The organism is bacterium (assembly GCA_035505375.1).
Taxonomy (GTDB): domain Bacteria; phylum Hydrothermota; class Tepidihabitantia; order Tepidihabitantales; family Tepidihabitantaceae; genus UBA2258.
On sequence record DATJQV010000014.1, the window covers coordinates 1 to 57,671 of the forward strand.

Here is a 57,671-nt window from a genome sequence, read left to right on the forward strand (position 1 = left end):
AACTGCTCAGTACCCGTCAAACTGGGAGCTATCGCAGGCCCGGGCCGATGCAGTGAGGCAGTACCTGATTACGAAGTGGGGCATTGCGCCGGAACGGCTCACCGCCCACGGCTACGGCGACACCCAGCCCATTGCCCCGAACACTACTGAAGAGGGCATGGCCAAGAACCGGCGCACCGAGTTCCGTATCACCGGGCAGCAGTAACCCCTGCTTCTTACGGTACGCCCGCCCGTGAGTACCAAGATGTCCGCGGTGAGGACGCGCCTCCCGGTCATGGGTTGCGTTCTGCTGTCCGCTATCTTCCTTGCTTCCATTGCCGTTGCTCAAGTGAGTTGGCGGAGAGACTATGGTGGGACAAACCACGATGAGGGACGTTCGGTCCAGCAGACTGCTGACGGTGGTTACGTCATCGTAGGCTACACCACTTCCTTCGGTGCAGGCGGTGCTGATGTCTACCTCATCAAGACCGATGCTGAAGGCGATACGCTCTGGACCAGAACCTATGGGGGGACAAGAGACGACTGGGGTAACTGCGTGCAGCAAACGTCGGATGGCGGCTACATCGTCGCGGGCTGGACCGCGTCGTTTGGCGCAGGCAACAGAGATGTCTATCTTGTCAAGACCAACGCATCTGGCGACACGCTATGGACCAGAACCTATGGGGGGGTAAACGAGGACGAGGGCAACTCCGTACGACAGACTGCAGATGGAGGGTATGTCGTCGCAGGCCATACCTATTCCTTCGGCGCGGAACACGGTGATGTTTACATCATCAAGACCGATGCTCAAGGCGACACACTCTGGAGCAGGATATATGGAGGATCCAGCTACGATGAGGGCAACTCAGTCCAACAGACTACCGATGGCGGTTACATCGCCGCGGGCTATACATATTCCTTTGGCGGCGGGACGCCGACCACCTGCAACGTCTACCTTGTCAGGACCAATGCCTCGGGCGACACGCTCTGGACCAACACCTATGGAGACTCGCTTGACGATCGCGGCAGCTCAGTCCAGCAGACTGCCGACAGCGGTTACATCATCACAGGCTTTACGTGCTCCTTCGGGGCAGGCGGTGGCGATGTCTATCTCATCAAGACCAACGCTCAAGGCGACACGCTCTGGACCAGAACCTATGGCGGGAGAAACGAAGATGAGGGCTACTCGGTGCGACAGACTGCCGATAGCGGCTACATCATTACGGGCTTTACGAGCTCCTTCGGGGCAGGCAGCGGCGACGTCTATCTCATCAAGACCAACGCTCAAGGCGACACGCTCTGGACCAGAACCTATGGCGGGGCAAATGACGACGAAGGCTACTCGGTCCAACAGACTGCCGACAGCGGCTACATCATCACGGGCTGTACCTATTCCTTCGGTGCAGGAGGCGGTGACGTCTATCTCATCAAGACCGACGCCAATGGCAACGTTGGTATTGAAGAACCCTCGACTCCGCGTCCTGCAGGGCCGACTCGCTTCCTGGTTCAGCCCAATCCCTTCTCGTCGTTTGCCCGCGTACCCGGACATGAAACCGAACTCTTTGCTCTTTCGGATGTCGCCGGCCGGCAAGTCGCTGTCTGCAAGGGCGACAGAGTCGGCGAAGGACTTCGGCCTGGAGTTTACTTCTTGTCGCCGGTCGGCTCCAGGACCGGTAGAGCCTTCGTTCAGACTATCATCAAAGCAGCTTTCTGAACGATGGTCTGCCGGAACCAAGGCGCAGACATCAAGTCGCGAAATGTGACCCGGAAAGTCCACGCTCACGGCTTGGTCATTCTGCTGTCAGCTATCTGTCTTGCCTCAGGTGCCGACAAGGGTGTTTCCGTCCGACAGGCCCAGCACGGCAGCGAGTCGGGATGGTCCGCCAAGGCGTCGGGCACGCCCTCTCCAGAATACCCGGACACGATCGTCGCGACGATACCATGCGGTGGAGTACCCGAGAATGCAAGAGCGACCCTCGACGGCAAGCTCGTGTACATCCTAGACGGCACGTCCGACTCGGTAACCGTGGTGAGGACATGGGACAACTCAATTGCGGCGACGTTCCATCTTGCCGGTCGTCCGAGCTTTGCGATTCCATCCCCGGACGGGCAGTACATGTTCATCAGCAGCTCTCAAAGCCGCCATACGGTCTCCAAGGTCCGCATTTCGGACGACACGATCGTGGGTCAGATAAGACTGCTTCCTGACCCACACGACATGACGTTCGTCCAGAACGGTGAGTACTTATACGTGAGCATCTTCCGGTCGCATCATAACCAAGTTGCCGTGTTGCGGACATCCGACTGCTCTCTGGTCGGCTATATTACTGTGGGCGCTGACCCATCGGGGATTGTCGCGACTGCTGACGGGCAACACTGTTACGTGGCATGCGCGTTCTCGGACTCCGTATACGTCCTGCGGACCTCCGACAACACGATTGAGGCGATGATCCCTACGCACGACCGGCCGGTCGACGTCGCCTTGTCCCCGGCCGGAGATCTGCTGTACGTCGCTTGTGAGGTCGGCGATTGCGTGGACGTCATTCGCACTTCAGACAGGCAGATGGTGACCTCGATCCCGGTTTCGAGCGGTCCAGACGGACTGGCGCTTTCCCCGAATGGCGAGTACCTGTACGCATCGGCATTCTGGATGAATTGCCTGTCCATAATCAAAACTTCGGACTACAGCATTGTGAAGGAACTGTGGGACTGGAATGGCCCCAGGCGCGGGGCCTTCCTGCCTGACGGGTCGATGCTGTACGTCCCTACTGCGAACGAAGGCTGCGTCAAGGTCGTCGGCAACAGCGACGTCGGCCCGACAGCGATTCTGTCGCCTGCCGGGACTCGTGAATCCGCCAGCGTGTGCGTGCCGCGTGCGGTCGTTCGTGGCTTGGGTCTGACCTCTACGGTCTTCCCGGTGACGATGAACATCGGTTCGGACTATTCGCAGACAATACAGGAGACATTGGCGGCGCGTGAGGACACGGTCGTTTTCCCTCCTTGGACTGCCAGACTAACTGGAACGCTCCCGGTCATGTGCTTCACGTCGCTTGGCGGGGACGAGAACACGACCAATGATACCATCGGTGGCTTGGTTCAAGTGGTCCCCCCGCCGAGGCACGATGTCGGTGCTGTTGCGATTCTCGCGCCGCCTGGCTTGTTGCGCGCCGGGGACACCGTGATGCCGAAGGTAAGAATCAAGAACTTCGGAAACACTGCGGAGCGACTCTTCGGCGTCCAGTTCCGCATCAGTACCGGCTACAACCAGACGGTGACTGTAACGCAGGCACTATCACCTGACTCCACCATGGACCTGACATACTCAGAATGGATAGCGCCGCCGGGCCAATGGGCGGTAAGTTGCTCGACGATGCTTGGGAATGACATGAATCGTGCCAACGACAAGGTCAGTTCCTCGGTACAGACGTACGCACAGTCGTTACAGATTGGGCCGGACCAGTCGGACCAGCTCCAGGCGGGCCAAGACAAGACCTATCGATTCTATGCTCTGGTTCAGGGAGACACTGGCGGGGTCGTAGAACTGAAAATGGGGACAGTCCCACTGAGCGCGGGGACGCGCGGTACAGTCCCCATTTTCACGTCTGAGCCGCCGGGCTGGAGCCTCAGGCTCTGCAACGCGACCGGCGCGAAGGACCTGACGGATACGGATGGTGACGGAATACCCGACCTTGGTTACGTAGCGCCGGGCGAGACAAGCTGGTTCTCGCTCGACGTCACGGCGTCTGCTGGTTTGATTGGCGATACGGCGTCGCTTGCTCAACGGACGTTCCTGATAGCCGGGCACTTGGGCAATGACACGCTGGTAGCTGACACTGCCGTCTTGAACCTGACCCTCATGCCGGGCTTCTCCATCCACAACTTCCCGAACCCATTCAGCACGAGCACCTCATTTGTCATCGGCCTGCCCGAGGCCGGCAAAGTAAGCCTCACCATCTACACCCGTGCCGGGGAAAGAGTGCGTAGAATGGTGACCAGTGACCAATCACCAATGACCGCCGGAGTCCACATCTTGCCTTGGGATGGAACCAATGACAATGGCCGACGTGCCGCGCCGGGCACCTACGAGTACGTGCTCGACTACGTGCACGGTGACAAAACCGACCGTATCCACAAGAGACTGGTGGTGTCAGGACAATGAACGGACGTGAGACTAACCGCAGATTACGCAGATTTCGCAGATGTTCTCGAAATCGGAACCGAATCTGCGGGAATCTGTGGAATCTGTGGATGTCCGCTCCGACTCCATGTTGACAAATCCCGGGACAGTTCTATCATTGATCAAGGAGGCGCGATGAAGAGAATCGCACTGTTAGTCTTCGTCGTAGCGGTTACATCCATTTGCTCCGGCCAATGGCTGGAGCGCCAGGTAGTGATTGGCGACACCTTCGGCGGCATCAGTCTTGTCGACGGGGGTGGGGTCGTCGTGAATCCCATCTCCGGCAGCGTCTACATCGAATCGAACCCCGTACAGATCTTCAACCCTGTCACCATGCAGAAGCTGCGCAATCCCGGCACGTCGGGAAGGGTCATCTTCTGTCCGCCAGGCGGCAAGGGATACGTGGTCAGCGATTCGCTCGTCATCCTCGGCGCTGTAAAAGACGAAGTCATCGGCACGGCCCTGCTGCCGTTCGCGCCGGACCTATACGTCTACAGCCGGACATCGAATCGGCTCTATTTCGGGTCCTATGGCGACCCGGACCTGGTCGTGTTTGACCCGGACGGTGACTCCATACAAACGACGGTTACCGTCGGGTTCGATTGTCAGGCGCTGCTCTGGGACACGACCCGGAACCGTGTGTACATCGGTGGCTCCACCGACACGACCGCGGAACTGGGAATCCTGGACTGCTCCGGCGACACGATGCTGCCGGGCATCGAGACCGGCCTGATGGAAGTCAAGCCTCTCGCCCTCAGCACCGTCTCACACAAAATCTACTGCTGGGGAGTCGACAGCAATGACGTAAGCCGGTACTTCGTTGTCAGCACGGATTCGCTGAAGGTTGTCGACACCCTGCCCGCGTTGTCGGGCACAGACGTCATCGCCTACAGCCCGACAACCGACCGGCTCTACGCGGCCAACTACGGCGATACGGAAATCTGCATAGTTGACTGCCGCAGCGATGCGATACTGGCGACACGCGACGTCGGCATGAGGGTGTCCGTCATGACTGCGAGCAGCCTCACCGGAAAGCTGTACGTTGCGAGCTATGATTCATCACTGATTCTGGTGATGGACACGACCGACGCGGTCATCGGCTCCGTACTGCCCCCATCGGCGCGCACCGACGCCGTCACCGCCCTTACGTTCCGGCCCGACCGGAACCGGCTCTACGGCGTGACCGGAGGCAGCGTTGTTTTCACCATCGATGCCGGAGCCGACACTGTCCTGGATTCTACAAACTACGCGACCGTCACGGCCACCAAGATGATTCACAACCCCGCCGGCAACAAGCTCTACGCGTTCTGTCCCGGCATCGCCGACGTTCTGGTTTTCGACACCACGTTCGGGACGCCGAAGCACATTCGCGGCGGAGTCACCAGCAGCAATGCATTGCCGGTGCTGAACCCGGCACTGAACCGCATCTACGTTGCCGACGCCAACTACCTGCGGGTCATAGACTGCAACTCCGATAGCCTGCTCGGGAGCAAACCCACGCACGGAATCAGCCACCCGCTGCCGGTCATGGTTCCGTACCTCAACAAACTCTACGTCTTCCCGGGTACGAGCAGCAGCCTCGACCCAGTGTTCGCTTATGATGTTCTCAAGGACACGGTTACCTCTGTCTTCGCCTTGTCGAATGATGTGCCATGCGCGGTTTACGACCAGCGCTCCAACCGTATCTTCCTGGCATGCCAGGCTGCGCCGACCATCCGTGTGTTAGACCCGGCAACCGACTCGGTGGTCAAGACACTCGACCTCGGCGGCGGCTCCAATCACGGGAGGATGGCGCTCAACCCCGACCTCGGCCGTCTCTATTACACCGACCAGGGGTTGGACCGCGTGTACACGATTGACGTGCTGGGCGACTCGGTCATCGCTTCCCAGGGCCTCCCATGGAACATCGATACCATGTTCCTTGACCGGCGGCTCGGCAAGCTGTTCCTGTGCAGCAGAACCTCGGGCTCGGTGCTCGTCTTCGACTGCGGACAGGGCGCGATAGTCGACACTCTTGCCGCCGCATTCCGATACGCCGGACTGATGAACGACCGGAACGACAAACTCTACCTGAGATACGGCGCGGTCGTGGACTGCCGCTACGACTCGGTCGTCACCCTGCTCCCGCCCGGATCGCAGACCCCTCGCAGCATGGCCTGGGACGCGATTGACAACCGCGTATTCCAGGCGCCCATCAGCCGTATATACGTATACCGGGACAATCTGAACGGAATTGAAGATGCCAAACCTGCGAGCCTCAGGCCGGCGCTTGCCGTGCTCGGCAACCCGGTCCGGAACGCGGTCGGATTGAGACTTCAGATTCCACGCGGTCAGACCGGCAGCCTGACGCTTTGCGACGTCGCGGGCAGGCTGGTCCGTTCGTTCTCTGTTGCTCGCACCGGGATGCTGAACCTGGACTTGCGCTCAATGTCGGCCGGCGTCTACTTCGTCCGACTGGAGATGGGTGCTTCCGAGACCACCACCAAGATCATAGTCCAGCACTAGCAGCAAGGAAGCACGCCTCCACAGCGATGCGAGGAACGCACAGCACCTGTTGCTGTCATAACGGCTGCTCTGCCATGAGAGTCGGGCTGTTCTCCTAGCCGACACCACTGACGTAGCGTGACCAGCGCAGTCGTTAGACAATCACGGCCGGGAAACCAGACAACGGGGCTTCGCCGCAGCCTGAAGGGCGAGCAGGGGATAGACCACGAGGTTGAGGTCGCACAGACGTAGACGTTAACGACCTCCTGGATCTTAGTCTCTGTTGCGTAGACCTGACCGATGGCTGCCTCTTGCAGTGTGAGCGTGTCGTCACGCTGACCCGTTGGCGTCGCTTGCAGGCGCTTGAGATTGTGTCTTCCTATCCAGCGTTGGGTTCTCATCCTTGGTGGCAGTGATGTTCCTCCCACATCAACTCCGGTGGATCTGCTACCATAGTGTGCCATGGCGGAAGTTAGTTACTACTGGCTGAGAAGAAGCGGTATAAGTCACTAGAGTTTAAGCTATTATAAGGTCCTTGCCACAGCCAGCCAGGGCACTGGGGGAGTCACTCCCCCAGTGACTCCCCGAGTTACTCGCCGAGTGACTTACCCAGTCACTTACCGAGTGAGTCACCCGGTGACATACCGAGTGACTTGCCGAGTGAGTCTCTAGGTTACTCGGCGAGTGACTTGCGGGGTGAGTCGGTGAGTGACATGCCCAGTCACTTGCCGAATGAGTTGCCGAGTGACTGGGTGAGTGATTCGGCCACTGACTTACCGACTGATTCTCTGAGTGACTGGGCAGGTGACTCTCCGAGTGAATTACCGAGTTACTTGCCGAGTGCTTCTATGATGGACAATCAGTCTGCCGGCAAAAGAAGCGTTCGGGGCAGCATCGGTCATCTCAAGGTAGGATATTCGCGACGAGGCGCTGACTTCGGCGATGCGAGAAGCGCGGTGACGGGCTTTCGCTTGGGCCATCAGAGGAGCGGCACTGTCGCCGCATTCCTAGCCTCGCGGGGCGTGTACAGAGTCGAATGTGATGGCTGCTGGTTTAGGTCGAGACTAGTCAGCTGCGCGGGGTGGTTCGGGGGACGCGGCCGTCCTTCGTTTGAACAGAACGTAGTCGCAGCGATGTGTGGCTGGGTAGTAGAACGCGGCTATGGGATGGTAGAGGTCCGGGAACCTTGAGTCGTACGCCAAGCCATGATAGTGGAATGAGTACCCCAAGTCGTACGGGTCCCCGCTTTCGGTGTGATACAGCACGTAGTCAGCGCGAACACTGTCTATGACAAGATCGCGCACATGCTTGTCGATTTCCTGAACCCTCTCCTCTGGTAGTTTGTCGATGAGGTAGTCGCTGTAGTTCATCTTGTAGAAGTAGTGAGCCAGAGGGCCGTTCACGAGCCCAATGATGTCGAATGTCTTGAGTCCCGAGTAAAATGGTATTGCGCCCACATCCTGCATGACAACCACACTCCCCGGATCACAGTTCTCTTTGAGATAGCGGGCAATTTCCGGGTAGATGCTTATCGACCCGGAGAGGGGAAAGAGGGAAAGATACCTGTACGGCCTCGATTCCGGTGTTGCGTTCATCGACCTCCACACCACCAGCGAATGGCGCAGTTGCAGCACGACGCATGCCAGTGACAATACCAGGCCGCATATGCGTCCGAACCCGAGGGCGCGACCGGGTTTTGCCTTCTTGTCGCGCGGCAGCAGCGGGAAGAGAGCTGCAATTGCCATGATCGGCAACACGTGGAGAAGGAAACGGAAGTGGGGGAAATTGACGTCGCCGCCGATGTAGAGGACGTATACCAGATAGACATAGGGAACGAATACCATGAAGCGGGCGAACTTGCTCAGTCTACGCCACGCGGCGAGGCCCGCCAGTGGCAGCAACAGGTAGAACCAGTTTGGTGCGACTCGGAACATGTCGCGGAAGTAGCGGATGCCCCACAGCGAAACACGGGTCTTGATCGTGCCGGCGGATTTCACGTAGAACGTATTTGGCACCGGGTATCCGAAGTAAACCAGGCGGAACGCAGTAAGCCCTGCTGCCATTGCCAGGAAGACTGAAGTCCATATCAAGAAGCTTCGGTCCTTTCGCCCGAACAGCAACCTGGCAAGCCATGTTATTGCAAAGAACATGAAGCCGTCCGGACGCGTGTAGAAGAGCAACCCGAAGAAGATCGCGGACAGCCAGCCTCCGCCGTCGAATTCGCGTGCCGCCATGTACAACGCAAGCAGCACTAGAAAGCAGAAGAGCTGAGTTTCTATCCCGTTGACAGCGTAGAGCGTGAACGAAGTGTGCAGCGCGAGCACGCCAGGAGGAACGAGGGATATCCACCATGGTGCGTTTGGGGCCACACGACGGAAGAGTCGCACCATCAAGAACAAGTTCGCGGCGGAGAGAATCATGAGCGTGACCTTGGAGAACCACAGGACACTGATTCCCAAGAACGATGGAATCGCGCAGTACAGCATCCAGAGGAAGTTTGTGAAGCCTTCAACGTGTTCACCTGGGTTGAAGGCAAGCCCCAGCCCATCGACCAGGTTGTGGGAGTAACGGAATGTTATGAATGCGTCGTCAACGGTGTAGTTTAGGAAGAACGTCTGGACAGCCAACGACGCAATGGCTATCAGAGCGAGTAGTAGCCAGTCACGTTGAGTAAGGTCCCACCAGTCCCTTTGCGCGGCGGAACGGGCAGATGCCTTGCCGCCGGCCGGAAGGGCGCCAACCCGCTTGCTGGCCTTCACTTAGTCCACCGGGACAACTCGTCGCGTGCCCGACTCAGAGTCTGTTCTTGTTCGTGCAGCGTCTTCTCAAAGAATTCGCGGCGGCGCAGCAGTTCCTGCTGGGCGCGCACGCGGGTGGTGACGTCGAAGGCGACGTCGAGGATACCAATCACCGTTCCGCCCGGACCCAGCCATGGCTGTTTGCTGATGTGGTACCAGGCAGCGTTGGGGCCGGCACCGTCGGGCAGGGCAATCTCCAGCTCCGCCGATTGCGCGCGTTCAAGCACCTGTCGGTCTTGCGAGACGATGAGGGACGAGACCTTGGAGCTGTAGATCTCGAGGTCGGTCTTGCCTATTACCGAGTCGCCTGCGTTGGCCCCCATCATTTTCATCGCGCCGGGACTGGCCATCGTGTAGCGGAGGTTGTGGTCTTTGAGCGTGACAATGAGGTCGGGCACTGCCATCATGGCGTTGAGTTTCGCCTCCGCGTCGCGCCAGGCCAGCTCCGCTCGTTTCCGCTGCGAGACATTGCGTATCATCGCCAGGACGCCGGCTCCGTAGGGATAGACCGATACCGCAAACCAGCCCGCGTACTTCTCGCGGCCATCCTGGTAGAAGCCTTCGTGGTGTTCAGACACATGCTCAAGCAGCACTTTCCGGAAGATCGGGCCGAAGCCGCTTTTCTCAATGTCCGGATAGACTTCCCAGAGCCGCTTGCCGATTGCTTCACTGGTGGCGATGCGGGTTTCTTTCTCCGCGCCCGGGCTCCAGTCGCGGACAATCCACTCGTTGTCCATCGTGAAGACGCCGTCGCTGTAGCTGGTCACGATGGCGGAGATGTTCCGTTCTCGCTCGCGCAGCGTGTCTTCGACCCGGCGCGATTCGGTGATGTCGATGAGCAGTTCGTCGAAGACTCGCTTGCCGGCGTACGTGCTCACCGAGCCGCGGACCGCGAGCCAGTATACCGCGCCGGTGGTCATGTGGACGACCCGGAACTTGTAGTCATCCGGATACGCGCCCGTCTTGCGGGCCGACGCCTCAGTCGATTTGACCTGCTCGATGTCATCCGGGTGGATGCGGCTGAAGAAGGCGGGATTGTCGACGAAAATCGTGTCGCGCTTGATGCCCCAGAAGTTCTCCACCGCCGGGCTGATGGCCAGTATCCGCCCTTCCTCGGCGAAACGCACGACGACATAGCCGTGTGCCGACTCGACGAGCGACCGGTAGCGTTCTTCGCTTTCGCGCAGGGCCGTCTCCAGCTTGCGGCGCTGGAATTCGATGTCGCGGGCATCCGCGCCCGGCGGCGGCGCCGCTTCGTACGCGGCGGGCGCGGCCGCGAGTCGCATCCCGTTCTCTTTGACTTCCTGTTCGAGCTTCTTCAATTCGGTCAGTTCTTCGTACATCACGGCAATACGGGTGACCTGTCCTTCGCTGTCGAGCATCGGGAAGACGGTGGCGCGGAAGCAGATCTTGCGGCCCGGAATGCCCGGTAAGCCGATCTCGGTCGGGTCGTACCAGGTGGGCGGAGTCTCGACCCGGGCGCCGGCCAGGACGCGCCGCAGTTGCGGTTCCAGCAGCCCCGCGCGCTTCAGTCCGCGCTCGTCGAAGAGCGCGATGCCGGGTGGCGGGACCTTGCCGAGCAGCCGCTCGGCTGCCTTGTTGCTGCGGAGCGGCTTGCCCGCGGGCGAGAAGAGCTCGATGCCCACCGGGCTGGAATCGACGAAGCCGTCGAAGGCCGCGCCGGCGCGCAGTTCGGCCCGGGAACGCTCGGCGTCCTCGAATGCCGCCTGTTCTTCGGCTTCGCGTCGCGGGTCACGGCTGCGGGGGGGCATTGCCTCAGACCTCAGTCGGCCGCCGGCTCTCGGCCGCAGGCAGGTGCAGAGATAGTCATGTTTGAGACCGCGTCAGGATATTGGATAACCGACAGGAGTCAATGTCGGTTTCCCCATGGGCGGAAAACGCAGAGATCAGAAATCAGAAACCAGAATGCAGAGTGGCCGATGTCCGTGCTTCTGGTAGCTGCTATCTGAATTCTGAATTCCGATTTGTCAGGTTCCTCGTTGGAAAGAGCCGGCGGTCAGAATCGAACTGACGACCTGCGGTTTACGAAACCGCTGCTCTACCGACTGAGCCACGCCGGCGCCGTGCGATTGTAGCCGGCACGTGGCAAGAGTCAAGCGAAGTGTGGTTCCACGGAACCGATATCGAAGCCACGAAGGACACGAAATGAACGAGGAGACCAGCCGCAGATTACTCAGAGGTTCCGGAATCCGGACCTGAATCTGCGGAATCTGTGAAATCTGTGGATGTCTGCCTCGGCTTCGTTTCGCTGCGTTCTTGCGGCCATCTATTCGTACTCAGGGCGGTTGGTGGCTGCGGCCCGGGGAATGCATCCGGCTTGCACGCCGTCGTCTTGTCGCTAGAATGCACTAGTGCAGTACGTCGACCGACGGCAGGTTTGCGGTTCCGCTTCCTTGGTTGTGAATTCCGGTGAGGAGGTAGTCTTGAGGCACACAATTCCGGCATTGGTCGCAGGCATCCTGTTCCTGGCCACACTCTGCATGGGCTACGGTGGGTTTGAGGTAACCAGCACGTTCAACAGCATGGGAGGCCTGAACGACAGGCTTGATTCGCTCAATCGGCAACAGTTGGGGACCGGTCATTTCACCTACGGGGCTCCTTTGTGGTGGTACGGCGGGCATGGCGGCGGTCAGGTCGGTCCGGTGACGCTGGGTGGTTCCGGGGCGCTGACGTGGCGAGCCAACCAGGCGGATTCCGTGAAAGGCCAGCTGATCGCCGTCCGGGCGAATCTCGAGGTCGGGTTTCCCTACGTTCCCAACCAGTGGCTCTTGTTCAGGCCTTGCGTTGAGCTTGGCGGCGCCGGCACGCTGGTCTACGCACAGACCTTCAGCGCGAGTTCCAAGTGGTGGTTCGCTTCCTGGACCATCGGCGCCACGCCCGGTGTCGAGGCGATGGGCATGCTGCCGACGTCATCGGAGTCCTTCATCGGGCTATTTCTGAAGGCCGGCTACTTCATTCCATTCTCGGGGCCGACATGGTTCGGAGACAAGAATCCTCCGGCATTGAGTTTGCGCGGTTTCTCACTTCAGTTGGGGGTTCGCTTCGGAAAGAACTACACTCCAACAGAAGAGGCGTTGCCCGGCGACTGACGCCTCCGGGTGCCACGCGGCCCATTAGCGTAAGCCTCGTCCTGCAGCAGTGTTAAGACAGTTGTTCGAGTCTGCTGTCGTCGGCGTACGATGCTGAATCCGGACGAAAACAGAGGCAACCCAGATACCGGCCGCTCGTCTAAACAAGATAACAACGTGAATGATACTCTGGAAGTGACCGAGATAAAGCCTCAGACCGGCGAACCACTTGCCTTCGAGCGCCTCTACGAGTTGTACCGAGGTCGGGTCTTCAATACCGCCTACCGCATGCTTTCCAACCGTGCCGACGCTGAGGACGTCACGCAGGACGTCTTCGTGAAGGTCTTCAAGAAACTGAGTTCGTTCCGTGGCGAGTCCGCGGTCTCGACGTGGATATATCGAATAGCGGTTAACGCGTGTCTCGACTTCAGGCGGCGGCGACGGCTGCGTCAGACCGTGTCCATCGACGATGGCATGGAGGTCGGCTCCACGCCGCTGAGTGTTGGCCGGTTGATAGAGAGCGCCCTGCCCAAGATGGCTGAGGGTTACCGGCAGGTTTTCGTGCTGCACGACATCCAGGGATTGAAGCATGAGGAGATCGGCAAGATTCTGGGCATAACCGACGGCGCGAGTAAGTCGCAGCTTCACCGCGCGCGCGCCTTCCTGCGGCGCGAGCTGGCCCCGTATCTTGAGGATCGTCACTGGATGAAGGGAGAGTAGGTTGCCAGGGCCGAAGTCAGAAGTCAGAATGCAGAAGTCAGTTGGCAAAGTGGAAACGGGAAATGGCAAAGTCCGGACTTGGGATTTTCCACTTTCCCCCTTCTCTTTCCCCAGCGACACAAATAGAAAGGCACGCTTTGGAGCAACACTGTTCTGAAGAGATTCTGAGCGCGTACCTTGACGGCGACCTTGACGGTGAGGCGGCGGGCAGGGCGGCGGAACACATTGCCGAATGCACGGTTTGCCGCCGTTCGCTGGCGCAGGTCCGGGCCATCCGCGACGCCGCCCCGGAAATGGAACAATTTGTGCCTTCGGGCCGGACATGGTCGGGAGTCCAGGAGCGGATCCGTGGTTCGAAGGCCCACAGCCGCCGTCTGACCAGGTTGTTCTGGGTCGGGTTACCGGCGCTGGCCGTCGTACTGCTGGTTGTGTTCCTGGCCGGCGTGATCAGGACTCCGTCCCAGCCGACCGTCAGCCGTTGGCTGTCGTCCGTCGGCCGGAAGCCGTCCGTTTCCGAACTGAGCAGGGACAAGGCGGCACAGGAAGCCGCACAAGAATACGGCGAGTACGTGCAAGGCATCGAGCAGGCGATTCAGGAGTGCCGTACTGCCATGGACCAGAACCCCGGCAACGCGCGCGTCCGCGCCGCCTACGTCGGGGCCACGGGTGACCGCCAGCGAGCGATGGACAGGTTCGTGTCCGGCGGGTACTGAGGAGCCAGGCATGAAGAGTGAAGAGAGAAGAGAGATGTTCGGGTTCAGGCCCTTCACCTTTCTGACTTCGCTGTTCTCGCTTGGCGTCGGCGTCGTTCTGGCCGGGCCGGTGGTGGTGACTCGCAGGATTGAGAAGCAGTTCCCGCTTGCTCGGCTCAAACGGACGGTCGTCGTTCATCGGTACGGTAACGTCACAATCACGGGAACTAACGGTGAACGCGCGCTGGTCGACGCGCTGGTCCGCGTCAGCGCCGGAGACCGGAAGCTGGCCGAGGACTTCGCGCGGAATACCGACATTCAGGCGGCCGGACAAGGCGACTCTTTCGTGATTACCACGGCGTATCCTCCATCTGCTGCCGGCGATTCGCAACTGGGGTACGAAGTGGACGTGAGTATCATGTTACCCTCCGCTGAGTCCGCGCTGGTGCGCAACTCGTTCGGTGACGTGAGAATCGCCGGAATGGACGGCAACTGCGGCGTGTCGAACCGGTTCGGCGACGTCGAGGTGGACCAGTGCGACCGCTGCGAGGTCGAGAACTCCCACGGCAGGATCCGTCTGGCCGGTACGCGGGGCCTGGCCGTGGTGAGGAGTTCATACGGCGACGTGGACTTGCGGCTTGCCGCCGGACCGGTACAGGTGACGAACCGCTATGGGACGGTTTACACGCAGCAGTCCGACGGTGATGTGACAATCGACAACCAGTTCGGGAACGTCTTCGCTCGTCCGGACCGCGGCGCCCTGTCTATCACCAACCGCTACGGCGATGTCAATGCGTGGGTGAGCGACGCCGAACTCGGGGCCCTGCGCATCATGTCGCGGCTCGGGCGGGTCGACCTGAGCCTCGGTGACCAGGTGCCGTTCCACATCGACGCGACCGCCCGTCAGGGGCGGATTACGTCCGGCCTGCCGTTCGAAGTCCGTGGGGTCGGCACGGGTCAGGAAGTGACAGCACAACAGGGAACGGGAGGGCCGCAAATCGACCTGCAAGGTGAGTGGAGCGACTTCGTCATCCACGATGTGTCCGAGACCATTCCGAACTCGCCGGTAAGAGAAAGGTAGGTGTGTTCATGAAGAGTCTGCGTTTGTTCCTGCTGCTGGCGCCGGTGCTGGCGTTGGCTTCAGCGGTCCCTGCCGGACAGAGCACGACCGGCGACTCGTCCGCGGTCAAGCGAGGATGGCTTGGCGTCTACACCGACGAACTGAGCAAGCCTATGCTGGCGGCCCTGGACGTCGACCACGGCGTGCTCGTCACGGAGGTCGCCGATGGGTCTCCGGCGGCAAAGGCCGGGGTCGAGGTCGGCGACGTCATAACTTCGCTCGACGGAGCGGCCGCCAGTGATGGTTCAGCGCTGCGCTGGGCAGTGCGCGACCGGCCGGGACAGCGGGTCACGCTCAAGGTGCGACGCCGCGGCAGGGAGAAGGCCCTCGATGTCACGCTCGCGACCCGGGAGGAAGCCGTGGGGACATTCGACTTCGAGTGGCCGGCGCTGCCCGGCGAAGCGTTGCGGGAGGTCGGACGGGCACTGCAGGAAGCCGGGCCGACGCTGAAACGTGAGCTGGACGGCGGCGAGGCCATACCCGGACTGAGGCGCGAACTTGAGCAGTCCGGTCTGACCGTCGATTCTCTGCGCGGGCAGATGCAGGAGTTGAGGAACGAGCTGAACGAGCTGCGGGACAGGCTGGGCCAGAAGCAGAAGAGTCAATAAGCGTTCGCCTCCTTGTGTCAAGAGCGGGGCCTCGTGGCCCCGCTCGTTTCATCCCGTACCGGCCCAAATCAGCCGTCACCCGCCAGCACCCCCCACAGGCATTCATGAATCGGAACCGGCCGGCCCGCCTTTGACGAGACATGAGCATTCTGCTTGACTCCAGAAAACGGGAGGCTAATATTCGGCCAACAAGGGTGTCGAGAGCGGCGAAAGGGGCTTCGTCGCATCGGTCTTCTCGACACCAGGTTGTGCTGGACCGGACGACCGAAACCACAAAGGAGGAGAAGATGATGGGTCGTTCTCGTCTGCTGCATAGCGGCAGTACGCAAGGCGCTGCCGGAATCGTCGTGTCGCTGGCCCTGCTAGCTGCGGCCAGCGTGGGCGGAGCGTCCGTTTTCACCAAATCATATTCGTGCGTGTCCGGCCCGAGCGGGAGAGACTCGAGTTAGCAGGTGAGGAGAATCGTGTCTGGAAGAAACTCGTCGCTCTCGCAGGCGCTCGTGTGGAGTAGAATGGGTGACGCAGGTAATCGGGTCACCGCAAGCATCTACGTGGTGGTGGAACCCTCCAGTTCAAAGAGAATGACTCGGGTCGTGAAACTCGGATGATTCGCTGGAAGGAGGATTGAACGTGTCGCTTGCCTGTCTGAAGCTGTTCCAGATTGAGGAAGAGCCTGGCGACGATGGGGGTGTGCAGAGCTTTGGTTCTGGCCACACGTATGTCACCCGTCTCCGCGACTGCTCGCCGAATCCGTTCGCCAGAGGGACTTCGGTTAACTATGAGCTCGCACAATACGGGCCAGTTGAGATCACGGTGCATGACGTATTGGGTCGGCTCGTGCGGCGGCTGGAGAGCGGCCCTCGTCAGAGAGGCATTCATGTCGCGCGGTGGGACGGCACCGACAACCGTGGCCGCGTCGTGCCTGCTGGTGTGTACTTCGTGCGCCTGTCTGCCGGCGGCAAAGCCTCGACTGGACGTATGACGCTAGTCAGGTAGTATCTAACAGGCGGGGAGGTGGAATCCGCCTCCCCGCCGCATACTATCACGCGTTACTTACTTTTGCTGTTAGCAGGATGCGCCACGATGCTCACTGGCATGAGCATGAGGCGAATCGCCCGAATCCCGGCTGGGCCATATGGTGTGGCGGATGGCCGCGTCTTGTGCGGCGACTTCAACCACGATTCCCTTCCTGACATGTACTTCTTCTATACACCCAGCGCATGCCACGAGACTTGGGAGTTTCAAGGCTGGAACCGATTCAAGCTCGTTTTCGAGGATACGAATGCGACCCGGCCTCACGGCGTAAACATGCGGTGCGCCATTCCCTTCGCGGCCGGCGACATTGACGGGGACGGACTTACAGATGTGGTGTGCATTACCGTCGAATATGACTCCTCTAACCCTAACATAGAGTACGATGACGTCATAACCGTCGAGAGCCCTGACAGCGTAAGCTATCCGAGCCGGCTTTCCTGGTACTACCGGTGCGGGAACAACTTCGCGATTCCATTTCTCACTGACTACCTCCCGGACATGGATGGAGATGGGCATAAGGGGATTTTCAGCGCCACGCCCGGTATTGGGACATGCATTTGGGAGAACACAGGCAACGATCAGAATCAACTCGTGTGGCGCGACACCACGCATGCATTCAGTTGCATGACCGTCGGCGACTTCGACATGGACGGCAAGATGAAGTTCGCCTCTGCCTCGGCTGCTAGCAACGGAGTCGTGTCTGTCCGGGAATGCACGCCCGATGACCAGTATCAGGTTGTGTATCAGGACACCGTTGGACAGCCGAATGGGGACGATGCGTTCATGACCAAAGACATTGATGGCGACGGCCTGCCCGAGTTCTACATTGCGTTCGAGAACGTCCCGCGCGGCAAGATATACCTCTGCATGTGGCAGGCAAATCAGGTTGGCAGCGACGTGTATCACCGCACGCTGGTGGATTCACTGTATTTCGGAGGGACCGACTGGGGCAGAATCAGCGAGTGCGGCGACATCGACGGCGACGGGATAGACGAGTGCATCTGGACCACGCCCGCCCAAATCAACGTGTACAAAGCCGTCTACGGCAACAAACGAGGGCGACCAGTGCAGCCGTTGCAGGAAGTTTGGCACTGGAACAGCGACCACGGTTCCATGCAATCGCTGGTGAGCACAGTGTATGACGTGAACAACGACGGCTACAAGGAGTTGATTACCGCGGGCAACGGGAAGATATCCATATTCGAGGTCGATGCGGTTGACCTCAAGTCGCCAACCCACGGCTCGTACAAAGTCGGCGACACGGTCCCAATCCGCTGGACCACCCATTCGCCGCCGCGCTGCGACTCGCTGTCGCTGTTCCTGAGGCGCGGTATTACACCCTCACCCCTCCCTCCCCCTCAAGGGGGAGGGAATAGAAGGGAGGGGGAGTTGGGCGATTCGGTGTGGCTTCTCGACACGATAGCAACTGGTTTACCTGGGACCGACACTCTGTATCGCTGGGTCGTGCCTTCGGGCGTACCTGACTCCGGCCGTATCGTCGTGATGGCCTATGGTCCGGGCCATCAGTGGGACATGTCGGACAGCGTCATTACCTTCATCGGCGGCGGCGTGGCGGAAGGAAGCCAGAAAGTGCCGCTCCGCTGGTCGCTCTCCGTCAGCCCGAACCCGGCTCGCGGCGCATTCTCTGTGCGCTACGAAGTACCTTCGTCCCTCACCCTCGCCCTCTCCCAGAGGGAGAGGGAAGGGGTGAGGGTCATGTCCCTCGGTATCTACGATGTTGACGGCAGACTCGTCCGTTCCCTGTCCGACGGACAAGCCTCGCCAGGTAGGCACGAGGTCCGCATCCCCTCGAACGTCCTTCCTGCCGGGGTCTACTTCTGCACAATGACCGTTGAGAACAAGCGCTTCAGCAAGAAGGTTGTTCTGACCGAATAGGTTTGCTCCAAGCCCGCCGAGAGAACGCTGCTCGCGGAAACGCGGGCAGCCTTTCTTGATTCTCTATCGGGTGGGACAAAAGCCAGGTGGGGGCTTGCGTCAGCGGAACTTGGATCTTGGCAAAGGTAGTCCCAGAGGCCGGGCCAAAGGCATCTCCAGAGTCATTACCAGAGGCCCTGTCAGAGACATTGGCAAAGGCATTGCCAGAGGCCCTGCGAAAGCCATTGGGAGAGGCTTCGCCAAGGGCTCTGCCAAAGGCATTACCAGAGGTAATACCAGAGACCGTGGGAAAGCCATTGCCAGAGACATTGCCAAAGCCATTGGGGGAGGCTTGACCAAGGACTCGACCAGAGGCAATACCAGAGGCCGTGCCAAAGGCATTGCCCAAGACTTTGCCAAAGGCCTTGGGAAAGGCACTGGTAGAGACTCTACCAAAGGCCGTACCAAAGGCTCTGCCAGAGCCTTCGGGGAAGCATCTACCCAGGGACCCCCTCCATGGTCACCACCACCATATGTAGTGGGCGCCGGGCCTGCGACCACAATTCTGCCGGGGAGTGGTCGGCCCAGGGACCGTTCCCCCGGCTGGGTCCGGCGACACAGCGCGAGATACGACGAAACCTACAATTGGTCGTACTTCAAGCCGAACAACTTGCCGAACGACAACGCGAATAACTTGCGGAACAACTGCTGGAACGACTTGAGGAACATGAAAAGGTTCAGGTTGAGGTCGAGGTCGAGATTGAGGTCGAGATACAGGTTGAGACACAGCGCGGGATTCAGCCGAAGGTACAGGTCACGACGCGGCTGAGGACACTTCGGCCCGTACTTCCTGACGTACTTCGGCGGGTACTTCGCGCGACCCAACTGCGGTCGGGACTAAGGCTTCAGGGTTGAGGGCAGGCGATTAGGGATTCGGGAATCAGATTCCTGATATTGGAGGGGGTGCTGGCGGGCGAGATTGGGGACTGGGGAAAGAGAGCCAGATATCGGGGATTGGGGAGTCAGGTCAAGGGGCGGTAGTGTGCCGCCCGTCCGTCATTGTCTGACAAGATGAGCCGGGCCTCCGGGCCCCGCTCGCTTGCCGTGGTAGCTTCGGTTTGACTCTGTCGCAACCGGGCGTAGGATTGGGGGATGCCAAGCACCGCGCCACTCAGGGTTTGCATTGTCACCGACGCGTACCTGCCCTCCGTCGGTGGAATCGAGAACCATGTGTTGCATCTCTCGTCCGAGTTGAAGCGGCTGGGGCATGACGTGGTGGTGGTCACGCACCAACTGCCGCCGGCCTCGTGTCACGTTGAGAGTCAGGTTGAATCGCCCGTGCCGGTTCACCGGCTGGCCGGCGGGCTCATCGTTTTCCACCAGCACGACATCGCGATCGATCCGCGCACGATCGCCTCATTCAAGGCTCTGCTTGACCATGACCATTTTGACATCGTGCACGGCCAGAGCGAGGGTTCGTACCTTGTCTACGAGGCCCTGGCCGCGGCACGACGGCGGAGCGTGCCGACGGTACTGACCAGACATTCGGTGCTTCGTACCAAGCCGGTGGTGCTCAGTTCGCTGCTCGTCGCCGTGACGAAGCTGCTGGTCAGGCGGGCGGACGGTCTGATCGCCGTCAGCCACGCCTGCGCTGAAGAGTCAGTCGGATTCCCGGGGTCGATCCGCGTCATTCCCAATGGCGTGGACACCGATGAGTTCAAGCCGCTGCCGGCTGAGCGCACACGTCTGCGCGCGGAGCTGGGCTTTACCGATGATGATATCGTGCTCGGCTACGTCGGCAGGCTGCATCCGGCAAAGGGCATAAGTTTCCTTCTCGACGCGTTTGCGAGGCTGCATGAAGCGAGGCCGGCACTGAAGCTGCTGATTGCCGGGCCCGGCCCCTTGCGCGGCGCCGTCGAGGAGCGAGCGCGGGTTTCGTCCGGCGCAATACGGCTGCTCGACCCTCAGCCATACGACAAAGTAGCTTCGTGGCTGAATACGCTCGACGCCTTCGCGCTTCCGTCCCGGGGTGAGGCGTTCGGCATATCGCTGCTCGAAGCAATGGCCTGCGGGCTACCGTCGGTCGCATTCGGGCGTTGGGGCGTCAGGGACTTCGTCATTGACGGCGCGACCGGGCTACTGGCCGACTCGCCGGCTGACTTCAGTGAGAAACTGGCGCGGCTGGTGTCGGACCAGGGTTTCCGAGAACGGCTGGGTCGGGCGGCGCGCAGGAGCGTGGAGGAGAGGTTCTCGTGGCCGCGTGTCGCGGCCGAGACGGCTGAGTTCTATCGCGAGCTGATTGCCGGCTAGGGTATTCCCTGGCGGACCACCGAACCTACCGCAGTATGGTTGACCAGCTTCCCTTTCCAGCGGACAGCGGCCGCGAAGAACACCATGTCATCTGAATCGAACCACGTTGCCGGCAGATAGACGGTCCAGGTTCCGCCCGCGCGCGTGCAGATCGGATTGGCAATGAGCGGTGCGGAGTCCGTACGCGCCGGTTCGGCCAGGGCCTGCGCCTCATTCGATGAGTCTTTCCTGATATCGATGGTCCGCGCCACCTGCTCCGGCCCACGCGACCATACATACAGTCGGTAGTTGAATCCCGGCACGGGCGCGCGCGCCAGATAGAGCCTGAACACCTTGGGTTGGCCGCGAGGCAGGGACGCGGTGAGGCTGTCAATCCGCGGCACGGGCATGAACCCCAACGCCGGCGCATCGCCCTTTGCGGTGCCACTGTCGTTCTCGACCCGTTCAAACAGCTCGTTCCGTGCGACGTAGCCGCTGAGGTCGGCCAGGCCGAATTCGGTGAACTGGCTCCAGTGACTGTTGAGTGCAGCCCGCTTTCTGATGATTTCCTGCGTGCTAATCGGCAGCGTGTACCAGACTTGTCCGGGTCCGCGGAGCCCCTCGGGAGGGTTGAGTTCGTCCTGCTGGTTGAGGCTCGGAGAGTGCGGACGGTGGACGATATAGTAGTATGCTGCGGGGAATTTCCCGGTTTCGCGCAGATGCCATAGCCCGATGATGGGCGCGAGGGTCGCACCCGCTGCCCAGTGGTCGGGGTGGACGTCCAGAGGATGGGGAAAGATCACGAGGTCGGCACGGTGCCCGGCGATCAGGTCATACAGGTCTTCCGTCACGGCTTCTCCCACGTAGTCGTGCCCGGCGCAACCATACGGGTTGTGAGTCACCCTGGTGTGCGGAGACGTCACCGGCACTTTGTCGTAGTAATGTTCGAAGATAAGCTGGTCCATAGCGCCATCAGGATAGCCGAGGAAGACAAGCTGTGTGGTGTCGAGACCGAGCAGGCAAGCGTCGGCTCTGGCTTCCTTGATGCGGGTGCGGCCGAGTTCTAGGTAGTCCTTCGGGCCCGGGGACATGTTACCGGTGACGCGCCAGGCCGATGTCCAGGAACCATCACCGGCTGTTACGTAGACAACCCAGACCGAGTCGCCGAGCGCGAGCGCCTGCTGTATCAGTCCGCCGCAGGCCAGCACCTCGTCATCGGGGTGCGGCGCTACAATGAGGATGCGTTCATTGGGCTGGAGGTGAAGTGTGTCGAGGCCAACGGCAAGCCCCTGGCCGGCAAAGAGAGAAGTAAGAAGAGAGAAGAGTGAAACCCGGATCAGGTATTCACACTTCGCCATTCTCTCTTCACTATTTGTTCTAACGGCTGAGGCGGGGTGACCAGGCCGGGGAATAGGCGCCCCCGACGTTTGTGACCTGGCGCTGGTTGGCGCCGGTCCAGTCCATCGTGTAGATTTCGAACGGCCCGGTGCGGTTTGACGCGAAGGCGATGTGGAGGCCGTCAGGCGACCAGCAGGGGTCCTCGTTGTTCATGCCCGAAGTCAGGCGCATGTACGTGTCGCCGTTGATGTCGGTGACGCAGATCTGGTTGGTGCCGCCGGGCTGGCGCTGGACAAAGGCTATGAGGTCGCCGCGCGGTGACCAGGCCGGCGAAGTGTTGTAGCTTCCCTCGAAGGTCAGCCGTCTGACGTCTGTTCCGTCGGCGTTCATTACGTAGACCTGGGGTGAGCCGGTTCGGTCCGACACGAATGCGATCTGGCGGCCGTTCGGCGACCAGCTCGGAGATATGTTGATGGCTTTGTCGTTGGTGAGTCGGGTAATGTCCTTGCCGCCCGGGCTCGTCGTGTAGATTTCCTGGTTGCCCTCGAAGCCGAGCGAGACGGCGATGGTGCGGCCGTCCGGTGAGAAGGCGGGTGTGGTATTAAGCCCGGCTCGGGCGCTGACAAGCGTCGACTTGCCCGTTTCCATGGCATAGGTGTATATATTCAGCGTGCTCGCACCGTAGGTACAGTAGGCAAGGGTCGAACCGGATGGAGCCCAGGCGGGAAACAGCTTGAGCCCGCCCGAGTTGGTGAGTCGGTTCGTTCCCGCGCCGTCGTAGTCGACCGCGCAGAGTTCCTTGGTGTCACGGTCGATGGCGCGAGAGAAGGCGATTCGCGTGCGGCTGACACCATCGTCCGGTGTCAGGAGCTTGATGACCTCGTCCGCCATCTGGTGCGCCAGCCAACGCCACTGCTCTACCATGGGATAGGACTTCGTGGCAATCAGTCGGCTTACGTCGAGGTCGTACAGACGGAGCTGCACCTGCTGGCCTGACCGTCTGGTGACCAGGTCGCCACATATCAGAATCTGCGCGCCGGTCGTGCCCCAGCCCTTCAGGTCGATCTTCTTTTCGTCAGTGGCAAAGGCATACGCGCGCCCGGATTCGGGTTCCTCGAAGGAAAAGTGGAGGGAGAATTTCAGGTCCGCCACAAGAACCGAGCGGATGTCGTGCAACCGGGAGAAGGCGGCTGGCCCGGCGCCGGGCTCTGCCTGGAAGTCGGCGATGACCATGTCCATCCTCTTCCTGCCGCCGCTCGAGGTCAGCTTGAGCCACAGCTCTTCAGCCGGCACCTCGACCGTCGGCGCCGGGGTAAGCGGAGGCTGCTGCTGAGCGATGGCGGGGAGCGCAAGCGCAAGCACAAGAACAAGCTTCGGCCACAGCCCCGATTTCCGGGCTTGAGCTGGGGCTTCCTTGCTTGGGCTTCGCTGCACTTAGCGGATAATCGGCAGCCAGTCGTGGAACAGGAAGTAGAACCGGCCGATCAAGAGCGAGATACGGGACATCACGGTGTAACCGAAGGACGCACCGAATCCGACCATGATGAAGATGATGCCGATACGCGAAACCCCGCCCAGGGCGCCCTTGTGTTCTTTCGAGAAGTAGAAGTAGAAGAGCGTGGCAAAACAGCCGACAAAGACGACGATGTTATTGACGTTGACGAGGGGACGGAGCGTGTCGGAAATCTGGGGCAACAGGAATCCCTGGATCGACGCGGCTATCCCCAGGCCGGAGCCGATGCCGACCGTGAACGCGATGGGCCAGCGTGATATCCACTCGATACGCGGATTCACCAAGGTGGGGATGAACATGGCGATGCACATCACCGCGAGAACTATGAGAATCACACTGAATTGGCGGAAAATGAGCATCAGCAGGCTGAGCGCGGCGAGGGCGGGCAGGGTCAGGTTGGAGCGGGAGAGCAGCATGACTCCAAGCGCCGCGGGGACGAGCAGAATCCACGCCTCGACATGATTGTGGGCGGCGACGTTGCTGTTGAACTTCTCTACGAGCATGGGGTAGACGTCGAATGCCCACGAGTAGATGATGGCAAACCCGGCCGACGTGCCGACGTACAGGTGCTCGGCCGCCTTGTACAGCGGATTATCCTTGTAAAGAAACGAGAGGATGCCAATGGTCAGCGTCGCCGCGACCCAGGTGCCGATGATGTTCATTATCATCTATTTCCTCGGTTTCCGGCGTGAGACGATGTAGCCGAGGTTGCCGATGACCAGCAGCAGGATGATGAGGCCGTGGGCCGCGGACTGGGCCGGCATGCCGAGTGTCGCTGACCCGGGCTTCTCGACGAGAGCCTCATATTCGGATGCGCCCTGCAGGCCGCCGATGATGCCCCTTATCTGGTGGGCACGCAGATACACGTACATGCCCGGCGCGTTGACGCCGGTACAACCGATGATGATTGGTACGTTGTACCGGCCGCCGGCGAACTGGACCCAGGCGTCGGCGGTCGCGCCGTGGGCGAGCACGACCAGAAGTCCGATGTCGCGGTAGGTGTGAACCGAACGCATGAACTCGAACGAGTCGATGGGCACGCCCTTGTAGTCGGTGTTGAAGTAGTCCCGGATTTCCTTGCCGATGCCGACCATCAGCGCCGTGTAGCCGGGTCGATACCCGAGGTTCACGTAGTCCTTGCCGTAGACCTTGCCGTGTTGGGGCGCGACCTGGGTGAGGGCGATTCCGGCGAGGGGCAGGCCCAGTGGGAGCTGGCCGCAGACGACTACCTTCACGTTGTTGCGGAACGCGTGGTGGAGCAGGCCGATGAGCATCGGCTGGACCTCGGGCGCGGACGATGGGTCATAGTCGATGGTAATCATCATCACCGAGCCGGCCGGCAGCTTGTCCACGGTCTCATAGGCCTGGCGCACCGGCTCCGAGACTCGCACCTTGGTCTTGGGCTTGAGTATGAGCGGCAAGGCCACCGACAGCGAGAGGAGCAGGTACAGGATACGACGGTCGACCGAGCCGAGGCGTTCCCAGAACTTCATGGGGTCGGATTCTTACCACCAAGACACAAAGGCACAAAGGTCCGAATCCGGATTCCGGACCCTATCCTCTTGGTGTTCTTGGTGTCTTTGTGGTTAATCTTCCTCTCCTCAGGACATGTATGTTCGTTCGATGCCGAGGATGATGCGCAGCGACATGGCGATGGAGCCGAGCGCAAGGCCGATGTTGATACCGCGCGAGGCCGCCGCCTGCGGGATCGACATAAGCCAGTCCTTGATGGATGCGAAGCCCTCAAGCTTGGTGAACTTCGCGACGTCCACGCCCGGGATGATGGCGTGGATGATACTTCCAATGCCGTGCCAGAAAGAGCTGCCCAGCGGCACGTTGCCGATCATCACCAGACAGGCCGCGATCAAGAGCAGGGTCGCGGCGAAGTTGCGGATGCGGAACGCACGGTAGGCGGCGGAGAATATGAAGAACGCGAGGCTCGCGAACATCGTCGACTGCAGCGGAATAATCATGAAGGTGTAGAGCCACATGAACGGCGCGCGCAAGTCGAACGGGCTCCGGTACTTGAACCAGGAATAGAGACCGAGTGTGACGGTAACGGCAAGCGACAGCACCAGCATCAGGCTGTAGGGCCAGCCCGGCTGCCGGCGCCAGACCTTGACGAGATGGTGTTTGGTGAGCGAGTCCAGACCGAGGAGCAGCGTGAATCCGGAGACGATTGCCGTCCAGTTAAGGAACCGCGTCTCCAAGTCGCCGAAAGGCTTGTGCGGGATGAAGAACGCGATAATCAGTACGACCGCGGTGATAAAGACGATGACCAGCGGGACGGTGCGCTTCAGCATCGGCTACTCGTAGGCCGGCGTGGCCCAGGCCACCAGCCGCTCGAACAGGCTGGTCAGGAAATGGACCCGGTGGTTCGCAATCGCGTCGACCGTGCCGATGACGACCACAATTGAGGTCAGCACAATCAGCCAGAAACGGATGAAATCCTCGCCCTTCAGGGTGCCGAGCATTATCGGCTCGGGCCGGAGATAGCAGGACGCGGCGAAGATCTCCTCGCCGATCATCGTATAGTCGCAGGCGGCGACGAAGAACGGCAATTGGGTGAGCTCGGTCGTGCCCGCGAGCTGAATGGCGCCGACCGAATGGCCGGTCTCGGCCATGATGAGCGACTCGGCATAGAAGTAGCCGAGCCAGAATATCGCGCCTGGCTTCTCGCGCAGGATGACGCCATCCACGCCGGCCGCATAGCCGAACTGGTCGCTCGTGAGAAAGTTGATGTTGTCGGCGCTGTAGAAATCGGGCCGGCCGGACTCGGTGTAGGCTTCCTTCACCGTTTCCTGCGCGGCGGACATGACAATCGGGTCGGAGCTGGGCACGAGCAGCCGGGTCGAGTACTCGGCCGACTTCTTGGCAATCTTGCGCAAGAGCGGCAGGGCGGCGATAACAACAAGGTCTGTGATTTGGCCGAGGCCGAAGCTAAGAGAATCGGCTTCCCCATCTCGGTGGCGCGGCCGAGTGCGTCGTCGATCGCGTCAAGGCCGGCGATCTTGCGGATGAACATCTTCGCGCCCGCGCGCGCCCGCTGGGTATAGTACATGAATATGGCGCAGATGACGATGGTCATCACCAGGATGTTCAAACGGGAAGTGTTAAACCACTGGGCGCTGGACACCGCCGGGCCCGCGATGACACTGCGCGCCGTGTCGGCCTCGCTGTAGGCCGCGACACGGTAATAGTACCTGGCGCCGTCCTGTACGTCGTTGTCCATGTACTCGGTGCGGGCTGCGGGTTCGTTGCCGATGACCGCGAAACCGGAGTCGGGACCGGTCGAGCGCAGTATCAGATAACCGGTGAACGAGAGCGACTCGCCCGCGGGCGCGGCCCAGGTCAGGCTGATGGACTGGCCCTGGTCATTGGGCGTGTCACACGCCCTCACCGAATCCGGAGGCGCGAGCCCGAGGATTGCGACCAGAAAGAGACAGGGGAGTGTCAGCACTGAACGGGAACAAGCTTACAAAGCGGAAGTGCAGAGTCAATTGGAGGAGATGGGAGACGTGGAATTGCGGAGTTGAAGGCGGCCCTATGGAGTCGGGGTTAACCGACCACGGCGGTTCTTCGAGCGCGAAGCTCAGGGGCAGCAGTTTAGGCCTGAAACCGATATCTACACCCGAGCCACGGTTCCCATGGTACCTCACCCCGGCGCAGGGCCCCAACCCGAAGCCCGCGATGCCGCCATCAGCACACAGATGGAGGTTCGCGGCCGGGATACTTGCGCCCGGCGAGCACGTTGCCAACCGCGTGGTCGCGCTGCAGATACACGTCGAGGGCTCTACTCCATGTTGTCTCGGTCATTTCCCGCAACAGTGATACAATCGTCAGTCCGAGGTGAACCTGCGCTGGCGAACGGGTCGGCACCTCATTTGCCCCGGGGTATGGCAATACGTCGGCCAGTGAAACCCCGCATCTCAGTCTGCAGCCGATTCGGTCAGTCTGCAAAAGCCCTAATCGGAGACCGAAAGACCCAATGTCGAACAGAGCGATTCCGATTCTCGCGTGCCGGTCCGGGACGTTGGCCGCATGGACAATCGGATTGCTCCAATCCCAAGCCAGTATCGGGCTGGCCGTCGCCAAGAGCGCCACAGCCAGGAGAAGTCCGGAACGTCTACGGAGGCTCATACCCATCGCGTCACTCCAGCGACCAATGCGGAGTTCCCCGGCACGCGAATACTGGTCCTGTCACCCAGTCAGTCAAGTCAACGCATGAGGACGACAAGGGCAGGAAGGACAAGCGAGTGAAGCGTCCGCACACAACGGCAACTGGCTCATCGAGGGCGGGCGCTGAGTCAATCCAAGAGGCAGGAATCGGCGGTCACGGAGCAGGCCCGCCTGAGTAATAGCTCGCGCTTCGCCGCTACCGGGACCTGGCGTTTGTGAGCCCGCAGTGTCCCTGCCTTGATCGTGTCAAAATTGTATTGGTACTTGGCAAGATACAGCTCGGCTGTCAATCATGAGTCTCAAAGTGGACAAAGACAGGGACGTGCTGTGCCTGCGGCTGGACGAGGTTGTTGCGGTGGAGTCCAAGGCAGCCCAGTCCGGCGCAGCCCAAGAGCCGGACCATGTCTCTCTACCTGTCCGGCGCCCCTGCGTGCGGCCGTTCTCTGTTGCGTGCCGTGTACCCGAATGCCGTGCCGGGTGATTCACAGCGTTCGTCAGTCGCGACCCAGGCAGCATGCCGCCTTGACTTCGCGGCACAGCAGCCGTACCATTGATTGTAGGATGGTTCCGAGCCCAGGCCGGCTTTCACGGGTTCGGAGTTAAGTACGATGTTCTTGGAATGCCGGGTGTAAAGTGCGCCCGGAAGGAGTGGCCAATGACTTCGGCAAGGATGCGATCGATAGGGATGCTGACGGTTTGCGCGGCCGTGGCCGTGTGCATCGGAACCGCCTCAGCGGACTGGGTTACGAAAACGGTGAACGCAGGAAGTCCCTGGGCCGCGGCCGTGAACCCGGTCACCAACAAGATCTACGTTGTCAATACCGACTCCAACAATGTGACAGTGATCGATGGTGCGACCAATGGCACGGCGACGGTGACCGTCGGCTGGTACCCTGTGGCCGCGGCGGTGAACCCGGTTACCAACAAGATCTATGTCGCGAATAACGGCACCGATAACGTGACGGTGATAGACGGCGCGACGAACAGCACGATTACCGTGGCCGCGCACGCGGGGCCCATAGCCGTGGCCGTGAACCCGGCCACCAACAAGATCTACGTTGCGAACGGCGACGCCGGCAATGTGACGGTGATCAACGGCGCGAACAATACCACCGCGACGGTCGCCACCGGCGCGAGCCCCGTGGCCGTGGCGGTGAACCCGGTGACCAACAAGATCTACGTGGCGAATGACGGGAGTGACAACATCACGATTATCGACGGCGCGACCAATCAGACGTCCTCGGTGACCGTGGGCACGACCCCCATCGCTCTTGCGGTGAACCCGTTCACCAACAAGATTTACGTCGCGGACTACGACGTCGGCGAAGTGACGATCGTCGACGGCGCGACCGGCGACACTGCTTCGTTGTATTCCGGCTTCACCCCCACGGCCGTGGCGGTGAACCCGGTCACGAACATGATATACGTGGCGAATACCGAGAACGTGACGGTGATCGACGGCGCGACCAATGAGCCTGCCACGGTTAGCACTGGTACGACGCCGTTGGCCGTGGCGGTGAACCCGGTCACCAACAAGATCTACGTCGCGGACTACGATGATGATGAGCTGACGATTATCGATGGGGCGACGAACGGGACCGGCACCGTGCCCGTGGGGGCGGGGCCGAATGCCGTTGTGGTGAATCCGGTGACCAACAAGGTGTACAGCGAGAACTATGAGGACGGGGATGTGACGGTAATTGACGGCGCGACCAATCCCAAGGCCACGGTGCCGGTGGGCACGACGCCTTGGGCGCTGGCGGTAAATCCGGTCACCAACAAGATCTATGTGGCGAATCGTGGCGGCGACAGCGTGACGGTGATTGACGGCGCCACCAACACGACGAGTGCCGTGGCCGTGGATACGTTGCCCGTAGCCGTGGCGGTGAACCCGTTGACCAACAGGATCTACGTGACGAATTCGAGCAACAATAGTCTGACGGTGATTGACGGCGCGACCAACGACACGACCAAACTGACCGTCGGCACGTGGCCGATGGCCGTGGCGGTGAACCCGGTCACGAACAAGATATACGTCGCGAATCACAATAGCAGCAATGTGACGGTGGTCGACGGCGCGACCGACAGCATGACCACCGTGTCTGTCGGTCTGCAGCCCGATGCCGTGGCGGTGAATCCGTCAAGCAACAAGATTTACGTCGGGAGCGACGGCGGCAACAGCGTGGCGGTGATCGACGGCGTGACCAATGGCACGACCAGCGTGGGCGTCGGCTCGGTGCCCATTGCTCTTGCGGTGAATGCGACCACCAACAAGATCTATGTGGCGAACCGCGGCAGCCGGAGCGTGTCGGTGATCGACGGCGTGACCAACGCGGTGACTCCCGTGCCTGCCGACTCGTGGCCGATGGCCGTGGCGGTAAACACGGCGACCAACAAGGTCTACGTCGCCAACTACTACGGCAATGACGTGACGATCATCGACGGCGCGACCAATGACACGACCAGGGTGACTGCAGGCACGAATCCCAACGCAGTGGCGGTGAACCAGATTACCAACAAGATCTATGTCGCGAACCTCACCAGTAACAACGTGACGGTTATCGACGGCGCGACCGACTCGAAGTTGACACTGGCCGCAGGTACGAACCCCAACGCCGTAGCGGTCAATCCTGTCACCGGCAAGATCTACGTCACAAACAGAAACAGCAGCGATGCGACCGTGATTACCGAGACGCCGCTGGTTGATACGAAAGTGACGGTGGCGTTCGACACGCTGCCGGGCGACTCGGCGCAGATGGGGCACCAGCCCTTCACCGGCAATGCCGTGAACCGTTCGTCGCCCTACCCGACCGCAATGCTGGGCGTCTGTAACCGGGTGGGCACGGCCGCGGCGAAGTGGAACCTGGCGTATATCACCGGCGGTGCCGGGACCGATTCCATCACATGGTCCTATGGCTGGGGCACCGATTCGCTGGTGATGGGCGAGAATTTCATCTACGCGGTGCCACTTGAAGACCAGGCCGCGACCACCAACAACCTCGGTCTCGGTACACCATTTGCTGGCAACCTTGCGGTGTACCCGGTGTACCGGACCGGATATCTGACCGGGCTGGAGCAGGCAGCGGAACCCGAGGTCCGGTACAAGCGGCTGCCGACCATTGTCCGCGACGTGCTGTCCCTACCGGAAGCCGCAAGCCGCAGGCCGCAAGCTTCAAGCTTGCTGGATATCAGTGGGCGGAAGGTGCTCGATTTGATGCCGGGGGCGAATGACGTGCGCGGTCTTGCGCCGGGCGTGTACTTTGTGCGGGAAGCACAGGCGCAGGTTGTCCGCAAGGTCCTCATCGCCCGGTAAGGGGGAACGACGATGATTGCGAGAGTGCATCTTTTCGGAAAGCTCGCCGCGTGCGTGGCCGCCTGTATCGGAATCGCCGCGGCGGATTGGGTCACGACTACCGTACCCGCAGGTTCATATCCCTGGGCCGCGGCGACGAATCCGGTGACTAACAAGATCTACGTCGCGAACTACGACGACAACAGCGTGACGGTCATCGACGGCGCCACCAACAATACTAACACTCTGTACGTCGGCACGTGGCCTTTCGCGTTCGCGGTGAACCCGGTGACAGACAAGATTTACGTCGCCAACAAGGGCAGCGGTGACGTGACGATCATCGATGGCGCGACGAGCGACACAACCACGGTGAACGTCGGCACCGGGCCGAGGGCGCTGGCGGTGAACCCTGTAACCAACAAGATCTACGTGGCGGACTACGACGTCGACAGCGTGGCGGTCATTGACGGCGCGACCGACAGTACGACCTCCGTGGCCGTGGGTTCGGGGCCGTTTGCGCTGGCGGTTAACCCGGTAACCAACAAGGTCTACGTCGCGAACTACAACGTCAGCAGCGTGACGGTCATTGACGGCGCCACCATGGATACGACTACGGTGCCCACCGGCTCGGAACCCTACGCCGTGGCCGTGAACCCGGTTACCAACAAGATCTACGTGGCGAACCAGAGCAGTAACAACGTGACGGTGATCGACGGTGTTACCAAAGATACCGCTTCGGTGCGCGTCGGCTCCGGCCCCACTGCCGTGGCCGTCAACCCGGCTACCAACAAGATCTATGCTACGAACTACGCCAGCGGTAATGTCACGGTGATCGACGGCGCGAGCAACGGCACCGTCACGGTGCCGATTGGCGCGAGCCCCATGGCCGTGGCGGTGAACCCGGTATCCAACAAGATCTACGTCGCGGACCGCATCAGCAACGACGTGGCGGTCATCGACGGCGCGACCAACACCAGGGCTTTGCTGACCGTCGGCTCGGGCCCCGATGCCGTGGCCGTGAACCCGGTTACCAACAAGATCTACGTCGCGGACCGCATGAGCGCCGATGTGGCAGTGCTCGACGGCGCGACCAACTCCACTACCACAGTCGCCGTCGGCACAAGTCCCTGTGCCGTGGCGCTGAACCCGGTCACTAACAATATCTACGTCGCGGACCGCATCAGCAACGACGTGACGGTAATCGACGGCACGAGCAACACCACAATCACCGTGCCCACCGGCACCCATCCTATGGCCGTGGCGGTGAACCCGGTCACCAACCGGATCTACGTCGTTGATTACTCCAGCAACAACATGACGGCAATCGACGGTGTGACCAGCGGTACGGCCACGGTGTCCACCGGCAAGAATCCCTGCGCCGCGGCGATGAACCCGGTCACCAATAAACTCTACGTCGCGAACAACGGCGGCAGCAACGTCACGGTTATCGATTGCGCGACCTACGACACCGCCACGGTGACCGCAGGCACGAATCCCTGCGCCGTAGCGGTGAACCCGGCCACCAACAAAGTCTATGTCGCGAACAACGGCAGCGGCAGCGTGACGGTCATCGACAGTTCGACGTACGACACAACACTGACCGCAGGCACGAATCCCTGCGCCGTGGCCGTGAACCCGGTCACCAACAAGATTTACGTCGCGAACGAGGGAAGCGACGACGTGACGGTCATCAACGGCGCGACCAACGACACAACCACGGTCGCCGCCGGCACGAGCCCCTGTGCCGTGGCGGTGGACCCGTTCACCAACAAGGTCTACGTCGCGAACCAGGGCAGCAGCAGCGTGACGGTCATCGACGGCGCGACCAACGATACGACCAGCGTTATCGCCGGTGCGAATCCCTATGCGGTGGCGGTAGACCCGCTGACCAACAAGATCTACGTGGCGAACAATGGCACCAACAACGTGACGGTCATCGACGGTGCGACGAACACCACGACCATGCTGGCCGCAGGTACGAACCCCTGCGCGGTGGCGGTGAACCCGGTCACCGGCGAGGTCTACGTCCCCAACGGAGGCAGCAGCAATGCAACCGTGATTACCGAGGTGCCGTTCAATTATACTATGGTGGCCGCGGCATTCGACTCGCTGCCGGACAACAGAACCCAGCTGATGCGCCCGCCGTTGACCGGCAAAGGTGTGAATCGCTCTCTGCCCTACCCGACCGCGATGCTCGGCGTCGGCAACCGCGCAGGCACAGCTCTCGGGAAATGGGGCTGGGCGACTGTCAACAGCGGCGTCGGGACCGATTCCATCACCTGGTCTTACGCCTGGGGCACCGACTCGCTCGCCATGGGCGAGAACTTCATTTGTGCCCTCCCGCTCGAAGCTCAAACCGCGACCACCAACAACCTCGGGCTCGGCACGCCGTTCGTTGGCAGCCTCATGGTCTTTCCGGTGTACCGGACGAGAAACTATACGGGCATCGAGGAAGCGACGGGGTCGAAGGTCCGAAGCACGGGGCTGCCGACCATTGTCCGAGGTGTGCTGTTCCTGCCCCAGGCTCCGGGCCGCGAGCCTCAAGCTGCAAGCCTGCTCGACATCAGCGGTCGGAAGGTGCTGGGTCTTCGTCCCGGTGCGAACGACGTTCAGGGGCTGGCACCGGGCGTGTACTTTGTGAGAGAACTCCAGGTGCAAGCTCAAAACCAGGCTGGCCGCAAACAACAAACGGTTCGCAAGGTTGTCCTGACCGAGTAACCGGCGACTGCGGCTTGCCGTGCAGAAGTGCACGCTATCAGCCGTGTTGCTCTGCGAGCAGCAGAGCGGGTAGCTCGCCCGACAGCCATACAGACTGCTATCCGGATTAGGTGCTGAGCGACGGTCCGGTCAATCTGCGGGGCAACCCGAAGAGCAGCGATCGGCGCAACTCATCGAGTAGACCGCCGAGTACCTCAGCAGTCAGCTCGCCCGGCAGTCTGCCGAGCGGCCGTCCAAGTAACTCGCTGGGTTTCCCGCTGAGTAGCCCGCGGAGCGAATACCCCGATTGCTCTCCGGGGTGCGAGTAGAGCAGCTCACAGAATAGCCGGGGGAATGGGATAGGGGAGATGCGCCAATATCCAATAAACAATTGCTGATGAATAACTTGGGACACGAACCGGCTCGATTTTCCTGGGGACACATACGAAACTGGGATTAGGTGTGCCGTCTCCGAGCACTTCCGAAGGATGCATATTGGTGCGGAGAGGGTTTGGCGCAAGCAACGGTTTCTGCTGCACGCCAGCACTCTTCTTGACTCGCTCCATATAAACGGCTATCCTCGGTTTCCCGATGGCGGCACATTCCGGCGACAGTCTGCCCGTGAGAAGACCGCGGTCCGCACCAATCGCCGAGCGGAAGCGGGTCGGATTTGTCGGCGCGGGGCGAGTGGGCTGCGCGATGGCGTGGCACTGTCATCGGCTGGGCTATCCGATTTCGGGGATAGCTGATTTGCAACCGCGGCAGGCTCAGATGGTCTACCGCCTCCTGAAGCTACCCTACAAACGACTCAGCACCCACGACGTAGCCGCGGCAAGTGACGTGCTCTTCTTTACCGTGCCTGATGCGCACGTCGGGTCGGAGTACCAGTCCCTGCACAAGCGGCTGGTCCGCGGCAGGATCTTGGCTCACTGTTCCGGCGCGTTCGGACCGGAAGTGTTCTCGCGCGCAAGAGAGTCGGGCCTGGGCACGCTGGCGCTGCATCCGGTGCAGTCGTTCTCCAGTCACTCTCAGGCGATTCGAAGCCTGCCGGGCTCGTTCTTTGCCGCGGATGGCTCGGCTTCCGGTCTCAGATTCGGCCGTCATTTCGTCCGGCAGTTGCACGGGAGCTGGGTGCGGGTGCGCGGGCCTGACCGGCCATTGTATCACGCGATGTGCGTGTTTGCCTCGAACTTCATCAGCGCGTTGTTCGACGCGGCCGATGAGCTCGCCGGCGAACTTGGCATCTCGCGCCGGCGCGCCGGCAGGATGCTCGAGCCGCTGGCGCGGACCGTGCTCGAAAACATTCTGTCAGCGGGCGCGGGGCTGAGCCTGACCGGGCCGGTCGAGCGCGGCGACGTTTCGACCGTCGCCTCGCACCTGAAAACCTTGAAGCGACGGCGGCCGGCACTGGTGCCGGTCTACCGGGTTTTGTCCGTCCGACTGGTTGAGATGGCCGGGCGGAAAGGGCTCGACGCGGAGGCGGTCAGGAAACTGATGGCGGTGCTCGCCGACGAGTAAATGACCGACTACCGGTTGCTGATTCCCGACGAAAGAGTAAGTGACAAAGGCCGGGTATTGCACAGTTGGTCATTAGTCAGGAATTGGGAATTGGACATTAGTAATTGGCAGGCCATGGCCAGCAGGAGAGGCGGATGAGAAACACCTTCGCAGCTTTGTTGGGCGGTTTGCTCCTGGTGCTGGTCCTCAGTTGCGCCAAGAAGATGCTGCCGCCCAGTCCGGACCGTTTCCCTCCGCAACTGGAGGACGTCGAAACCCGGACAAGAAGTCAGGTCGCGCTGGTGTTCGATGAGGCGATTGACGGCGCCAAGCTGTGGCCCGACAGTTTCTTCCTGATCGGCTCGGCGGGCGAGACGCTCGCGCTGCGTGGAGCTTCGATTGGGAAGAAGAGCGACGAGGTGCAGCTCTGGACGCCGATACAGGAGCGAAAGCTGTACCAGTTGCGGGGAGTGGTTAGGGATGAGGCCGGCAATCCCGAACGGTTCCGGGCGCGGTTCATGGGTTCGACCAAACGGGATACGATTGCACCCCGGGTCATACGGGTCGATCCCGGTCCCGGAACGACGCGCCAGAAACGCGCGGTGACGGTCAGGGTCAGCTTCAGCAAGGCTATTGACACAGCGTCCTTGGGTTCCGAATCGCTGGGCCACCGTCCGTGGTTGTTCGTGCCGGTTCAGTACGACACCCTGTTCAAACGGTCGTGGTCTTCGGATTGGCAGGCACTGAGCTTCACCCGACGCGAATCGCTGCCGGCCGGGGCCGTCGTCTACTTTCTGCTTCAGCCGAAAGCAGCCGACCTTGAGGGAAACCGCATCAAGGCTTCGGCGTTCACCTACTTTGCCAGTGACACGCTGCTCGACGTGGTCCCGGTCAAAGGCAAGGCGGCCTGGCCCGACAGTATTACCGGCCCCGGCGTGGTGTTCTTCACCGAGTCGGCCTCAGTCCGGGTGTTCACCGACTCGCTGAAAGTCACACATACGGAGTCACTGCCGGTGCGGACTACCGGGCTGGCACCGCTGCTCGCCGACGGCTCTTTCTCCACCAAGTTACATAAGGGTGAGTACGAGGTCGTGGCCGTCGCCGACACCAATGCCGATGGTCTGGCCGACTTCGCAAGCGTGGTCGTGAAATTCAACACCGACGCCGAGAGCCTCAGCCTAACGCTACAGCCCGAGTCGCTGCCCAAGCCCATCAATGCTTATCGCCGCTAGCGCGATACTGCTGGTACTGGGACTACTGGCGTATCGCAGGCCCCTTGCGGGGCAAGCGCGAAACACGAAGGACAAAGGACAAGGCAGGCCAAAAGGGGCAGAACTTGCGGATCTCGGGTTGCTCGTTCTGCGTCTGGCGATACTGCTGCTGTTTGCGGCCGTGTTCATCGGAGCTGTTTTCACGCGCGTCTGGGTTGAGCGGCCGCGACGGGTCGCGGTGATGCTCGACGTCTCGCAGAGCATGGGTGCGATAGGGGCAGAGAGCGCCGCAGCTGCGGCGGCGGAGGCGCTGCCGCTACCGAACAACACTGCGAGACAGGAGTGGCTATTTGGAGACACGGCAAAGGGGATTTCAGATTTCAGATTGAAGATTGCAGATTCGCAGACTACCCGAAGGACGAGGATTGGAGCGGCGCTCAAGACGGTAGGGAAGACGCGGCCCGGCGCGGTAGTGTTGCTGAGCGACGGGCAGGACAATGGCGAAACCGATGCGGCAGCGGCTGCGCACGATATCGGCGTGCCGGTCTACACGGTCGGGTTCGGCGGCCTCGCGAAGCGGAACGCAAGTGTCGAGCAGGTGTTGCTGCTGCCGGCGGTCGTGTATTCGGGTGAGACTGCGGACGTGCAGGTGCGGGTGTCGGCTGCCGGGTTTGCGAATGAGAAGGCACGGGTGAGGTTCCGGGGAGAGACGAAAGAAGTCGTGCTCGGGCAAGCGCCGGCCGAGCAGGATGTGCCGTTCCGCCTTGTCATAGACAAGCCCGGCCGGCAGGTCGTCGAGGCACAGATAGACAGCCTGATGGGGGAGAGCAATTACTCCGACAACACGCGCAGCGCCGTCGTCGACGTAAGACCCTCGCGCGTGCGGGTCGCGTATGTCACGAACCGGCCGACGACCGAGACGCGGATGATGTTGAGGGCGTTGACCGGCGACGAGCGGATAGCGGTGGAATCGCTGGTTGCGATAAGCGGCGACGCTATAGGAAAACGGGGACAGCCCCCACGGGGAACGATGAACGCCGCGGCAGCGGACGTCTTCATCCTCGACGACGTGGTCGAGTCGGGCAGTCCGGATGTCTGGCAGTCCATCGCCGACCGCGTACAGTCCGGCGCCGGCATCCTTGTTCTAGCCGGGCCTGATTTCCAGCCGGGACCGATTATTAGCCGGGTCATCAATGGGACCATCGGTCCGGCGCAGGCGGGTTCGTTCACTCCGGAATTGACTGCTGAGGGCAGGGTGCTGCCATGGTTCATTGCCGGGTCGATTGACTTCACCAGGGTGCCGCCATTCGTGGGAGTAAAGCCGGTGGGGATCGCCAATCGCCGGTCGCCGGCCGCCAACCGAACCGCCTTGGGATACAATTCCAATTCCTCGGCGGAATCGAATCATATCCCGCGCCCGACGGTCTGGCTTGCCTCGCAGGAGAACAATCTACCGCTCATGGTCGCCGAGAAGGCGGGCACGGGCAAGGTCGTCTATGTCGCCGGATACCCGATGTGGCGCTGGGGCTTCGGTCCGGAGCAGACACCGGGACAGGGCACAGCGCTCTCAGATCTCGTCAGCGGGGTAGTGCGATATCTGGCCGAGCACGACACGAGTCCGTTCCGGCTTCAGACCGACAAGACGGATCTGCACCATGGAGAGCCGGTGCGGCTGGTCATGAGAGCGGTCGCGCCCGACGGCCGGCCCTGGACCCGGCTCAGCGTGGTGGTGCGTGTGAGTGCGGACTCGGCGGATTCGAGCACTCGGACGAAGTCAGAAGTCAGCGGTCAGAATGCGGAAGGCAGAAGCCGAGAACTGCCGGTCCCGATGACCGAAACCGGCGCGGGCATGTACGAAGCCACGTTCGAAGCCCTGGAACCGGGTCGGTACAACGCGGTTGCAGCGATAAGCTTGTCCGACACGGCGCTGGGCAAGGCGAGAACCGAGTTCGTGGTTGCCGAACAAGCCGTAGAACTGGCCAATACCGGGATGAACGAAGGACTCCTGAGATCGGTTTCAGATGCCAGCGGCGGACGGTTCTTTTCTTCGGACAGCCTGCCCCGCGGCGGGAATGAAATCACGCTCGGCTCGTACCGTCGTCGGCTCTCGTTCGACCCGCGGCGGGCGGCCTGGGCCTATGTTCTGATTGCGTTACTCGCGGGCGCGGAATGGCTGCTGCGCCGGAGAAGAGGGATGTTGTGATGAGAAGATCGAAGCTAGAAGCTGGAAGTCAGAAGCTGGAAGTGGGAAGTCAGGTAGCGGTGCGGAGCGGAGATCGCAGCGAGGGCACGAAAGCACGAAGTGGGTCGGATTCCCAATTCGGGAATTCGGGTTTGAGTCGTCATTCTGACTTCGGACTTCGAGTTTTGGGACCATCGCCGCGGGCTTGTCGTCACCTGACCGTGACGCGGTTCGCTTTGGCCGTGCTGGTGCTTCTGGCCGTGGCGGGAACTGCTCAAGCCGGAATCGGCGAGAGGATTGCTGAGAGACTGCGAACCAGCGGACTGTCGCCCGAGGTCATCGTCACTGGTGTGTCGATGCTGCCCGTGGTCGAGCTCCGCGGAGCCATACCCATCGGCAACAACCTGTTCCACCTGCCGTTGTGGAAGACGCTGGCGCTATCAGTTGTCGGGAACATGATTCCCATGTTCCTTCTGGTGTTGCTGCTGGAGCGGATTGTCGCCTGGCTCAGCCACGTTGCTTTCTTCAAACGTTTCTTCGACTGGCTGTTCCGCCACACGCGGGGCAGAAGCGGGGCCGTTGCCCGGTCGGAGTTCTGGGGTCTAGCTGTCTTTGTCGGGATCCCGCTGCCCGGGTTCGGAGTGTGGACCGGGGCAGTGCTGGCCGTGGTCATGGACATGCCGTTTTGGCGGTCGATGCTGGCCGGATTCATCGGCGTGCTATTGGCTGCAGGCGTAGTGACCATCCTCTGCCTGCTCGGCAAATGGGGCGCCATCATCGCCTCGGTCGCCCTGCTGGCCGTACTGGCGCGGGCAATCGTGTCGGTCGTCCGGAAACGGCCGGACTGAGCCGGACAGCGAAGAGCCGGGGCGTTCCCCGGAGAGGCTGACCGACTCGAACGCGGAATTCCATCTCGGCGCTTTTGACTTTCGGTCAGGTTGACTTAGTATCTAGCCGCACGTGAGATTCGGCTTCCACGTTTCAATGTCCGGCGGATTCGGCAAGGTCCTCGAACTGGCTCGCGCCGTCGAGTGCGAGACCATGCAGATGTTCTCGTCAAATCCCCGCGGGTGGCGTGTCGCGGAACTCGATACCGAAGACGTTGCCAGGTTCCGCGCCGGCATGAAGGACTCCGGTATCTCGCCGATATTCGTCCATGCTCCCTATCTGCCTAACCCTGCGGCTGCCGCGACCGATGCGAAGCAGACGATCAAGGCTCTCATCACCCAGGCGCAGCGCTGCGCCGCGTTGGGCGTGCGTTTCCTCATCCTCCACATGGGCAAGGGCCTGGGCGCAAAGGAGGAGGAAGCTCTTGCCCGGATCGCGAACAACGTGAACGCAGTAGTCGCGGGCGCGCCGGAGAGCGTGACGCTCCTGCTCGAGAACACCGCCGGCATGGGTTCCGAGGTCGGGTATCGATTCGAACAGATTGCTGCGGTCATCGCCGGAGTGAAGCAGCGTGACCGGGTAGGCGTAGTGCTGGACACGGCCCACGCCTTCGCAGCCGGGTACGAGTTCCGGACCAAGACCGGCATCGATGCGACGCTCCGTGAGTTCGACCGGCTGGTCGGTATCAGCCGGCTGCATCTCGTGCATCTGAACGACTCAAAGTCCGACTTCGGGTCCCGCGTAGACCGTCACTGGCACATCGGTGAGGGAAAGATGGGCAGAGAGGGAATCAGTCTGATAGTCAACCACCCGCTGTTCAAGAACCTGCCCGCAGTGATGGAAACTCCGCGCGACTCCGCGGCGGATGATCTGAGGAACTTACGAACCGTCAGGAGCCTGATCGCACCAGACGAAGCTGGAAGTCGGAATGCAGAGTGCGGAAGGCAGAAGGTCGGAGGGCGGAAGGCGGAAGAGGCGTGAAGGTACGGTTCTGCGGCGGCACGCGGACCGTCACCGGCTCGAAGCATCTTCTCACGTCGGGCAAGCAGCGGCTGCTGCTTGAGTGCGGGCTCTTTCAAGGCCACCGCGCCGAGGCGGAGCACACCAACCGCAGCTTTCCGTTCAAGGCCCGCGAAATCAACTGGTCTGTCATCAGCCACGCTCATATCGACCACGTCGGCAACATTCCCAACCTCGTGAAGTTCGGGTTCCGCGGCCCGCTGCTGATGACGCAGGGCACGGTTGCCTTGTCGCGGCTGCTGGTCGAGGACTCGGCCCACATCCAGGAATCCGATATCCGCTACCTTAACAAGAAGCTGCGCGAGAAGGGCGAGCCGCCAAAGGAACCGATCTACACGGCGGCGGATGCCGAGGAATCGCTCAAGTACCTTGAGGGAATGCCGTATGCCAAGCCGCGCAAGCTTGGGCCATTCAAGGTCGTGCTCCACGACGCGGGACACATCCTCGGGTCCGCGCTTGTCGACATCGAAGTCGAAGGCAAGCGCGTCCTTTTCACCGGCGACCTCGGCCGGAAGAAGATGCCGATTATCAACGACCCGGTGCAGGTAGCAGAGGCCGACTACCTCATAATGGAAGGGACCTACGGCAACCGAAAGCACGGCGACTACAGCGACGTGGACGAGCGACTGGCCGGAATCGTGAATCGGGTGTACGCGCGTGGCGGAAGGATTGTCGTTCCCGCCTTCGCGGTCGAACGGTCCCAGGAGATTGTCTACACGCTCAACCGGCTGCGACAGAGCAAGCGGATTCCGGAAGTGCCGGTCTACGTCGATTCACCGCTCGCGAGCAGGGTGACTGAGGTCTATCGCAATTACCCGCAGTACTACGACGCGGAGGCATTGCAGATGCTCAACGGCCACCGTTACCTGTTCGACTTTCCCGGGCTTCGCTATATAGAGTCGGTCGAGGATTCGAAGGCGCTCAATGTCAGCAAGGAGCCGTGCATCATCATATCAGCCTCGGGGATGTGCGAGGCGGGACGGGTGCTCCATCACCTGAAGTACGCGGTGGAGGACCCGAAGAACCTGGTGCTGATTGTATCATTCCAGGCCGAGAATACGCTCGGCCGCCGGATTGCGGAGCGGCAGCCGGTGGTGAGGATTTACGGCGAGGAACATCCGCTGCGGGCCGAGGTCGAGGTAATGGACGAGTTCAGCGCCCACGCCGACCACGACGGCCTCATCCAGTATGTCAGTGCCATGAACATATCGCGGCTGAAGAAGGTCTTCATCGTCCATTCCGAGCTGGAGGCGGCGACCGCGCTGGTCGAGCCGCTGAAACGGCTCGGCGTGCGCGAGGTATTGATTCCGGAGATCGGGGAGGAACATGAGTTCTAGGAAAGTCCGAAGTCCGAGGTCCGAGGTCCGAAGCGCCGGGCTTCAGGTCCTTGGCCCGATGTCAGTCGTCGTCTTCCTGGCGTTGGCGGCGCTGGTTTTTTCCGCCGGGTGTGACACTACTCCGCCGACGTGCCGGATAACCAACCCGGTTGATTCGTCAACGGTCAACGGCACGGTGCAGATCGAGGCCACGGCAGCGGACAGCAGCGGCGTGGCGCAGGTCGAGTTCTACGCCGACGGGTCGCTGATCGGCACCGACAGTACGTCGCCGTATTCCGCCGGCTGGGATGCCTCGGGACTGACGGAACGGAGCTGGCATTACCTGAGCTGTATTGCCTACGACCTTGCCGGCAACAAAGGCTACAGCGATACGGTCGCGGTCGAGATTGCCGCGGCCGGGCAGACGAGCGTGTATCACGGCGAGATCGACGTAAACGCGGGCAGCAACGAGGCGGTCTGGTTTGACGCTCAGGTCGGCGACACGCTTGCCGGCGACGTAATCGTCGTCACCGGGGGAACGCTGTCGAGCCTGATGTGGCTGGATAGCGACAACTACCAGAAGTACATCGGGAGCCAGGCATACACCAAGCTGTTCGCGCAGGACAGCTTCTCCCACATGAGCATGACTGAGCCGGTTACGTCTACCGGCAGGTTCTACCTTGTCTTCGTCAACGCCGGCACTGTGTCTGACACGTGCTGGGCGAGATTCGTGCTGGAGTAAACTGACATGAACCTGATACTTGTACTACTTGCTTTCTTTCCGCGTCCGGAACTGGCACCGATCGGTCCGGCTGAGGTCTCGGCCGCCCGGAAGCTGGAGGTCGAAGCGGCGACGACCTCGGTCAAGGCGCAGTCGCGGCAAGACTACGCTGGCCGCAGCGCATGGAGCAGTCCGACTGCGAGCCGGGTTCCGGGTCGATTCGTGGTCGGGTTCGAGACCGGCGGGGCGGCGGCTGCACTTGAGTGGATCTCGCAGCACGACGGCAGCCTGGTCCGCGTCGACAGCGGCCTTGGTTTCGCCGTAGCGGATTTCCCCAATTGCGACGCATCCCCGAGTGGCCCGCTGGCCGCGTCGGCATCGCAGACCAGCGGAATTCGGTACTTCGAGCCGGACATCCGGGTCTTTGCGGCTGCGCTGCCGAATGACCCCTACTTCGTGCCGTACCAGTGGGACAAGTGGGTGATGTATGCCGACGAGGCCTGGGACATCACCGGCGGTTCGATGGACGTGAAGGTCGCGGTTGTGGACGAAGGCGTCGACTACACGCACCCTGACCTTGCGGGGGACTTCAAATCCGGAGATCTCGGCTACGATTTCATCGGGAACGATGCCGATCCCAAACCGGACGACCCGAGCATCGGCGAGGCCTTCCATGGCACGCACGTCGCCGGCATCATTGCCGCCACCCGGAACAACAACGTGGGAATCGCGGGCTGGTCACTCTGCCAACTACTGGCCGTGCGCGTGCTGAGCGATTCCGGCTCGGGCTCGACCAGTGTGGTTGCTCAGGGCATCAAGTGGGCCGCCGACCAGGGCGCGAGGGTCATCAACATGAGTCTGACATCATCGGCTCCGTCGACGCCGCTCGAGGACGCGTGCTCGTACGCGGCGCAAGCCGGCGTGCTGCTGATTGCGGCGTCGGGCAACGATGGGGCTGAGGCTATCGGTTATCCGGCGGCCTACGGCCAGTGCATCGCGATAGGCGCCACCTCGGCCGACTCGCACCTCGCCTTGTTCTCGAACTACGGGGCGGAACAGGAGCTTGTTGCGCCGGGCACAAGCATCCTCTCGTGCTTCCCGGGCGGCCAATACGGGTGGGCGGACGGGACGTCGATGGCCGCGCCGCAGGTCGCGGGCGTGGCCGCGCTGGTGCTGGCCAGGAACTACGGATTGAGCGCAACCCAGGTCAGGGCGATACTCGACGCTTCCGCAATTGACATGGGCACGGCCGGACGGGATGTCCAGTATGGTTACGGTCTGGTCAATGCCAAGCGGGCGCTGGACCTGGCAGCGACGTACTCCACGAGCAGGAGAGTCCAGAGTTCAGAATCCAGAATCCAGAGTACGGAGTTCTCGACCACGATTGTCCGGGCCGGGACCTCTTTGCCGATGTGGATTCAACAGGCCGAAGTCTTCGACGGCTCGGGCCGGCTGGTCAGTGCCGGCAGATCAGGTCTCCGACCCGGGACGTACTTCGTGATGGTAAGCCCAAAGGACGAGAGACAAAGGACGAAGGACGAGGGACAAGGGACTAAGTCCAGCGTCGTCCGCCGTCTGCTCGTGCTCGACTAGGGTCTTCTTTCCTTCCATCGCCCTTCTGCAGGGCGAACAAGACCTACCTTGTCTCCCTCGCCTCGCCTGTGGGGAGAGGGTCAGGGTGAGGGGTGACGCTAGTCGCCCGAGTATACAGCGCAGGTATCGTCGGTTTCCCACACGGTCACGCGCGTGACCGGGTAGAACTGCTGCATCTCGTCGTAGAACAGCCGGGCCAGGTTCTCTGACGTCGGGTTGGATTCGTAAACCTGATTGAGCATCTTGTGGTCTGGAAGGATACTCTCCAGCCTCTTGCCGACGTCCAGGAAATCGGCAATCATCCCCGGTTTCTTCAATCGCTTTGCGCTGATTTCTACCTCTACGCGGTAGTTATGCCCGTGGACGCCTTCACACTTGCCGCCCATTCCGTGAATCTGGTGCGCGGCGCTGAACCGGCGGGTCACCTTTATGGTCCACATCATTGCCTCCACGGGCGAATGACTCTGCTTGCTTTCATGAGCGATGATAGCTCTGTCGCGCTCGCCAGTCAAGCCGACGACGAACGGCGTCAGTCGCGACGTTCAAAGGCGTTGACAGGGCATCCGGCGGCGTTACAATCGAAGGCGTCCGCAGCAGATGTGCGGACACGGGAAGATTCCGCAACCACATAAGCTCAAGGAGTCGCAATGTGCAGGCGCGTGATTGTACCGGTGCTGTTCGGCCTGCTCGCCAAACTGGCACTTGCTACGCCGGCCACGAGCAGCCGGCCGGGAAGCGCAAACCCGCCCTATCCCGGCGCAAGGATGGTTGGTCCGGCCAGCCCGGTCGAGACCCTTTCCGAGGTGCGGGCCCTGCGCGTCGAGCAGCGGGCGGCACAGGCCCGAGGCGACGAGGTGGCGGCACGGGCGCTTGAGAACCAGGTCCAGCGATATTACCTGGACCGGACACCAGCACAGAGCCCGGTGGGTCACCCGGTGCCCTTATCTCCGTCGCGTCTCGAATCCTATCCGCTGGTGCCCGACGTCGTCATCTATCCCGGCGAGGTCATGGGTTCCGGCGCCGACTATGATGATGACGGCACGATGTGGACGGTTTGCTCTCCGCTCGACTCCACGGTTCGTATCTACAAGTCGACCGATGCCGGCCAGACTTGGACTCTGTTCAATGCCTTCGGCTGGACTCCGGCCTGCCAGTTCGGCCGGGTGCAGGTTGTCGTGGGCGTGGGCGACTCCAACTTCGTGCACGTCTTCGCGCTGCTGCCCTTCCAGGACGGAGACTTGGTCGACGTCATCTACCTGCATGACGGCACCTATTCGGGTTGGTCTCCCGTGAAGGCGGACTCCGCCACTGTCAGCGACTTCGCGGTATGCCGCGACAACGCGGGCGCTTACTACCTGCACGCCTGCGCGACTAACACGGCATACGGTGGTGCGCGCACAGTGAAAGTCCTGCGGTCGACGGACCACGGCCGTACGTGGGCGCAAACCCAGACCTGGGACGATGGCTCGAACCCCTGCCTGTCCGCGGGCACCGGCGGCTCGGTTTACTACGCCTCGACGTACAACACGTGGTACAAGGGTCAGGTGGCCCTGCTCTACAACCGTTCCTACGGCTCGGGAGGCTGGACGGAGAAGGATCTGAAACCGGATACCTTTGCTGTCGCCGGGGCGGTCGTTGCTCAGGCATTCACCAACCCTGACTCGGAAGCGGTTCTCTGGATGGCATGGCAGCACCAGACCGAATCGCTGCCGGAAGTCACGGCCTGCTATTCCACCGATGGGGGCAAGACCTTCAGCACGCCGGCACCGACCGGACCGATGGCCATCACTAGCGAGTTGTGGCCCGACCTGAAGAACTACCGCTCGTGGGGTAGTACGACAGTGAAAGTCAGCTACTTCTGTCTCGATACGTTCGGCTACCGCTGGGTCAGTCAACAGTCCGCAGACGCCGGCGACCCGGGCAACTGGTCAGGCCCGGTCCGCATCGACTACGGGGAGGCTCAGGTGGACCAGTCGCTGAGGCCGTGGCTGGTCTATTCACCGCACGGGCCCGGCGGTAACGAGGCCGGCTGCGTGTTCGAGCACTTCCTTATCAAGGCTTTCTGCTGGAACTCACCGTGGACAATCCCGGCGGTTGAGGAACCGGTTGCAGGTGAGTCTGCGAGGTTCGGTTTCGCGCCGACGGTCGTGCGTGGGGTGCTTAGGCCAGGAGACCGGGGACAGGAGACTGGAGACCGTATGGCACCGTCAGACGGCGGCCGCTGCGGCCAACTACTGGACGCGACGGGGAGGATGGTCATGGAGCTTCATCCGGGCGTGAATGACGTGAGCCGGTTGAGTCCGGGTGTGTACTTTGTGCGAGAAGCCCAAGCGCAAGCTCAAGCCCAAGCCGTTCGCAAGGTCATTATCACGAGGTAGGACGTAGCGATGAGGGTAACGCTGTCCGTCGTCGGTCTGGTTCTGCTACTGGCCGGCGTCGCGGCGGCGGTTGTGGTTGAGGACGACTATGAGGTTGGGTCGGGCCCGTACACTTTCCAGATTGCCCTGATAGCTGACCCGAGCAACAAGTACGATAATCTGCGGGCGGCGCGGGATACAATCAATGAGCTGGTGGACGCATACGGGCGGATACATATGGTCATGGTCCTTGGCGACGTGACCAGCACCGCCGACACAGTGGCCGAGTTGCCCGTTGCGAAGCAGATTCTGGACAGCCTTCACGTGCCGTACGTGCCGCTGATCGGCAATCATGACATGGTACCCTATTGGTTGGACCCGCCGGTGCCGCCAAGAGACGCGGACAGCGTCTTTGTCACCAGGTACTTCGACCGGACGTTCGGTCCGGTGTACGACTCGCTGGCGGCCGGGAAGTACTCGCAGATTCGGGATTTCCGGCGCTACGGGGAGCATCCCTGGAACTTTGAGATAGAATGGCCTCAAAGCAGCCATGACACCTTTGCCTATGACATCTGGCAGAACTTCGCTTTCCGGGCCGGGCCGGACTCGAGTCCCTTTCGTTTCGTCTGCCTCGACTTCAACAGCAGGCATAAGTGGCCGGGCCTGGACTACGGTGTGTTGCCCTCGGCTGACCTCCACGAACTGCCGTTCGACAACCTGACTTCTTCAATCAGGGTCAGCGGCGGCGCTCTGCCCGTCAAGTGCGTCGTGTTCGCGGACGACTCTTTGCGGGGCGACTCGCTGCCCATCACTGCCGACACAACCGGCCTCGGGACTTTCGACAATCGAATCAGGTCCGTGCGCGTCAACCCTGGGGTCACGGTGAAGCTGTGCGATGCCGCCGACTTCGCCGGTGACACCTGGTTGCAGTTGACGGCAACTGATTTGGACCTGGGCATCAACGGCTCGTACCAGTGGTGGCGTGACTATGTGAAGGCGTATTGCGACTCGGTTGTCAGCGATACCATCAGAGAGAACGTCATCTTCTTTGCGCATCACCCTCTGGTGGCGGTTGATCCTCTGGGACTCGCCAACTTCCGGCAGGACAAGGTCGACTCAATCGCGTCATTCCTGAAGTCCTTCGCCGGCAACGTCGGAGGTTGGTATGCCGGTCATCTCAATGACTCGGCCCCGTCGACACACGTGCCCGGCCACGGCCGGGTACGCAACCCCGTTGATGGCAGCAGGATATGCCACTGGTACATGCCGCCCGCGTCCGAGTTCTACGGCGGTTGGGTGAAGATACTCACGCTCCACTACGGCAGAGCGCCGCTGGTCGACGTGGACTATAGCGGCACGATTGGCGACACCGTCGACGTCATGCATCAGGATACGATTCCGGTCATAGTCACCACTCTCCGGTCGGGCCTGCTGACCGCGCGCATCCGGAAGGGAAGCCGTCCGATATGCAATCTGGTCGAGTCGCTGCCGAGGGGCCCGGGTCGTGAAACCGATACCCTCGCATGGAACGGCAAGGACAGCACCGGTGCGCGAGTCGTGCCCGGCGACGATTACACGGTCCGCTACTATGACGAGAATGGGTTCTTTACAGGACTTTCGCCCTTCACGGTAAAGGACACGACTCCGCCGGGTTGCGCAGAGGCGAAGCCTACGCGGGATGTGTTCCACAAGGCTTCGGGCGTGCCGACGGTTGTGCGAGGGGTGCTGGTGCTTGGGGCAGTAGACAGTAGACAGAATGCAGTAGACAGGGCGGAGTTGCTGGACGCGGCGGGGCGTAGGGTGCTTGACCTGCACAACGGCGCGAATGACGTGCGTGTCCTCGCCCCGGGAGTGTATTTTGTCAGGGACGTGGGGGCCGCGGGCGCGGAGAAGGTTGTCGTGCAGCGCTGAGCAGCAGAGGCTCAAGCGCAAGCACAAGCTCCGGCCCGAATCCGTACGGTCAGCGCTGCCAGCGGCTGGTCCTCTCCGAGTCTCACCGGCTCCACTCCGGTTTCCGGGCACTGCGGCCATTTTGACTTGGGACGGTCGAGCCGTATAATTCTCTTCCTCATGGACAAACAACCAGCCCCCATCGGCATCCGGCGCGAGGACAAGAATGTCTGGGAGCGCCGTTCTCCGCTCATCCCCGAACAAGTTGGGCAGCTCATCGGCGAGCACGGGCTGAAGTTCGTTGTCCAGAATTCCGGTATCAGGACGTTCAGCGACGCCGAGTATCGTGAGGTCGGTGCCGAGGTCGGCGACGACCTGTCCGGCTGCCTGGTCGTACTGGGCATCAAGGAAATCCCGGAGACGACATTCGTACCCGGCCATACCTACATTTTCTTCTCGCACGTCATCAAGGGTCAGCACCACAACATGCCCATGCTCAGACGGATGATGGATCTCGGCTGTACACTGATTGACTATGAGAAGATGACCGACGAGGCCGGACGGCGGCTGGTCTTCTTCGGCCGGTTCGCCGGCATCGCCGGCCTGGTCGACACGCTGGCCGGGCTGGGCAAGCGGCTCGCGACGCAGGGGATGCAGACGCCGTTCAGCCAGGTGCGCCTCGCGCACGAGTACGGCCGCGTGGACCTGGCCCGGGCCGCGCTTGCCGAGGTCGGCCGCGACATCGTGGAGCAGGGCCTGCCGGCCGAGCTGTCGCCGTTCGTGGTCGGAGTGACCGGATACGGGCACGTCGCCAAGGGAGCATGGGAGATGCTGGACGCGCTGGGCGCGACCGAGGTCGAGCCGGTCGACCTGCCGGCGCTTGCCGCCAGGGGCGACCGGCACGTCGTCTACCGCGTCATGTTCCGCGAGGAGCACATCGTCGAGCCGACCGAGGTCGGGCATCGGTTCGACCTGAAGGAGTACTTCACGAAACCGGAGCTGTACCGCTCGCGGTTCGAGGACCACCTGCCTCACCTTTCGGTTCTGACCAACTGCATCTACTGGGATGCGCGCTATCCGCGGCTGGTGACCAAGGACTGGCTGAAGCGCACGTTCGCGGCCGGCAGTCCGAAGCTCGCGGCAATCGGCGATATCTCCTGTGACATCGATGGTTCGATTGAGGCGACGAGCAAGGCCACCGAGCCGGGCCAGCCGTTCTACGTCTATGAGCCTGAGACCGGATCGGTCCGCGACGGCGTCGATGGCAATGGCATGCTGCTGATGACCGTGGATAACCTGCCCTGCGAGCTGCCGTTCGACTCGTCGCGGGAGTTCGGCGTCGCGCTCATGCCGTTCGTGCCGGCAATCGCGCACACGGACTTCGGTCTGCCCCTGGAAAAGCTCGACCTGCCCGGTCCGATACGCCGGGCGTTGATTCTCCACCGTGGGAAGTTGACGCCCGAGTATCGCTACCTCGAGAAGTACCTGCGCTGATTCCCAATTGTCAATTACTAATACCCAATCAAGCCTGAGTGCACGAATGTCGAATTCCCTCATCCGTTACCCTCTCCCTGAGGGAAAGGGAAGGGGTGAGGACGAAGGACCGTCGAGACGGGATGGTCCCAAAGGAGTAGCAGCATGAAGAAGATTCTGATTCTGGGTGCGGGGCTTGTGTCCCGGCCGATGGTCCGCTACCTGCTGGACGTGCCCGACTTCGAGGTCGTTGTGGCGAGCCGTACCGTATCCAAGGCGCAGGAGCTGGTCGGGAGCCACCCGCGCGGCAAGGCCGTGGCGCTGAACGTGGAAAACGACGCCGACCTCGACAAGCAGGTCGCCGGCGCGGACCTTGCTGTAAGCCTGTTGCCCTACACCTTCCACGTGAAGGTGGCCGGATTGTGCCTCAAGTACAAGAAGCCGCTGGTCACGACGTCCTACGTGAGCGACGCGATGCGCGCGCTCGACGCGCAGGCCAGGGCGGCAGGCGTCATCTTCCTGAACGAAATGGGGCTTGACCCTGGCATCGACCACATGTCGGCCATGAAGATAATCCACGGCGTCCAGAAGGCAGGGGGCAAGGTCGCGAGTTTCATGTCCTACTGCGGCGGGCTGCCCGCGCCTGAAGCCAACGACAACCCGCTCGGGTACAAGTTCTCCTGGAGCCCCAAGGGCGTGGTGATGGCCGGCAGGAACGACGCGCGCTACCTGAAGGACGGCAAGGAAGTGTTCATCCCCGGACCGGAGCTGTTCGGCAACCGCTGGCCGCTCAAGGTAGCCGAAGGCTACGAGTTCGAGGCGTATGCGAACCGCAACTCACTGCCCTACATCGAGACCTACGGGCTCGCGGGCGTGCGGACGATGCTGCGCGGGACTCTGCGCAACCCGGGCTGGTGCGAAACGCTCAAGGCGATTGCCGACCTCGGCGTACTCAAGGACGACAGCGTGAAGACCGGCATCGCCGGCCTGACCCCGGCGGCCTGGCTGCGCGGGTACGTTCCGGCGAGGGCAGGCGCGAGCGGCTTACGCGCGGACGTCGCCGCAAAGCTGGGTCTGAAGCCGGACCACCCGATACTCGAACGGTTCGCCTGGCTCGGCCTGTTCGACGAGAAGCCCATCGGCCTCGATGCGGGCTCGAACCTCGACATCCTCGCCAAGCAGATGCTCGACCGGATGGCCTACAAGCCGGCAGAGCGCGACATGATCGTCCTGCACCACGAGTTCATCGCGGAAATGCCTCAAGCCGAGAGAATTTACTCGACGCTCATCGCCTTCGGCGAGCCGAACGGCGATTCTTCCATGGCGCGGACCGTGAGCCTGCCTGCCGCAATCGGTGTCCGCATGATCCTGCACGGCGAGCTGAAGCTCACCGGCGTCCAGATACCGGTGCTGCCCGAAATCTACGGACCGGTTCTCTCCGAGCTGGCGCGGCTCGGCATCGAGTGCAAGGAGCGGAAAGCCCCGGTCTCCTGACCTGGATTCCTGCTGATTCAAGGGCGGCCTCCCGGCCGCCCTTGTCGTTGACCGGGGCCACGAATCCGGCATTGAACCACAGAGCTCACGGAGACTCTGAGATTGCGGCCCGAGAACCGGGTCTTCACTAGCTCATCGTTTCTCTGTTCCACAATGGTGCAACAAGGTCGATTCCGCAACTCCGACGGCCCAGTTCGTCTCTGTACTGCTGCTACCCGGTCTTTCTTGGTCGCTGTGTTTGGGGCGTCTTGACTCTTGGCTCTTGCCCTTTGGCTTTTGACTCGCGCGTCCGACGCGCGCCATGTCCTCGGTGGTTCTCTCAAAGTCGGCTCCGGTGCGCGGCCTGGCCCTTGACAATCGGCTATTGCAGTTCTAGAATCGAGTGGACAAAGGTCAGGTGTCAATATGGTGAGGCTAAGACTTGTCCTCTGCGTGCTCGTGCTGGGGTTCGGCACGTCCGTTGTCCGAGCCCAATGGCTGGAGAAGACCATCTATCTACCCGACTCGTTCGGCGGGCTGTTACACCCGCAGTGCCTTGTCTATGACTCTGCCAACAACACCGTCTACGTCGGCGTCGTGTGCGGTAAATGCGTGCTCGCGATTGATGGGACCACGAACCAGAGGATTGCACGAATCCCAGCCGATTCCGATGGGATGGCTCTCTGCTACAACTCGACCAACAACAAGGTTTACTGCGCGAACGCGGGATCATACCGGACCTGGGACTCGACCGTGACCGTGATCGACGGCGCAGCCGACACTGCCATCACGACCGTGATCGCAGGTGTCGCGCCTTGGGCCGACTGCTACAACTCGCAGAACAACAAGATCTACTGCGCGAACGCTGGCAGCAGCAACGTGACCGTGATTGACGGCGCGACGAACGGCGTCATCGCGACTGTGATCGCAGCTAGCTCTCCTCGGGCTCTCTGCTACAACGCAACCAACAACAAGGTCTACTGTGTGAACTATGGGAGCTGGAACGTGACCGTGATTGACGGCGCGACGAACGGCGTCCTCGCCACCGTGACCGTTGGCAGCAAACCGGGTGCCCTCTGCTACAGCCCGACCAACAACAAGGTTTACTGCGCGAACGGGGGGGACAGCACAGTGACTGTTGTAGACGGCGCGACCAACGGGATCATCGCTACCGTGACTGCAGGCTTGTATCCTTGTGCCCTCTGCCACAATCTCCAGAACAACAAGGTATACTGCACGAACTATGGCAGCGGCAACGTAGCCGTGATTGACGGCGCGACCGACAGCGTAATCGCCACCGACACGGCTGGTAGCAGTCCCCACGCTCTCTGCTACAACCCGCAGAACAACAGGATTTACTGCGCGAACTATGGCAGCGGCAACGTGACCGTGATTGACGGCGTGACCGACAGCGTTATCGCCACCGTGGTTGCAGGTAGCGAACCTTGTGCCCTCTGCTACAACCCGCACGACAATAAGGTCTACTGCGCGAACTATGGGAGCGGTGAAGTGACTGTGATCGACGGCGCGACCAACGGCGTCATCGCGACCGTGGCGCCGGGCTGCAACCCTCAGGCCTTCTGTTACAACGCTACCAACAATAAGGTCTACTGCGCCAGCGATGGCACCGGGACCGTGACCATCTTAGACGGCGCGACGAACGTGCTGAGGGCCTCCTTGCTGGTGGGGCGAGACGCAAGAGCTCTCTGCTATTCCCCGGTCGCGAACCGGACGTACTGCGCGGACTACACGGGTGACAGTGTCTTTGCTATTTCTGGGGCTGGAGACAACCTGACTGCCTCGCTCGGGACAGGACACCACCCGGTCGCGCTCGCGTGCGATTCTGCTACCGGCAAGATCTACGCGGCGAACTACGCCGGCCAGAGCGTGACGGTCGCCGACTCCGCGTTAGGAAGTTCGCTGTCCACCATCCCGGTCGGGCGCTACCCAGTCGCTCTGTGTCCCGATGCAACCCGACACAGGATGTACTGCGCCAACATCGGGGATGCCTGCATCAGCGTCATCGACACTCGGACTGACACCGTGATGGCGACCGTTCCTGCGGGCAACCTGCCAAGCGTCTTGTGTCTGGGTATGTCGGCCGCCAAGCTCTACAGCGCGAAGATGGACGGCACTGTCTCAGTCATGCCCTGCGATTCACTCAGAGTCATCGCGACGCTGGCTGTCGGTACGAGCCCGCGTGCACTCTGCTACAACCCGGCAAACGACGAGATATACGTCGCCAACGGCGGGGGTGGAGTAACTGTGATGGACGCTCGGGCCGACACACTCGTACGGACGCTACGACCGGCGACTGGCTTCTCCGCAGTGTGGTGCGCTGACCGCAAGGACCGTGTCTATTGCGCTGGCGGTGATTCCGTCATGGTGGTCGACGGCGCATCTGACAGCATAGTCAAGGTACTTGCCGTGGGGCACTTCCCGGTGTCGCTGGCGTGGAACCCGCTGCAAGGCCGCATGTACGTGGCCAACTGCAGTTCAGCCACCATCTCCGTCATTCGTGACTCGTCGTTGAGCCTGGAAGAACAGGCCGCAAACACGCCTTCCCGCAGACTCGGTCCGACACTGGTCAGAGGGACTTTGCGGATGGCGGGCACTGACGCAGCCTTGCTCATCAACGCGTCCGGTCAGAAAGTCCTGTGTCTTCGTCCCGGCACGAATGACGTCGGGTTCCTGCCTGCCGGCGTCTATTTCGTGTGTCCGATGCGGAAGCATGCCGGCTCCGGCCAACCTAATCCCACAAAGGTCGTGGTGCAGCGGTAAGGAGGAATCACGAAGACGTTGTGCGCTGCAATGATGGTGCTAGCACTAGTATTTCCGGCGTCGGCGAATCAGTGGCAGATTGAGGTAGTGGACACGTGCGGGTCATGGGCGAAACTGCAACTCAAGACAGCGCCGGACGGGGTTGTCCACTTGCTCTACTGCGACGGCAACCTCGTCCTTCATCACGCATACAAGGATAGCCTGTGGCATCATGAAGTTGTGGATACGTTTCCATCGCTTGCCGGTTGGGACATGGACTTAGGCAGCCACAATGAGCTTGGTCTCGCTTTGGACTTCAGGAATGGGAGCGTAGGTCTCCTCGTCAGGCAAGACGCTGGGTGGGTGATGGACTCCGTACCAATAACCGCTGCTAGCTGGGATGCCCTCCTGTCGTGGGATTCTGCCGGTAACCCTGCCGTGGCTTACGTCAAGAGCAAGGGCGTGGTGGGGTTTGCAGGTCGCTCGGACTCAGGGTGGGTTTGCGACACCATAACGATAGATCCCACCGGATCTGTGTACGTTCGAGGTCTTGTCCATGATGCCCAGGACGATCCCTGCGTCATGGTATGGTATAATTACAGCCAAGGCAACGTAGTACTGCAGTATACCAGGCAAGACACGTCTTGGCTTGAGCAGACCGTGGACGCGCCGACGTGGCGCGGATCGGTGCAGCCGAGGGCGACGGCCCGTGACCCTGGCGGCATGGCCGCTGTCTGCGACAACTGGACTGATTATTACGGTAGCGGCGGAGTCGGGTTCAGGTACGCGACTGTCAATGTCAAGAGTTCTATCGAAGACAGCACGCAGGTGCAGGTTGCTGCACTGGCAATTAGCGCCACAGGCGAGCGGCACGTGACCTACTTGGACCAGAATACCAGCGGTCCCCTGAAGCATGCGTGCTACACCGGTAGTGGCTGGACCAAGGACACGGTCCTGAACGGCAACATCAGTCTCCTTGGGGGTATTGACTTTCTGGATGAGTTGCCAGTTATCGCCTTCTACGAGCCAGGAGCAGGAATCTGCGTCGCGAGTATGTTGCCGTCCGGCGTTGCCGACCAACCGCAGACCACTCGCAACGGATTGCGAGTCTCCACCATCGTTCGGGGCGTGCTTTTCCTGCCGGAAGCTACAAGCCACAAGCCACAGGCCACGAGCTGCCTGATCGACATCGGCGGCAGGAAGGTGATGGACTTTGGAGCCAGGTGCGAATGATGTGCGGGCGCTGGCACCCGGGGTCTACTTCGTGCGTCAGGCGTCGAGCGTGAGGCATCAAGCGTCCAGCGTCAGCAAGGTCGTCCTGACCCAATAGGTCTCGTCTCGGGCAACGATCCGAGATCCCCGGCGGATTCCCGTCATGTCGCGTGCCGCTCTGCCCGGCAGCGGCCAACGCGCGAGATTGACTCCTGCTTGTCGCAGGGCTATGCTCACAACAACGACGCCGAGTGCGGCGGGGCAAAGGGAACCCGCCCACATGTCCTGCAGGCGCCAGTCTGCTTGGGTCACTTCCTTTTGGAGGTGTAAGATGTCACCTGACTCTGTTCGACGTTCTTTGGCTCGAACCATTTCCTCACACATCCGGGCCGTGCGACCCGTGGCCGTGCTGTTGGCTTTGTGCTGCTGCCTGTCGGCAGCTCACTCACAGTCGTTGGAGAAGACCATCTATCTGCCCGACTCGTTCGGCGGACTGACCAGCCCGCAGTGCCTTGTCTATGACTCTGCCAACAACACAATCTACGTCGGTGGCGTGTGCGGTAAGTGCGTGGTCGCAATTGATGGGACCACGAACCAGAGAATTGCACGAATCCCGGCCGATTCCGATGGGATGGCTCTCTGCTACGACCAGGTCAACAACAAAGTCTACTGCGCGAATTCCTCAAGCAACAACGTGACCGTGATTGACGGCGCGACTGACAGCGTCCTTACGACCGTGGCCGCAGGCCGCGGCCCTCAGGCCCTCTGCTGCAACCCGACCAATGATGAGGTTTGCTGCGCGAACTACGCGACCAACAACGTGACCGTGATTGACGGCGCGACCGACAGCGTGCTCGCCACCGTGGCCGCAGGTGGCCAGCCGCTGGCTCTCTGCTACAACATGACCAAAGACAAGGTCTACTGCGTGAACTATGGGAGCTGGACGGTGACTGTGATCGACGGCGCAGCCGATACCGTCATCGCCACCGTGACAGTAGGTAGTTTCCCTTGTGCTCTGTGCTACAACCCGCAGAACAACAAGGTATACTGCGCGAACGGGGGCCGGAGCGGATCCTGGGACTCTACAGTGACAGTGATTGACGGTGCAACCAACCACATCATCGCGACCGTGGTCACAGGCAGCTATCCTTGTGCCCTCTGTTACGACTCGCAGAGCAACAGGGTCTGCTGCGCGAACTATGCTAGCTGGAACGTGACTGTGATCGATGGCGCAGCCGACACAGTCGTCGCCACCGTGACCGCCGGCAGCAAACCTGGTGCCCTCTGCTACAACCCGCAGAACAACAGGGTATACTGCGCGAACTATGGTAGCAGCACCGTGACGGTGATTGACGGCGCAACCAACGTGGTTATCGCTACCGACACGGTCGGTGGCTGTCCTTATGCCCTCTGTTACAACCCACACGACAACAAGGCATACTGCGCGAACTATGGCAGCAGCACCGTGACCGTGACAGCCGGCGCGACCAACGGGGTCGTCGCTACCGTGGCGCCGGGCTGCAACCCCCAGGCCCTCTGTTACAACGCTACCAACAACAAGGTCTACTGCGCCAGCGATGGCAGCGGGACCGTGACCATCGTAGACGGCGCGACGAACGTGCTGAGGGCCTCCTTGCCGGTGGGGCGAGACGCGAGAGCTCTCTGCTATTCACCGGTCGCGAACCGGACGTACTGCGTGGACTACACGGGTGACAGTGTCTTCGCTATTTCCGGCGCTGGAGACAACCTGACGGCCTTGCTCGGAACAGGACTCCATCCGGTTGCGGTCGCGTGCGATTCGGCTACCGGCAAGGTTTACGTGGCGAACTACTCCGGCCAGAGCGTGACGGTCGCCGACTCCGCACTAAGGAGTTCGCTGGCCACCATTCCGGTCGGGCGCTACCCGGTCGCTCTGTGCCCTGATGCCGCCCGACACAGGATGTACTGCGCCAACATCGGCGATGCCTGCATCAGCGTTATCGACACTCGGACCGACAGCGTGGCGGCGACCGTTCCCGCGGGCAACCTGCCGGGAGCCTTGTGCCTGGGTATGTCGTCGGCCAAACTCTACTGCGTGAAAATGGACGGCACTGCCGCCGTGATATCTTGCGATTCCCTCAAGGTTGTCAAGACTCTCACTGTCGGCACGAGACCGCATGCACTCTGCTACAACGCGACGGACGACAAGATCTA

Annotated in this window: 43 protein-coding genes and 1 tRNA gene (1 of these 44 running past the window's edge); 31 read left to right on the forward strand and 13 right to left on the reverse strand. The window is 61.4% G+C overall.

Annotated features, from left to right (window positions below; translation table 11 throughout):
• From VMH22_02070 to VMH22_02085, 4 genes are all read left to right on the forward strand, one after another.
• Positions 1-205, forward strand: a 205-nt coding sequence (locus VMH22_02070; protein HTW90477.1) for an OmpA family protein, incomplete at its 5' end; no start/stop codon positions are given.
• A gap of 123 nt (positions 206-328) precedes the next feature.
• Entirely contained in the window at positions 329-1,693 is a 1,365-nt protein-coding gene (locus VMH22_02075) for a hypothetical protein (protein HTW90478.1), read from the forward strand.
• 72 nt (positions 1,694-1,765) lie between these two features.
• Positions 1,766-4,138, forward strand: coding sequence for a FlgD immunoglobulin-like domain containing protein (locus VMH22_02080; GenBank protein ID HTW90479.1), 2,373 nt, complete (start codon positions 1,766-1,768; stop codon positions 4,136-4,138).
• A 153-nt stretch (positions 4,139-4,291) separates the two neighbouring features.
• Entirely contained in the window at positions 4,292-6,661 is a 2,370-nt protein-coding gene (locus VMH22_02085) for a T9SS type A sorting domain-containing protein (protein ID HTW90480.1), read from the forward strand.
• A gap of 1,043 nt (positions 6,662-7,704) precedes the next feature.
• Here VMH22_02085 and VMH22_02090 read toward each other — a convergent pair.
• The 3 genes from VMH22_02090 to VMH22_02100 form a co-directional block, all read right to left on the reverse strand.
• Positions 7,705-9,399, reverse strand: a complete 1,695-nt coding sequence (locus VMH22_02090) for a hypothetical protein (protein HTW90481.1) — start codon at positions 9,397-9,399, stop codon at positions 7,705-7,707.
• On the reverse strand, positions 9,396-11,210 hold the full coding sequence (locus tag VMH22_02095; GenBank protein ID HTW90482.1) for a PAS domain S-box protein: 1,815 nt from the start codon (positions 11,208-11,210) through the stop codon (positions 9,396-9,398). Before VMH22_02095 ends, VMH22_02090 begins: the two co-directional genes overlap by 4 nt.
• A 236-nt stretch (positions 11,211-11,446) precedes the next feature.
• Positions 11,447-11,519 (reverse strand) — tRNA-Thr (locus VMH22_02100).
• 363 nt (positions 11,520-11,882) lie between these two features.
• Here VMH22_02100 and VMH22_02105 point away from each other — a divergent pair.
• The 8 genes from VMH22_02105 to VMH22_02140 all read left to right on the forward strand — a co-directional run bounded on the left by VMH22_02105 (position 11,883) and on the right by VMH22_02140 (position 18,598).
• Positions 11,883-12,548 carry a hypothetical protein gene (locus tag VMH22_02105; protein ID HTW90483.1) on the forward strand — a complete coding sequence of 222 codons (666 nt, stop codon included), beginning with the start codon at positions 11,883-11,885 and terminating at the stop codon, positions 12,546-12,548.
• A 156-nt stretch (positions 12,549-12,704) separates the two neighbouring features.
• Positions 12,705-13,247: a sigma-70 family RNA polymerase sigma factor gene (locus VMH22_02110; protein ID HTW90484.1), complete on the forward strand. Its 543-nt coding sequence runs from the start codon at positions 12,705-12,707 to the stop codon at positions 13,245-13,247.
• A 137-nt stretch (positions 13,248-13,384) separates the two neighbouring features.
• Positions 13,385-13,960 carry a zf-HC2 domain-containing protein gene (locus tag VMH22_02115; protein ID HTW90485.1) on the forward strand — a complete coding sequence of 192 codons (576 nt, stop codon included), beginning with the start codon at positions 13,385-13,387 and terminating at the stop codon, positions 13,958-13,960.
• Between the two features lie 10 nt (positions 13,961-13,970).
• Positions 13,971-15,020, forward strand: a complete 1,050-nt coding sequence (locus tag VMH22_02120) for a hypothetical protein (GenBank protein HTW90486.1) — start codon at positions 13,971-13,973, stop codon at positions 15,018-15,020.
• Positions 15,021-15,028: 8 nt separating this feature from the next.
• Positions 15,029-15,667: a PDZ domain-containing protein gene (locus VMH22_02125; GenBank protein ID HTW90487.1), complete on the forward strand. Its 639-nt coding sequence runs from the start codon at positions 15,029-15,031 to the stop codon at positions 15,665-15,667.
• A gap of 287 nt (positions 15,668-15,954) precedes the next feature.
• Positions 15,955-16,116, forward strand: coding sequence for a hypothetical protein (locus tag VMH22_02130; GenBank protein HTW90488.1), 162 nt, complete (start codon positions 15,955-15,957; stop codon positions 16,114-16,116).
• Between the two features lie 181 nt (positions 16,117-16,297).
• Positions 16,298-16,663, forward strand: coding sequence for a FlgD immunoglobulin-like domain containing protein (locus VMH22_02135; protein ID HTW90489.1), 366 nt, complete (start codon positions 16,298-16,300; stop codon positions 16,661-16,663).
• Positions 16,664-16,762: 99 nt separating this feature from the next.
• Positions 16,763-18,598, forward strand: coding sequence for a T9SS type A sorting domain-containing protein (locus tag VMH22_02140; GenBank protein ID HTW90490.1), 1,836 nt, complete (start codon positions 16,763-16,765; stop codon positions 18,596-18,598).
• 618 nt (positions 18,599-19,216) lie between these two features.
• Here the strand turns inward: VMH22_02140 and VMH22_02145 are convergent.
• Positions 19,217-19,462: a hypothetical protein gene (locus VMH22_02145; protein HTW90491.1), complete on the reverse strand. Its 246-nt coding sequence runs from the start codon at positions 19,460-19,462 to the stop codon at positions 19,217-19,219.
• A 267-nt stretch (positions 19,463-19,729) separates the two neighbouring features.
• Between VMH22_02145 and VMH22_02150 the strand changes: the two genes are divergently transcribed.
• On the forward strand, positions 19,730-20,887 hold the full coding sequence (locus VMH22_02150) for a glycosyltransferase family 4 protein (protein ID HTW90492.1): 1,158 nt from the start codon (positions 19,730-19,732) through the stop codon (positions 20,885-20,887).
• Here VMH22_02150 and VMH22_02155 read toward each other — a convergent pair.
• The 8 genes from VMH22_02155 to VMH22_02190 form a co-directional block, all read right to left on the reverse strand.
• The gene (locus VMH22_02155; GenBank protein ID HTW90493.1) at positions 20,884-22,224 is read right to left on the reverse strand and encodes a PIG-L family deacetylase; all 1,341 of its coding nucleotides are present in this window, start codon (positions 22,222-22,224) and stop codon (positions 20,884-20,886) included. The two genes, VMH22_02150 and VMH22_02155, sit on opposite strands and share 4 nt — an antisense overlap.
• Before the next feature lie 19 nt (positions 22,225-22,243).
• Positions 22,244-23,566, reverse strand: coding sequence for a Tol-Pal system beta propeller repeat protein TolB (tolB, locus tag VMH22_02160; protein ID HTW90494.1), 1,323 nt, complete (start codon positions 23,564-23,566; stop codon positions 22,244-22,246).
• Between the two features lie 72 nt (positions 23,567-23,638).
• Positions 23,639-24,379 carry a hypothetical protein gene (locus tag VMH22_02165; GenBank protein ID HTW90495.1) on the reverse strand — a complete coding sequence of 247 codons (741 nt, stop codon included), beginning with the start codon at positions 24,377-24,379 and terminating at the stop codon, positions 23,639-23,641.
• A gap of 6 nt (positions 24,380-24,385) precedes the next feature.
• The gene (locus VMH22_02170; protein ID HTW90496.1) at positions 24,386-25,210 is read right to left on the reverse strand and encodes a hypothetical protein; all 825 of its coding nucleotides are present in this window, start codon (positions 25,208-25,210) and stop codon (positions 24,386-24,388) included.
• Positions 25,211-25,318: 108 nt separating this feature from the next.
• On the reverse strand, positions 25,319-26,020 hold the full coding sequence (locus tag VMH22_02175; protein ID HTW90497.1) for a hypothetical protein: 702 nt from the start codon (positions 26,018-26,020) through the stop codon (positions 25,319-25,321).
• 3 nt (positions 26,021-26,023) lie between these two features.
• Positions 26,024-26,605, reverse strand: coding sequence for a DUF6754 domain-containing protein (locus VMH22_02180; protein HTW90498.1), 582 nt, complete (start codon positions 26,603-26,605; stop codon positions 26,024-26,026).
• A complete protein-coding gene (locus VMH22_02185) occupies positions 26,509-27,177 on the reverse strand; it encodes a fibronectin type III domain-containing protein (protein HTW90499.1) in 669 nt (222 codons plus the stop codon). Before VMH22_02185 ends, VMH22_02180 begins: the two co-directional genes overlap by 97 nt.
• A gap of 239 nt (positions 27,178-27,416) precedes the next feature.
• Complete coding sequence (locus VMH22_02190; protein HTW90500.1) at positions 27,417-27,857, reverse strand: hypothetical protein; 441 nt, start codon at positions 27,855-27,857, stop codon at positions 27,417-27,419.
• A 331-nt stretch (positions 27,858-28,188) separates the two neighbouring features.
• On the opposite strand from VMH22_02190, the gene VMH22_02195 reads away from it, so the two are divergent.
• The 11 genes from VMH22_02195 (at position 28,189) to VMH22_02245 (ending at position 44,313) form a co-directional block, all read left to right on the forward strand.
• The gene (locus VMH22_02195) at positions 28,189-28,377 is read left to right on the forward strand and encodes a hypothetical protein (protein HTW90501.1); all 189 of its coding nucleotides are present in this window, start codon (positions 28,189-28,191) and stop codon (positions 28,375-28,377) included.
• A 174-nt stretch (positions 28,378-28,551) separates the two neighbouring features.
• Positions 28,552-31,209, forward strand: coding sequence for a hypothetical protein (locus VMH22_02200; GenBank protein HTW90502.1), 2,658 nt, complete (start codon positions 28,552-28,554; stop codon positions 31,207-31,209).
• Between the two features lie 12 nt (positions 31,210-31,221).
• Positions 31,222-33,906, forward strand: coding sequence for a YncE family protein (locus tag VMH22_02205; protein ID HTW90503.1), 2,685 nt, complete (start codon positions 31,222-31,224; stop codon positions 33,904-33,906).
• Positions 33,907-34,476: 570 nt separating this feature from the next.
• Positions 34,477-35,403, forward strand: a complete 927-nt coding sequence (locus VMH22_02210; protein HTW90504.1) for a DUF2520 domain-containing protein — start codon at positions 34,477-34,479, stop codon at positions 35,401-35,403.
• A gap of 134 nt (positions 35,404-35,537) precedes the next feature.
• Positions 35,538-36,614 (forward strand): Ig-like domain-containing protein, encoded by a 1,077-nt coding sequence (locus VMH22_02215; protein ID HTW90505.1) that lies wholly within the window; start codon positions 35,538-35,540, stop codon positions 36,612-36,614.
• Complete coding sequence (locus VMH22_02220) at positions 36,598-38,796, forward strand: hypothetical protein (protein HTW90506.1); 2,199 nt, start codon at positions 36,598-36,600, stop codon at positions 38,794-38,796. The genes VMH22_02215 and VMH22_02220 overlap by 17 nt, the downstream gene beginning before the upstream one ends.
• A gap of 200 nt (positions 38,797-38,996) precedes the next feature.
• Positions 38,997-39,623, forward strand: coding sequence for a small multi-drug export protein (locus VMH22_02225; protein HTW90507.1), 627 nt, complete (start codon positions 38,997-38,999; stop codon positions 39,621-39,623).
• Between the two features lie 112 nt (positions 39,624-39,735).
• Positions 39,736-40,644, forward strand: a complete 909-nt coding sequence (locus VMH22_02230) for a deoxyribonuclease IV (protein ID HTW90508.1) — start codon at positions 39,736-39,738, stop codon at positions 40,642-40,644.
• The gene (locus tag VMH22_02235; GenBank protein ID HTW90509.1) at positions 40,641-42,020 is read left to right on the forward strand and encodes an MBL fold metallo-hydrolase; all 1,380 of its coding nucleotides are present in this window, start codon (positions 40,641-40,643) and stop codon (positions 42,018-42,020) included. Before VMH22_02230 ends, VMH22_02235 begins: the two co-directional genes overlap by 4 nt.
• Positions 42,010-42,741, forward strand: a complete 732-nt coding sequence (locus VMH22_02240; protein ID HTW90510.1) for an Ig-like domain-containing protein — start codon at positions 42,010-42,012, stop codon at positions 42,739-42,741. The genes VMH22_02235 and VMH22_02240 overlap by 11 nt, the downstream gene beginning before the upstream one ends.
• A gap of 6 nt (positions 42,742-42,747) precedes the next feature.
• Positions 42,748-44,313 carry a S8 family peptidase gene (locus VMH22_02245; GenBank protein ID HTW90511.1) on the forward strand — a complete coding sequence of 522 codons (1,566 nt, stop codon included), beginning with the start codon at positions 42,748-42,750 and terminating at the stop codon, positions 44,311-44,313.
• Between the two features lie 98 nt (positions 44,314-44,411).
• Here VMH22_02245 and VMH22_02250 read toward each other — a convergent pair whose 3' ends face one another.
• Positions 44,412-44,756 (reverse strand): 6-carboxytetrahydropterin synthase, encoded by a 345-nt coding sequence (locus VMH22_02250; protein HTW90512.1) that lies wholly within the window; start codon positions 44,754-44,756, stop codon positions 44,412-44,414.
• Between the two features lie 204 nt (positions 44,757-44,960).
• Between VMH22_02250 and VMH22_02255 the strand changes: the two genes are divergently transcribed.
• The 7 genes from VMH22_02255 to VMH22_02285 all read left to right on the forward strand — a co-directional run.
• Positions 44,961-46,691, forward strand: a complete 1,731-nt coding sequence (locus VMH22_02255; protein HTW90513.1) for a hypothetical protein — start codon at positions 44,961-44,963, stop codon at positions 46,689-46,691.
• Positions 46,692-46,700: 9 nt separating this feature from the next.
• A complete protein-coding gene (locus VMH22_02260) occupies positions 46,701-48,581 on the forward strand; it encodes a metallophosphoesterase (GenBank protein ID HTW90514.1) in 1,881 nt (626 codons plus the stop codon).
• A gap of 159 nt (positions 48,582-48,740) precedes the next feature.
• A complete protein-coding gene (locus VMH22_02265) occupies positions 48,741-50,054 on the forward strand; it encodes a bifunctional lysine ketoglutarate reductase /saccharopine dehydrogenase family protein (GenBank protein HTW90515.1) in 1,314 nt (437 codons plus the stop codon).
• A 144-nt stretch (positions 50,055-50,198) separates the two neighbouring features.
• Positions 50,199-51,527 carry a saccharopine dehydrogenase C-terminal domain-containing protein gene (locus VMH22_02270; GenBank protein ID HTW90516.1) on the forward strand — a complete coding sequence of 443 codons (1,329 nt, stop codon included), beginning with the start codon at positions 50,199-50,201 and terminating at the stop codon, positions 51,525-51,527.
• A 405-nt stretch (positions 51,528-51,932) separates the two neighbouring features.
• Positions 51,933-54,287, forward strand: coding sequence for a YncE family protein (locus tag VMH22_02275; protein HTW90517.1), 2,355 nt, complete (start codon positions 51,933-51,935; stop codon positions 54,285-54,287).
• Between the two features lie 30 nt (positions 54,288-54,317).
• On the forward strand, positions 54,318-55,499 hold the full coding sequence (locus VMH22_02280) for a hypothetical protein (GenBank protein ID HTW90518.1): 1,182 nt from the start codon (positions 54,318-54,320) through the stop codon (positions 55,497-55,499).
• 310 nt (positions 55,500-55,809) lie between these two features.
• Positions 55,810-57,671, forward strand: partial view of a hypothetical protein gene (locus tag VMH22_02285; protein ID HTW90519.1) — the 5' portion only. It continues 544 nt past the right edge of the window; only the first 1,862 of its 2,406 coding nucleotides appear in the window; it begins with the start codon at positions 55,810-55,812; the stop codon falls past the right edge of the window.

What these genes read in the sequence shown, in the direction of transcription:
- VMH22_02085 (HTW90480.1), top strand. Translation starts at nt 4,292, where the DNA reads ATGAAGAGAATCGCACTGTTAGTCTTCGTCGTAGCGGTTACATCCATT.
- VMH22_02095 (HTW90482.1), bottom strand. Translation starts at nt 11,210, where the DNA reads ATGCCCCCCCGCAGCCGTGACCCGCGACGCGAAGCCGAAGAACAGGCG.
- VMH22_02120 (HTW90486.1), top strand. Translation starts at nt 13,971, where the DNA reads ATGAAGAGTGAAGAGAGAAGAGAGATGTTCGGGTTCAGGCCCTTCACC.
- VMH22_02125 (HTW90487.1), top strand. Translation starts at nt 15,029, where the DNA reads ATGAAGAGTCTGCGTTTGTTCCTGCTGCTGGCGCCGGTGCTGGCGTTG.
- VMH22_02130 (HTW90488.1), top strand. Translation starts at nt 15,955, where the DNA reads ATGATGGGTCGTTCTCGTCTGCTGCATAGCGGCAGTACGCAAGGCGCT.
- VMH22_02140 (HTW90490.1), top strand. Translation starts at nt 16,763, where the DNA reads ATGAGCATGAGGCGAATCGCCCGAATCCCGGCTGGGCCATATGGTGTG.
- VMH22_02150 (HTW90492.1), top strand. Translation starts at nt 19,730, where the DNA reads ATGCCAAGCACCGCGCCACTCAGGGTTTGCATTGTCACCGACGCGTAC.
- VMH22_02155 (HTW90493.1), bottom strand. Translation starts at nt 22,224, where the DNA reads ATGGCGAAGTGTGAATACCTGATCCGGGTTTCACTCTTCTCTCTTCTT.
- VMH22_02165 (HTW90495.1), bottom strand. Translation starts at nt 24,379, where the DNA reads ATGAACATCATCGGCACCTGGGTCGCGGCGACGCTGACCATTGGCATC.
- VMH22_02170 (HTW90496.1), bottom strand. Translation starts at nt 25,210, where the DNA reads ATGAAGTTCTGGGAACGCCTCGGCTCGGTCGACCGTCGTATCCTGTAC.
- VMH22_02175 (HTW90497.1), bottom strand. Translation starts at nt 26,020, where the DNA reads ATGCTGAAGCGCACCGTCCCGCTGGTCATCGTCTTTATCACCGCGGTC.
- VMH22_02190 (HTW90500.1), bottom strand. Translation starts at nt 27,857, where the DNA reads ATGAGCCTCCGTAGACGTTCCGGACTTCTCCTGGCTGTGGCGCTCTTG.
- VMH22_02195 (HTW90501.1), top strand. Translation starts at nt 28,189, where the DNA reads ATGAGTCTCAAAGTGGACAAAGACAGGGACGTGCTGTGCCTGCGGCTG.
- VMH22_02200 (HTW90502.1), top strand. Translation starts at nt 28,552, where the DNA reads ATGACTTCGGCAAGGATGCGATCGATAGGGATGCTGACGGTTTGCGCG.
- VMH22_02205 (HTW90503.1), top strand. Translation starts at nt 31,222, where the DNA reads ATGATTGCGAGAGTGCATCTTTTCGGAAAGCTCGCCGCGTGCGTGGCC.
- VMH22_02210 (HTW90504.1), top strand. Translation starts at nt 34,477, where the DNA reads ATGGCGGCACATTCCGGCGACAGTCTGCCCGTGAGAAGACCGCGGTCC.
- VMH22_02215 (HTW90505.1), top strand. Translation starts at nt 35,538, where the DNA reads ATGAGAAACACCTTCGCAGCTTTGTTGGGCGGTTTGCTCCTGGTGCTG.
- VMH22_02220 (HTW90506.1), top strand. Translation starts at nt 36,598, where the DNA reads ATGCTTATCGCCGCTAGCGCGATACTGCTGGTACTGGGACTACTGGCG.
- VMH22_02240 (HTW90510.1), top strand. Translation starts at nt 42,010, where the DNA reads ATGAGTTCTAGGAAAGTCCGAAGTCCGAGGTCCGAGGTCCGAAGCGCC.
- VMH22_02245 (HTW90511.1), top strand. Translation starts at nt 42,748, where the DNA reads ATGAACCTGATACTTGTACTACTTGCTTTCTTTCCGCGTCCGGAACTG.
- VMH22_02250 (HTW90512.1), bottom strand. Translation starts at nt 44,756, where the DNA reads ATGATGTGGACCATAAAGGTGACCCGCCGGTTCAGCGCCGCGCACCAG.
- VMH22_02255 (HTW90513.1), top strand. Translation starts at nt 44,961, where the DNA reads ATGTGCAGGCGCGTGATTGTACCGGTGCTGTTCGGCCTGCTCGCCAAA.
- VMH22_02260 (HTW90514.1), top strand. Translation starts at nt 46,701, where the DNA reads ATGAGGGTAACGCTGTCCGTCGTCGGTCTGGTTCTGCTACTGGCCGGC.
- VMH22_02265 (HTW90515.1), top strand. Translation starts at nt 48,741, where the DNA reads ATGGACAAACAACCAGCCCCCATCGGCATCCGGCGCGAGGACAAGAAT.
- VMH22_02270 (HTW90516.1), top strand. Translation starts at nt 50,199, where the DNA reads ATGAAGAAGATTCTGATTCTGGGTGCGGGGCTTGTGTCCCGGCCGATG.
- VMH22_02275 (HTW90517.1), top strand. Translation starts at nt 51,933, where the DNA reads ATGGTGAGGCTAAGACTTGTCCTCTGCGTGCTCGTGCTGGGGTTCGGC.
- VMH22_02280 (HTW90518.1), top strand. Translation starts at nt 54,318, where the DNA reads ATGATGGTGCTAGCACTAGTATTTCCGGCGTCGGCGAATCAGTGGCAG.